Here is a 57,671-nt window from a genome sequence, read left to right as displayed (position 1 = left end):
TGGCGCACTCGCGACACAGGCGATCACCCTACGGTTATAGAAGTTGAACGCGACAGCCCAGCATGGAAAGCAGGCGTAGTAGCGGGTGATATTTTGGTGGCGGCAAATGGATTGCGTTTAACACCAAAAGACATCAACGACAAACTTTGGATGCAACAACAAACGCCAATCAAATTATCGGTGTTCCGTCGTGATGAATTGCGCGAAATTGCCTTGACGCCAAATCGCCAAATCAAAGGTAAAGCCAAATTAAAAGCTTTGGATACTGTCACTGATCAGCAGAAAGAATTGAATGCACGCTGGTTGGGTGTCGCATGGCCAGCAACCAAATCTACTGCAACTGATAAGGCGAAAGACTAAGTGTAAAAGGAAATCAACTTCGCATGAAGTTATATGCAGAGTGAATCCTAAAAAAAGGCGCCAGCAACTTAATCAGTTACTGGCGCTTTTTTTACTGTCTTGCATTTATAGGATCGCACCTAACAATTAGAGCTATTACAAGTTAGGCTCCACCTTACCCTCCATCAACAAACGTACCATAGGATCAAGACTAATCAATTTCGGATTACCGGTCACGGGAAAGCTAAATTCCTGATTTTTTTGAGTTATACGTAGCGTTTGTAATTGTATTTTTCCATCACTCGTCTGCACTGCCAAGTCTAAAGGAAACTCAAACTGTGTAGCACCTTGCACTTGTTCAACTTTAATCTTCACCGTTTTCTTATCCGCTTCGAACTGCCATTGCACAGCTAATTTAGGGTAACCAGCTTGATCTAACCATTGCTTAAAAAACGTCGCCAAATCTTTGCCGGAGACTTGCTCCATCACCGTTTGAAAATCATTGCTCAGCACATTTTTACCGGAAAATTTTGCATAATATTGACGTATGCCATTCCAGAAAATTTCGTCCCCCAGCTCTTGTCTCAGCATGTGTAACACCCAACCCGCTTTTTCGTAAGTATTAGGACTTAATACTTGCTTAGGGTCGCGAATCTCGGTATCGACGATAGGACGATTCACACGTTGATGGTAACGAATAATTTTTTCGCGATCAGCTAATATTTGTCTGACAAATCGTTCACGACCGTAAGTGTGTTCTATATAAAGATTGGTGAAATAAGTGGCAAAACCTTCGCTCAACCACACATGATGCCAATCATTTTCGGTAGTTGAATTACCAAACCATTGGTGCGCAATTTCGTGTGCAACTAAAGCTTCTTGCTCGCCCTTCCCAGTCACCGAATTTTCGAAATAAAAAATCGTATTAGCATTTTCCAAGCCACCAAATCGAGTTTTAGACTGTACATTGGCTAGTTTTTTATAAGGATAAGGTCCAACATTTTTTTGAAAATAATCGAGTGCTTTCGCCGCTACTGCATAATCATGAAATCCTTCCACACGATTTTGTGGAAACACCCAACTCGTAATAGAAATATCGTCCAATTTGGCGCTTTCTTGCACGGCAAAATCTGCGACACCAATCACCATCACTTTGACCGCAATTGGCACATCTTCGCGCCAATGCGTCAATTTTCTATCCCCATCAAGCTTGCTTTCTTCGACTTTCAAACCATTCGCAACGACGGCATAATGCGCTGGCGCTGTAACTATGAACTCGACTGCTGCTTTGTCGCTAGGATGGTCTATCGTTGGCAACCATTGATGCCCTTGATCTGGCCAGTTATCAGCGAAAAATACCCGGTCACCATATTTATTCTTACTTATATGCAAGCCAGATTTCGGAATACCTTGATAAGATATTTCCAAATTCACTAACTCTCGACTCTCGCTCACTTTAGGGAGATGTATGGTTAAACGATCATTCACATGTTCAAATTGCAGCGTCTGCTCTCTTGCTTTTATCTGCAAGACCTGCATGCCATGCATACCTTCCGTTTGGCTAGCGAGATCAAGTGCGAACTCCTGGAGTGGCGACAGCGTGCGCAGGCTAATAAGCGCTCGCCCTTTGATTAAATCGGATTGATCGCTTAACTCTATATAAAACTGATAACGCTCGATATCTAAGGCAGGATTCTTAAGGTAAAAATCACGTGCCAACGCCGAACTAATCAGGCTGAAAAACAATAAGCCAAACAAAAAACGTTTCATAAATTCTTTTATTCCTGAGCTAAAAAATAGAGTTCGAAAAATACTTCCGTCCCGCATTGATATTTATCTGCCTCGATCTTACCAACAAGGACAAGCATGAGAGCATAGCAAAAGAACGCGTAGTGATGCGTTAGATACATACTCAGGCCTTGGTCAAAGTAAAATGTGTTCATAATTCACTTTTTTTCACATCGCCCTACTTGTTTCCTTTCAAACTATCACATATGATTAAAACGCAATCCGTAATCGATATCCAAGTTCAGGGAGCTACTGATGGAACATCACCATAGCAGTAAACAGCCCGATTGGAACTTGCATTCCACGTCACACGCAATGACCTTGAATGCAATGCCTCGTGGCAACTTACACTCACATTCTTCTCAAGTTTATGTGGCTAGTGAGAGCATATTTTCATCAGATGATGAAAGTGACGACAGCATCGTATTTTTATCTGAAGAAGATAATGGTGACTTAAGTAACAAAGCCGTTTTCCCATGGAAAATATTGATTGCGGATGATGACTCCAATGTACACGACACCACAGTATTAGCACTTAGTGGCGTGGAAATCCATGGCAAGCCTTTAGAGTTTCTCCATGCGTTCTCTGCGAAAGAAGCTCAAGAAGTCGCAGAAAACAATCCAGACACGTCTTTAATTCTGTTGGATGTCGTCATGGAAACCGTTGATGCAGGCTTAAAATTGGTCAACGTTCTGCGCGATGATCTATCACGAAAAAATCTGCGCATCGTTCTTCGTACTGGACAGCCAGGCTATGCCAAAGAAAACCTGATGGGTAACTATGCGATAGATGGCTACGCGACCAAATCTAAATTAACACGCTCAATTTTAATCAGTATGTTAAATGAGGTACTGGACGCCAATTTAGATAAGGAAGATTTGCCTAATTAAGATACTCAAATTAGGATAACTTGATATCGCGTTTTTATCCTCGCGTACTTCAATCCCCAATATCATCAAAAATGCCTGGAAATATTCCTGGCATTTTTTTATTCAGCATCCGTTTGATTCGCGGGCGTGGCTTGATTAAATGCCTCCAATGCCAAACATCGCTCATTAATTTCCAAAATTCTAGGCATGCCACTCAAATCACATTGGAATCGTTGCGCATTATAGACTTGGGGAATCAGGCAACAATCCGCCATGCTTGGCGTATCGCCAAAACAAAATTGACCGCTACGTGTATCTTGTTGCAGCCTTTGCTCTATCACAGCCAAGCCGAGTTCGCACCAGTGCCGATACCACGTGTTCTTTTGTTCATCAGTCACTCCAAGATTTGCGCTTAAATACTTCAACACGCGTAAATTATTAATTGGATGGATATCACAAGCGATCGATAGCGCCAACGCCCTTACATAAGCGCGATCAGTAAAATCTTTAGGTAGCAAAGCAGGCTCAGGGTATTTTTCTTCCAAATATTCTAAGATAGCTAAAGACTGAGTTAGCGCCGCACCTCCGTCTTCATCCGTATCAATCAAAGCAGGAATTAAAGATTCTGGGTTGATCGACTTATATTGCTCAGAAAATTGCTCTCCACCATGCTTCACCAAGTGCACGGGCACCTGTTCATAAGCAATACCTTTTAAATTGAGCGCAATTCGTACTCGATACGATGCTGAGCTTCTAAAATATCCATATAACTGCATCTCTGCCTCCTTAACTAATAAATCTTGTCAATTTCAACTAACCACAATCACCTAGTTGCATTCCGTCATTTAAGGCACCATTAACGCGCCATTAACGCGCCATCAAATTTGCCTTCGCAAATATGCCTTCTATGCGCTCTTGCATTTGAACATTGCCTATCATAGGCATACTCAACAATTGATTTAATAATTCTGTCAGCTGTTTAGCGTCTTGCCCATTCTTGAGTGAAGATTGAAGTACATCGACCTGCTTTTGCAAACGCTGAAGGCTCAATTCAGCCGGACTATCTATTCCTAACAAGATTTCCAAATGCAATAAAATTTCTTCAAATTTTGACGAATCTGAGCTGGTAGCCAGCCTGTTTCCGGGCTGTTCAGATGCTCGACAAACATAGTCAAATCGCTGCTGTAAAGCTTTGCTGATCACAGAATCCGGTAAAGCGCGCACAAGCCAGTCTTGCTTACAATGGTCGACAGTAGTGGTCGCTTCTGGCAATAATCCTTGCACTAAAAGTTCCATACTCAAGCAAGTATGGATTTTTTTGAGAATCTGCTGTGTTTTATCTTGTTGCGCTTTTGCTTTCAGTTGAATCACTTGTTGCTGCAGACCATCTAATAAATGAGAAAACTCTTGCTCAATTTTTTGCTCTTGATCACGAGGTACATTTGCATATTGGCGCCATGCGCTTTTCGCGTGTTCAATAGCCTGCGTTATTTGCGAAATATCACTTAAGTTTTTTAATTGAGTTTCCCGTAAAGCGATACAAATCTCTTCTTTCGCGCGCAAATTGTCTTGTCGCTGTTTATCCGCACTTTCTGCACTGGCTCGCTTTTTTTCAAACACAGCATCGCACGCGCTACGGAATCGTTCCCATAAAGCTTGATCTTCTTTTCGCGGCAAAGGGACTCGTGCCGCTTGCATTTGCCAACGTTGCTGTAATTGACGTAATAGATCTATCGATGATTTTTGTGCGCCGTCTAATTGACTCGCAGCGACAATTAAATTCTCGCGCACTTGCGCTTCTTGTTTTTGACGACGCTCCAAAGCTTGTCGCATCGGTGCTAACACTGCATCAAGTTCTTTATCTAACCGAGCTTTATCTTTACGATCTACCTGCCCAATTGCTCGCCAATCACTCTGCATCTGCTGAATCGAATTAAAGACATGTTTCCAGTCCACTTGATCACCGATATCGTCAGCTGCTGCAGCGTCCGTCTCGGAATAAAGTCCCAATAATCGCGACTGTGCCCGCCACTCAAGAAGTTTTGCTTCTGCCTGCACTAGGTTCGCTTGGCGTTGTGCATTTTGCTCGCTAAAAAATTGTGCTGCTGGCGCGTAAGCGACATTACAAGCGGCATCAAATCGTACCCATAGCTCTTTACTGGCAGCGCCACTACTCGCCTCGGTTTGCTTCCATTGTTCGCGCAGAGCAGACACCGTTTCCACAATTTCTTTGGGGCTGAGCTTTAGCCCAGCCAGACTTTCCGCAGTGGTGACCAACTCATCTCGCGATGCATTACCACTCCATTTCGCCCACGACAACAAATGTATCAAAGCTTTGCGTGCCAGATTAATTCGCTCTTTCAAATTCACGCTCAGGACCAGATTAGCGTAATTTTGTTTGGTATTCACATCTCGTAACTCACGCTCATACTTACGAGCATTTTGTACACTTCCCTGCTCTAAAGCGATTTCCATTTGCTGCAAAAGCAATTCAATTTGCGCTATCGATAACGCTAGCTGCGGTTTACTTACTTTTTTCTTAGTTGATTTGGAATTGTCGGTGCGAAGCTCTGGTTCAACGTTACCGACCTCAGGCGTCAATGCAACGTCAGGCGCAGTAGAAAATACTGTCGTTGGCAGAACTTGTTGTGCCTTCCGCCAGTTATCCTGTATGGCGTGCATTTTTTGCTGGCATTCGATGACTAAATTTTTAGGCAAAGAAGCTGCGTAATCATCGGCGGTACAGGTGTCCAATCTGGTCTGCCATTCCGAAAATTTACTTTCCAAATCTGGTGAGGCGTGGTCTACCACTTGCTCAAACTCTTGCTTCAAACTTAAAACGCGCTGTTGCAATTGGATTTGTTGCTCCAAACGCTTGGACAAAATTTGGCGTTTTTCTTGAAATTGCGTCTGTAGGTCTTCAGAAAATTGTTTGACTTGAGCATGCTGTTTATCTAAGTCAACTAACTGATTACTGAGTACTAGATTTTGTTGAATAAGAACCTCAGCCGCAGCAACACAGGCTTGGGCTGCTAACTCATTTCGCAGATTGTCAGTTATCTCATCCAGACGCGTCTGAAATAGTTTCGCCACGCGTTTATCGAGCTTACGCATTACAGGCAAAACCTGTTCTAGCGCAGATTGACTTACTATCTTTTGTGCCGCATGAAAACGTCCATCGGCAAAATCACATTTGATCAACAAATTGATCAATAGGGATTCATCATCTCCGGCAGCATCGACTTTTTGCATAAACAACTGGCGTTCTTGCTCCTTAGATTTATGCTTCTCCTCAATTTGCAAATTTTTGTTCAAGACCGCCACAACTTGTTGATCATTTTTCTTCGTATCGGAGCGACCACGTATCAGTTTGGAAATAAAATCTAGCATAAGAGATGTCAATAAAATAAAGAAGATAGGCGAAAGCAAGCATCATAACAAGACTTAGGCTTAAATCCCAAAAATCCCTGTAATGCGCGCGAGGAATAATGACTGGCTCCGAAGTTTATTGAAATATTTTGTTTCAATTTTAGGTAGGAGACTGTCCGCCGTTTGTCTTGTGTTCACGTTATTAAGGCACAGGTTCAACTTAGGAGCATAAGATGAAAGCTTTATTACTCAAGAAATTACTTATCAGCCTGACAGTTGCTGGTAGCTCTTTAATGGCAGTCTGTGCTAGTGCGCATGATCGCTATCATCCCGTACAGGTTTATTCAAGACCCGCCCCAGTACAATTTTACGATTACGTCTATTACCCCAGCCATCAAGTGTATTTCTCACCGCGTGCGCGTACTTGGTACTGGTCGGAAGGAAGACACTGGCGCTCAGGCGTACGTCTGCCATTTGGCATCAATATCAATCTTGGCGGGGTGCCGATTCAATTAAGATCAGCGCTTCCTTATTATGATCACATTTATGTAGAACAACGTTACGGTCGCCCATGGCGCTCTGCACATCATGACTACTATCGCGAGCGCAGAGATTTTGATGACCGATATGACAGGCATGATAGAAACCATAGGCACCATGACCGCGATCGTTGGGATCAACGATAATTACATTACTGGTCACGCATAGCTCTTGCTCATCAGTTACCGACCAAACCCGCTGCGATATTGATAGAAAATCCCAGTATTGCAGCATTAAATACAAAACTCAGTACCGACTGAGCAAGCACAGTCTTACGCATCTCTCGCGACATGACCATGACATCCGAGGTTTGGAGTGCAACGGCAATCGTGAAGGAAAAATACAAAAAATCCCAATAGTCAGGATGCAGCTCTTGATTAGGGAACTGCAAAGCACGGTGCTCTTTAGGCGAGCGATAAAATAGCAATGCATAATGAAACATAAAAATCGTCCCGAGCAATAGCCATGCGCCCGTTACCGTGGCACCAGTAAACAGGTATTTTAGTATTCGCATTTCATCGTCAATGCCCCGCAAATTACTTAATTCAAATACGATAGCGATCAAACTCGCTGTCGCCGAAGCAGTCAAAATAAATAGCACGGCGAACGCGCTATTATCCTCACGCTCAGCAACTTTTACGACGCTCTCGTGATTGGTATTACGTAGCAAAAAAATCACTAGCAGCAGGTAAAGCCATACGGCGATATTCCAAGAAGTAAGGATCTTACTAATCAAACTCCAGTCCGCAGGGAGAAAGAAATAGCTTGCGAGACCTAAACCAAATGCAAATACAAATCGTGGTCTGTGGATGACAAAATCTCGCAGGATGTGAAATCCTCGCAATACGAATAAAGATTGACTCATTGTTTTTTGCTCGCTAATGTCGCTCACCGAATTTATCTGATGCTATGGCTCGCTACGTGTTTTATGTGTACTATCAAATAATGAAATAAGCTGATCGTTACAGATTGTCGCCTCGGAACACTCACTTAGCATTACTCTCATCGCTAAATTACAACAATTCCGTCCACAAACCTCGATATTCATTACACTTAACAAACCGAGGTAACGAGAGATATCTACGATGAATAAGAAACCCCATTTTATTCCAGTATCAAAAGCAACTGCGGGAATGATTTTGTCCGAAAATTTGCTAGATAAACTTGGTCATGTTCTGTTACCCGCAGGAACCGCGTTAACTGAAGCCACCATTAAAGCAATCGCACATCATGAAATACATCATTTGGCAGTCTTGACTGATGTCAATGAAATGACTGAAGACGCTGCTGATAGTACATTTCAACAAACTAAAATCGCTAGACTAGACTTAATCTTCCGACATACGCCGTATGATGAGCCGACCAGCTTACTAAAGTCTTATGTAGAAAAGTATCGTAGGAGCACCTCTTCATGAGCCAGTACATCAAAGATCATAACGACCTAGAAATTTCATTAGAAGAGGTCATTAATAAAATCAACGATTTACCCAGCTTTCCCCAAGTCGTACAGGAGATACTGAATGACCTCGACAATGAAGAAATTAGCTTAGACACCATAGTTGAAAAAGTCTCTTTGGATCAGTCACTTGCCGCCAAAGTATTACAGGTAGCGAATACATCCTATTACGGTGCGAATTCAAAAGTCATCAGCATCCAACAAGCCATCTCAATGTTGGGAATTACAAATCTGAAAAATCTGATACGAACTAGTATTTTCAAAACCCACTTACCGACCGCATACTGTCGTGGATTTGATAATTTAGGCTTTTGGCGTCACAACATCGCTACCGCCATCTGTGCAGAACTCATCGCCCGTAGCCTGCACTTGAAACACGATTTTGCGTTTACCGCAGGACTCTTACACGATATTGGTCGTTTAGTTTTAGTATCGCGTTTTCCCAAAAAATATGAGGAAGTCATCCGACTCGCAATTGAAAAAGACTGTAGCCTGCTAGATGCGGAACGTAATTTACTGGGCGTTGATCATGTTGCCGTTGGCTTAATTCTAGCATTGCAATGGAATTTTTCTGATGCGATACAAGATGCAATTCGTGGCCATCATGAACCCGATGATAAAGAACTCAATTCAATCGCATCGATCGTTCATGTTGCCAACGCCATCGTCCACGCGCTTGATTTAAGTGACAACCAGCATGAGATGGCGGTCCCTATTTCTCAACATGCTTGGGATGCTTTAGGTTTATCTGAAGAAGCTTATCTAGCGATTTTTCAAGAAACCGAGCTCCGTTTTGAAGCTATGAATCAAATTATTCAATAAGCAAACAAGCGATAGGTATAAGTCTAGATATAAGTAAATTACTCAATTCCGCCATACAAACGAGTATCATCTTGTTTTGTTTATCTTAATTAGATCACTGAAAGAAAGTCTTAAAAACGATGTTTTGTATTATTCAGAGGTTAGCTTGGAACATATAAGTCATTTTAAAGATTCGGGTTTTAAGGTAAATGACATCCAACTCTTTCACGGTTTAGCTCCCCAAGAAATTAGTGCGATACAACGCACACTAGATTCATGCCAGATTGTATCGGTACAAGCTGGCGAAATCGTCATTGACAGCAATAGCTCAGGTGCCTGCCTGTATGTTATTTTGGAAGGCACATTGGCACAAGCCAGCAATGTGGCAAAACGTCAGTTGGAAAGCGCCAGTATTCAATATTTCGCTGGCGAATGCGTAGGCGAGATTTCTGTACTCAATGAAGAAACTTCGGTTGCGACTATCGCTGCGGTAAGCGAGAGCAAGCTGCTTTTAATTGATGCCGCTTGCATGTGGAAAATGATTGATGAATCGAATGGTGTCGCGCGCAATCTCCTACGCTTACTCTCATTTCGCATTCGCGCTACCAATGCACAGCTACGCAATCGCCAAAAAGTAGGGGAATTTTATCGCCAACTTTCTATGGTTGATGGTTTAACTGGCTTACACAATCGCTCTTGGCTCAACACCCAACTTCCTGGCCTGATTGAACATGCTCATGCAACACAAACTGAGCTCAGTATCATCATGGTCGACCTAGATCACTTTAAAAAATTTAATGACCTGCATGGCCATATTGCCGGTGACGAAGCTTTACAAGCCGCAGCCAAAGTCATTAATAATGGTCTGCGTCCTAGCGACTTCGCGGCGCGCTACGGTGGCGAAGAAATGCTCATTATTTTGCCGAATACTAGCCGGGAGTCAGCGTTAGCGGTCGCCGAGCGACTGTGCGAACGGATACGAAATGCGATCATCTTTCCAGATAAAGAAAAGTCGCTACCACACATTACAGCATCATTAGGGCTTGCTAGCTTACGAGCAGACCAAGATGGGCTATCGCTAATTGCCTGCGCTGATGCTGCGCTCTATCGCGCCAAAGAACGTGGTAGAGATCAAGTCGCTCTGTAAAAACAATGCGATAATAACCATGACCTAAATGCAAAAAAGAGTGCTAGCAAAAAAATTGCAGCACTCTTTTTATTCATCGCAGGAACGAATTTGACTCTATCGAGCCAACTAGCTTAGCCCCAAAGAGCTAAGCTATACCCAGTATCAGAAGCGGTGACGGATACCAAATTGCAAAGCACGACCTGGTTGTCCAGCGACTTCGGTAAAGCCGCCAGATGCACTGGCTGCACCTGGTGCATACTGTCCGTCATTCTGATTTTTGATATAGGCATACACGGCATACAAATCAGTACGCTTTGACAAGTTATAGTCGTAGCCCAAACCATACTGAGTCACGTCACTGTTGGATAAAGTCTTATCGTCTTGGTGGCTATAAGATGCCATGATGCGACCGTTCCCAACTTTGTAATGCATACCCAAGCTATAGCTGTCTGCTTTTAACTTGAAGTTCTTTGTGATATTAGATCTAAAAATACTCGTCCATGCTGCAATCACAGGCGTTGGTACACCGCCAGCTTTCAAACCAGGTGTGATTTCTTGATCCCAAGCATCATAGAACACTGGCAACAAAATGGAATTATCATTTTTCATCGATTGATAACCAGCGAACAACTTGAAATCGTCAAAGCTATAGGAACCACCAGCTGTAGCCGTTACCAAACCGGTAGAACCATCGGTATTAGTACCACGGTTGTAACCAATACCAACGTCAAAGCCATTTGCCTTGTACTTCACATTAGCAGCAAGAAAATCTTTATCCAAACCAATGTAGCCTGAATTTTTGAAACCGTACATCAAAGCACCGCCAAAACCATTTGGCAACTCAATACGATATTGCAATGATTTATTAGAGCGAATTGCCATACCGGTCGTCAAAAGACCGCCAGTACCACCTGTAATCCCACCCCAACTACCAGCCATACCACTTTCGAAAGCATCTGCCGAATTAAAAATTTCGTAAGCAGGCGTATACATACGTCCCGCCAAAATCGCACCAACTGGGGTAATCAAACCCACCATCGCAGTACGATCAAATAAACCACCATCAGGACCACCGCCTCGTGCCAAAACTTGAGGAGATGTTGCATTGACGTTATATTTAGGCTGTAACGCAGAGCGAACACCGGCCAAAGTTTGTGCCGCAGCACCTTTCAATGCTGGATTACCAAAATCAGGAAAGTCCATACCTTTGGTCAATGCAAAACCTTGATAATCACTCAAATTACCCGCCTTATTGCTACCTGTATCAACTTCAACGCGCGCTTCTAAATTGAAGATTGCTTTGTATCCGCCGCCCATATCTTCAGTTCCTTTGAAACCGATACGAGAGCCATCAGCAATACCACTAACCATTTTGGTTTGTGTGCTTTTGCCACTATTACTAACTTGAATACCCGCATCCAAAATACCGTACAAAGTTACGTTAGTCTGGGCAAAGACTGGTGCAACGAAGCAGCTACTCAAGGCAGCAATCATTAATTTCATTTTCATTTTTTGTCTCCAAAATATAGTTCTTAAATACTTGTAAAACGAACGCACGTACTAATTTCATTTGTCAAAATATGACATTGATCGCAGCACTTGTATAGAAGCATCGCTAAGAATTCTAGGAATGTCGCAAAATAGATACTAACAAAAAATATAAAACTACCGTCAAAAAAAGACATGTCAGAATGCCTTTAATTTCCTATGAAATTAAGGATAAATAAGGGTTTGTTTCAGGTGATAAATCTTAATACCACCGAAGTAAAATCGATAGCTTTTTTCGAATAAATCTTCTAATTTTGAATGTCGTTTAATTGCACCTCGCAGCACCATGCCAGAACTTAATGACATATAGTAAGCATTCAAATAGCACTATCGTTCGTTTCGCCCAAACTTATAAAATTGACCAGGAGACAAAATGCGTCACATTAACTATTCACTGACTATCCTTGCAGCCGCTATTCTTGCTGGCTGCGGCGGTAGCGGCAGCAGTGCCACCGACCCAGCACCAAAAATTAAATTCACCTCCCAAGTCACTTTCGGCGATAGTTTAAGCGACGTTGGCACCTACAAAGTTGGCACAGTAGCGGCACTAGGCGGCGGGAAGTACACTATTAATAGTGCAACATCCAAAAACTGGACTGAAATCGTTGCCTCAGATCTAGGCTTACCAGCTCCTTGTGCGGCACAAACTGGCTTAGAAGGTCTAGCCGCACAAGGTTTCAACGTACCAGTAAAAAATAATGCTGGCTGCACTGGCTACGCACAAGGTGGCGCGCGTGTGACCAATCCAGTCGGTCCAGGTAACAAACTTCTCGGAGGCAATAATGCCATTTTGGGACAAATGACTGTTCCAGTTGCCAAACAAATCCAGAATCACCTTGATGCCGTAGGTGGCAAATTCAGCGGCACTGAAATCGTCTTCGTCAGCGGTGGCCCAAATGATGCATTCATACAAGCCAGCACTTTATCCGCGGCAGCGACCGCCGCCGCAACGGCAGCTGTTACAGCAGCGGTGCCTGGCCAGATTCAAAAAGATATCGCTAGTGGCGTATGTAAGCCAACAGATGCTCAAGCAAGTAATTGTATCGCTGGTGCAGTTGCCACCTTAACACCGACCGTCGGTGCGACAGCTGGAGCGGCCTATGCCAAAGCAAACGCTCAAACTTATGTCGACGCGATGGGAACGGCGGGTACGGAATTGGCGGGTTACGTCAATAATCTGATTTTGGCAAAAGGGGCAAAATATGTCGTGGTAGTGAATATGCCTGACCTAAGCAGAACACCAGATGCGCTCAAACAAAGTGCCGATACTCAAACTTTGCTAAACGGCATGAGCATCACATTCAATGCGCGTTTGTTGGCAGGTTTAGCAGGCAATGACAATGTATTATTTATCGATCTATTCAGCCGTTTCCGCGATCATACGTCTAATCCTAACAATTACGGCATCGGCAATGTGACTACGCCAGCTTGTGATTTAAGCGCAGCAAAAAATCCCTTGGGCTCCTCTTTAGTTTGTAGTGCAAATAACTTAATCGCTGGAGATACAAGCAAATACTATTTTGCTGACAATGTACATCCATCACCATTAGGCTATTCTTTGTTTGCAAGTTTTATTGGCGAAGAATTAGCAAAGCGCAAATGGAAGTAAGCTGTGCTTTAACATTAAGTTGAAAACAAAAAGCTAAAAATAAAAAAGAAGAGCCACAACCTCTTCCTACTGTAAAAAAGACGGGACTTGTCCCGTCTTTTTTACATCTAAAGTATCTGAAATAAATTACTGCTTATTCATCTTAGCTAACTGCTCTTACGATACTTTATTCAAACCAGATAAAAATTTATCGCTACTGAATTTATCCGGCCCCCACACGATGCTCAGCAATAACAAAGCGCCCCAATAAATATGATCATTCAGACCCGCTGGGCACTCTAAAGTCCAGAGTAAGGGATATGAAATCAAAGCCATCAAATTCACGGTAAACAGTCCTACGCCAGCAAGCCGCGAAAACAATCCTATCAATAACAAGACTGAAAAAATAAGTTCAGCTCCCGTTCCCATGTAGGCAGCCAATTCTGGTGACACGAAAGGCACATGATATTCTTCGCGAAATAAATCTAAGGTAGATGGCCAATCCTGAGTCTTAATCCAGCCTGATTTCAAAAACTGCCAAGAAACAAATCCACGCAAGCCAAATTCAGTAAGCATACGAATAAAAGCGACTAATTTACCGTCGAAATTAGTCAACAATTGATGTACGTATAAAAATGTATTCATAGTAATGTCCAAGCCAGAGGATTAAGGCAATTAGTCGATACGACATCACTATTCCTTACATTCAAATCCAACAAAAACACCTAAACCAAACCATTTTTGTAATGCGTTAGCAATATCAAACTGAGAATCGCTAGCTATGGCGAGTGCTAATGCGTCTCCTAAAGTCTGTCCCTGCTGCAAAGCCATCAGCGTCAGAAAACTAGTGTTATCCAATGGTGTCACAATAAGCTGCCAACTAGGGCGACTAATCAAGGCGCAACATGGCGTATCCAAAGCTACATCCATCGTTTGTACAGGCTGCACCTGATGCGCGAGATAAATCTGCGCAGCGGCATACTCCGCTTGAAACAGCGCGACCGCAGGATGAAATAAAAGTCGATATTGCTGAGCCAGCTCGCCCACCTCAGACAAAAATTGAGACAAACTGATAAATGGAATGTTTTCAGCATAATATGCGCGATGCAAGTTCCACTCTAAGTTCGCGACTGAAGCAAAATACGGATAATCTTTCACCGTAGTTTCTAGCGAAAGAAAATCCGAAAATTGATCACCAAACAAATTCAGATCGCCTGACTGCGAAGGATATTGTCGTCCATATTGAAACGCCAGATAAGTAAAAAATTCTTCGCCAACTAACTGTTGCAAAACTGGATAGGCGTTAGCCAAGGTCTTACTCCAAATCGCTTGTAGATTGCCTCGATAGATAGCCATTCTGGATTCAAGCAGGTCTGCAGGTGTAGAAAATAAGTCAGTGGGAGAATCCGCTTCTTTGCTCATTAACAACTCAAAGAAATTTTTTTGGTTTTGAGCTAACGGCTCCGTTTGCTTAACTTCATTTTCGACCCGATTTTCAACCTCGTTGATCGCGTCATTCGCGTCCTTTGACATGCTCATCTTCCGGCTCACTTACTCATCACGAAAACCCGCTTGTTCACGGATAGCTTGCATCTTATTAGCCTCGCTCAACAATACTTTCAATTCCGGCACATCGGTATCCCACTCAATTAAAGTGGGAACATCAGAACTGACCTCGCGACAAAATTCAAGATACAAATCCCAAACTTCAGGTGCTACGCAACTACCATGATCATCGATAACAACCGCGTCGCTACGTGTATGTCCAGCCAAATGAATTTCTCCAACAATTTGCGTTGGCAAATTCGCGAATTGGCGTATCGCTGCATAAGCATCTTCTGCATGATTGCATTGGTTAACATAGAGATTATTCAAATCTAATAGCACACCACAACCAGTACGGTGACTTAGCGCAATGAGAAACTCCGCCTCACTCATTGCGTCGTCACGAAAGCGTAAATAAGTAGAAACGTTCTCAATTAATACCTGACGTTGCAAATAATTCTGTAAAAAATCTACGCGATCACAAACCAAGCTCAGCGCTTGTTCAGATAAACTCAGCGGCAATAAATCATTCAAGTGCTGTTGCGCCACAGCGCCCCAACACAAATGCTCGGAAACCAAAGCGGGTTGAACTCGGTCAACCAATCGCTTCAATTTTTTAAGATGAATAGAATTAAGTGAATCTGGCGTTGCCGAGCCAAGCCCAAGACCTACTCCATGCAGACTTATAGGATAATCTCGTGCGACATGCTCAAGTACGTGCAAATCAAAACCGCCATTACCAAAATAATTTTCCGAGTGAACTTCCAGCCAATCTATATCTATCGTTTGCTCGAGAAATTGATGATAGTGCGGGGTCCGCAAACCTATACCATTGCCTTGTAGAGTGGACGGCTTGGTCAAAGATTTGCGGCTTTCACTAGAAGATAAATGATTCTTCAAGTTGAGTTAAATCCAATCCAATTAAAGTAAAGTCGAGTGAATTAAGATTTTGGCGCTTCTAACTTACCGCCCATTTTTTCACAGCTACCAGCAGGTACTTTTTTCCATTCATTTGGATCATTATCTTTCTTGCCTTGGCCGGCGCATGAGTGACTACCATTTTTGGTAGCGCAATCATTTTGACCTGCTTTAGCAATACCGTAGCATTTTTCTGTTTTTGGCGCATCTGCTGCCATCAAGGTCGATGATCCCATCAAACCTGCCAATGCCACCGCGATCATCGCTTTACTATTTAAGTTACTCATATTTTTCTCCAAAGTGAAATAAAAAAAGTAGCACCAATTCGCTACTAACTTCAAACTACAATGAGTAGTCGAAGCAATTTCTAATTCCTTACAAATCATCTCAAAAAAACTGCCATTTGATTCTGCCCCGATTCCAGCCACTAGTAAAGCATTTAAAATGGTGTATCCTCCCACTTTTATCTTACTTATCAGATAGGCCAGTCATGCAAGAAATTAGCTTTACAGTCGATGGAGAATACGTAGAATTAAACCAGCTATTAAAACTAGTCGGTATTTGCGATAGTGGTGGCGCGGGTAAAGTGATCGTCGCTAGCGGCGCTGTCCGTGTAGATGGTAAGCAAGAACTGCGCAAAACCGCCAAAATCCGCCCAGGGCAAAAGGTGCAGTTGGGTGACGTTCACATTAAAGTAGAAGCTCAATAATCGATTGATAAATTACAAATAACAAATAATCAATAATATGTAATCTTCATACGTACATTCATATGCATATTATTGAGTTTGGTTGAGTATGCGCGAGTAATCTAAGGACGATTATTGGTAGCGATTTTAGTTTAAACCAATTCAATTTTTTCTTCTGGCAATTTACTGACAGAGATTTCATTACTAATTAAAAATTGTGCCAGCATGTTGTCCATCGTTGCCACATGATGCTCAAACCACAATGGCAATTCTTCTGCCAAGCTAGTACCAAGGTCATGTTCACCCGCTGCATAGCGGCGCTTAACCTCTTGCATTACTTGTAAAACAGCGTCATGTTCACCTTGGTGACAGCCAGCAGGCGGAAAACTGTTGTCACGCATCCAAGCATCCTCTTGCGCAAAGTGTTCTATAGAGTGCTCAATCAACGCATCAAGGCGACTTAAAAATGTAGCGGGTTCGTCCAACGACAATGCAGCGCACAATGCGACAAATTCTTGATGCGTTTCGTCCATCAAATCATGTTTTAAACTCAAACGATCCGACCAAGTCCAGTCTGCTTTTGTCATACCTATCCTCAACAATATAAATAATACTTCCCAAATACCGATTGCAAATAGCTCGCAACCATATAACGCCTTCCACGGCGTCATGCGATCCATGTGAACTAAGATCGAGTACGGAAACTGTAAACCGTAATTATCACAGATTGCTTAAGATTCAGCTTGAATCCCTAGATGAGCCATATCAAAAGACTCAATACTTTCAATATGAACTTAAAAAATACCGTACCCATTCGTACCCATTGATAGATCTACATCCAACCCTACAAACAAAAACAGCGTTCAATTTGCATTGAACGCTGTCTGCTCGATAAAACGACTAAATTAATTACAACATCTAAGCCGTTGTATTAATATTACGCCCCAAGTTAGGTGGTAAATTTGGCACTGTATTGGCAGTAGAATTAGGAATAGCCTCGATTAATGCAGTCGCACTATCTTTACTGATATCTATTGCCTTCTTCAGCACCGCAATGCTCACTTCTTGACTAACACCTACATCGGCCATCGTAGTTGCAGTTCTCGCAATTCCGGAAACATCCATGACAATTCTCCTTATCTATAGTGCCATTAACGGCTAAAACTTAAGAATACTTTAGGCACTTTTTCAAATTCTTTTTCGCGACAGGTTTTATTGTCTAGACGTCTATCAAAATCCCATCCTAATTTCTCAAGAACAATTGAATCGACCTTTAGTGAGATTGCTTAATAACCAATTCAAAATCAGCTCAGTTTGGTTCAAATCCATCCAAATAATGTGCTCAGGACAATCCTCTGGGCGTGTCACATCGGACGCAACAGCGACTACATGTTGATCATTTGGGTAAATCGCAGGCTTACCCAAGACTGGACGAAATACTTCCAATTTGGAGATAGGCGCCCATTTATAACCTTCAATCAAGGTTAAATCAGCTGGGGCAAGACGTGTCAACAATTCGGACAAATCAGGTTCCGGTGTCGCAGACAATTCGTGAACAATGGCATAACGAAAAGGTGACGCTAATAAAACCTCTTGCGCACCCGCACGCCGCAATCGAGCGCTATCTTTATGCTCTGGCTCTAAAATCACATCATGATGACTATGCTTGACCAAATTGACGCGTTTGCCATGGGCGGTAAGTCCTGTGAGGAGTTTTTCAAGCAAGCTCGTTTTACCACTTCCCGACCAGCCCACCACACCCAATAACGCAGTTTCCATGTTTTTACGCCAGCAAATAAAAAAGGGAGTATAGCGAATACTCCCTTTTTCACTGAATAAAAATTTAAGTCACATTACGTACGACGCATTTATAGTTTGATTTACTTGTTCAAGATCAAGTTGCACGAATTCGTATTTAAACCGTTCATCTGGCGCGGATCAACCACTATTGCGCAAGCCCGCCGCGATACCATTAATTGACAAATGAATCCCACGACGCACGCGCTCATCCTGATCGCCTTGACGATAGCGTTTTAGGAGTTCAACTTGTACATGATTTAAAGGCGATAAATACGGGAAACGATTGACGATAGAACGCTTGAGCAATGGGTTATCGGACAATAAATCATCACGACCTGAAATCTGCTTCAAAACAGCAATTGTCAAAGCATGCTCGGCTTCTAGACGTGGGAAGATGCGATTACGTAATTCCTCATCTTTCACTAATTGCGCATAACGACTCGCAATCCCGATATCGCTCTTCGCCAACACCATTTCCATATTCGACAACACAGTCGAGAAGAACGACCAATCTTTAAACATCGCATGTAGAGTCTGCAAACCATTGCTTGGATTCGCGTCTAAATACTGTTTCACTGCACTACCAAATCCAAACCAGCCTGGTAGCATCAAGCGGCATTGTGACCAACTAAACACCCAAGGAATCGCTCGCAAATCTTCAATCGCAGTCGATTTCTTACGTGACGCAGGACGGCTGCCAATATTCAAGCCAGCAATTTCAGAAATCACGGTCGATTCCCAGAAATACTGTTCAAAACCTTCGGTATCGTACACCATATTTCGATACGCTTTGAAGGCGTTTTCGGACAAGGCTTCCATGGTCTTGAGAAATTCTGGACGTGGTACTAATTCCGTATGCGAGAGCAAACTCGCTTCCATCGTTGCTGCTGCCAAGACTTCTAAATTGCGACGCCCCACTTCGGGATTCGCGTATTTTGCGGTGATGACTTCACCTTGCTCAGTCAAACGAATTTGGCCTTGGACCGCTCCCGCAGGTTGCGCCAGAATCGCTTGATAGCTAGGACCGCCACCGCGACCAACGGAACCACCACGACCGTGGAATAAGCGCAAACGCACTTGATGCTTGGCGAAGACTTCGACCAAATCAATTTCAGCTTTGTACAATTCCCAACCGGAGGTTAAGAAGCCGCCGTCTTTATTACTATCTGAATAGCCGAGCATGACTTCTTGCGCATTATTTCGACTCGCCAACAAACGTGCATAAGCCGGAATCGCAAACAATCTATCCATCGCAGGCGCGCTATTTTGCAAATCACCTATCGTTTCAAATAGCGGAATAATATTCACATCGAGACGCGCTTCGGCTGGATGCAATAAACCAGATTCTTTCAACAGCAATGCGAGTTCCAACATATCGGAAACACCATCAGTTTTCGAGATGATGCAATTCGGCACTGCGCCCTTACCGTAACGCTGTTGCGCTGTACAAGCCGCACGATAAATCGCCAGCTCAGATTGAGTTTCTTCGGAATACGTTAGATACGGTGACGCCAATGGGCGTGAAGAACTAATTTCAGCCACCAAGACTTCAATCCGCTGATCTTCATTCAATGACAAATAATCCATAGTTGGATTCGCTGCTTTGAGCAACTCTGCCACCACGCGCTCATGTACGTCAGAATTTTGACGCAAGTCTATCGGTGCGAGGTAGAAACCAAATACGCGAACCGCACGACGCAAATGACGCAAGCGACCACGGGTAATACCGATCGAGCCATTGTCGGATAAAGATTGATGAATCACATCGAGATCGGCGACTAATTCTTCTGCGCTAGCATACGCATCGGCGATACCACAAGGTGCGATTACAGGATCAAGTCCCAGCAAGTTTTTAAAGGTACTTGCCAAGCGAGCATAAACGCCGCTGACTGCCAAACGATACGGCTCGTCCGCACGATGTGGTGAGTGATCGGGAGATCGTTCAGACAATGCCACCAATTCTGGAGATACTTTCACCAGCAAGGTCGCCATCGACAATTGCGAACCCAGCGTGTGTAACTCTTCCAAATAGAATTTGAAAGCACGCGTCGATTGCATGGTTAGCGTTTTTTCCAACACACTGGCTGTCACAAATGGATTACCATCACGATCGCCACCGATCCAACTGCCCAATCGCATAAAACTTGGTAACTCCGTCTTCTCGAAACGCTTATCTTTACTTGCGAGTAAATCTTCCAAGCCTGCATACAAATGCGGCAATTCGCGCAAGAAAGTATAGTCGTAAAAACTCAGGCCATTTTCAACTTCATCGAGCACGGACAGTTTCGACATACGCAACATACGCGTCTGCCACAAAGTCAATACTGCACGTTGTAAAGCATCTTCGTTAGCGCGTGATTCTTCTGGCGTCAATTGCATACGATCACGTTCATCCAATAAACGCGTGATCACCATTTGGCAATTCAAAATACTCTTACGCTGAACTTCTGTAGGATGCGCGGTCAATACGGGACTGACTTCGGCGGTTTGAAAAAAATTGGACAGATTTTCTGCCGCATTCTCGCCCGAAAATAAAGTCTCTATCGTATGTGCCAAACTGCCACGACGCGGCGCCGAGCCGGCGATCAAGTGGGCGCGAGTACGACGAATATGATGCTGATCTTCCGCTAAATTCACTAAGTGGGAAAAATAACTGAAGGCACGAATCAAATGCGTGGTCTGATCATTGGTCAGCGTATCTAAGGTGTTTTCCAATTCTGCACGCGCCGCGACATCGGCATCGCGACGAAAACGAATGGAGTTTTGACGTACCGTTTCAATCAGCGAAAAAACTTCTTCACCGTGTTGATTTCGCACCGTGTCACCCAAAATGCGCCCAAGGCGGCGGATGTCTTCACGGAGGCTCTGGTCTTTATCGTCAGCGATATCGTTCATGATCAGCTTTAAATGGTTTTAGGGAATATGAAAAGTAATTAGTTTATGCGAGTTGGTGCAAATAAAAAGTTAAAACATCTTAACAAAGCTCATCGTGCTTTGGCTGGTATATCAGCTTCAGTCAATATAAATCAAATGCCTACATTTCTTGTTGAGGAAAATGGCCATAGATCAAAAAGAAACTCCTCGTTATTTTGGACTGGAACAACTGGCAATTCCAATTTCGGTTGGTCGTTTTCTCGAGGGTCTCCGCGTCGACTCCCTTCTCCCGCGAGCGGGAGAAGGGTTGGGGATGAGGGTGATTCAGAAAATGGCTGATTATTAAAGTCGTCCAAGCTGATTATTGACAAATTATAGCGTCGATATAGCGTGTATCATCTGCTGAACCGCCCTCACCCTAGCCCTCTCCCGCTTGCGGGAGAGGGAATTACTCACGTTAACGATGACGCTTGGTCAATGCTTTTAACAAACCCTTAGTCGAACTATCGTATTCTTCCTTCACCGCCGCAGGATCGAGGCTGATCAATTGTTGCGCCAAGGATTTACCCAATTCGACACCCCATTGATCAAACGCATTGATATCCCAGATCACCGATTGCACAAATACTTTATGTTCATATAGCGCGATCAATGCGCCAAGTGAGCGCGGCGTCAATGAATCGAGCAACAAAGTCGAGGTCGGACGATTGCCTTCAAACACACGTGGCGCCAACATTTTTTCAGGTAAATCGCCTAATTCTGCACGCACTTCATCGATGTTTTTACCCCATGCCATCGCTTTTGATTGCGCGAAGCAATTCGCTAACAAAGCTTGGTTATGACCTGGCAAACCAGCATCGTCATCGGCAACAACAATAAAATCTGTTGGAATAATTGTCGCGCCTTGATGCAACAATTGGAAGTAAGCATGCTGACCATTGGTACCCGCCTCGCCAAACAAAATCGGTGAGGTCGTGTAATCGACGCGCTGACCTTCACGCGTGACCGATTTACCATTACTTTCCATTTCTAATTGTTGCAAGTAGGCTGGCAAGCGTGTCATGCGTTGGTGATACGGCGCGATGGACAAAGCTTGTAAGCCAAGGAAATTGATATTCCAAACGCCAATCAATGCCATCAAGACGGGTAGATTTTGCTCTAACGGCGCTTGCGCAAAATGCAAATCCATCTCGTGTGCACCAGCCAACATCTCTTCAAAACGATCTGCGCCAACGTATAAAGCAATCGACAAACCAATCGCGCTCCACATCGAGTAACGACCACCCGCCCAATTCCAAAATGGGAACACATTTTCTTCTGCAATACCGAAGGCAGCCGCCGCTTTCACATTAGTACTTAACGCGACAAAATGTTGACGAATTTGATCTTCAGGACAACCATGATTCAACATCCACTCACGTGCTGTACGGGCATTGGTCAAGGTTTCCATCGTCGTGAAAGTTTTGGACGCGACCACGATTAGTGTTGTTTCTGGATCGGCGTTTTCTAAAGAATCAGCTACGTGGCGACCATCGACATTCGAGACAAAATGTAGCGACAGATTTTTTTGCGACCATGGTGCCAAAGCGATGCAAGCCATTTGTGGACCGAGATCCGAACCACCAATACCGATATTGATAATCGTGCGAATTGGCTTACCGGTGTAACCCAACCAGCGACCTTCGCGCACGGCGTCACTGAAGCTACGCATCTGCGCTAAAACACTGTGCACATCCGCCGCAATATTTTCGCCATTGAGCATGAATTTCTCGCCCTTAGGCAAGCGCAATACCGTGTGTAAGACGGCGCGATTTTCCGTATTATTAATTGCTTCACCACGCAGCATCGCATCACGACGTGATTCCACTTCTTGTTGGCGCGCTAAGGCTAACAAATTGAGTTTCGCCGTCGTGTCCATGCGTTGTTTGGAATAGTCCAACAACATGCCGCAAGCAGAAGCAGAAAAGTGCGTAAACCGCTGCGGATCAGCGCGAAACAACTCTTTCAAGCTCGACATATTATTCGCGCGTTGCTGTAACAAACACCACAATGGAGTACGAGAAACTGAGATAGCCATGATCAAACAATCTGAGAAAAATGAATTAAAAACCGAACTACTAAAATTTACTTACCTGCCGCCGCTGCCTGCGCTGCCAATTGTCCAATTGCCGCCCAATCATTTGTACTGATCAAATTCGCTGGACACATCCAAGAACCACCAACACACAAAACATTCGATTGCTGCAATAAAGTCGGCGTCGATTCCACCGTAACACCGCCAGTCAAACAAAACTTCACATCAGGAAATGGTCCACCAAGTGCTTTGGCCATCTTCACGCTGCCAACGATATCGGAGGGAAATAATTTGACGACATTGAATCCATTTTCCAAGGCCAGCATCAAATCACTCGCACCACCCACACCCGGGAAATAAGGCAAACCAGACTCGGCAGCCGCTTTTGCCAATACTGGCGTAATCCCTGGACTGATACCAAACGCCGCACCCGTATTACGTACCGCATCGAGTTGCGCTGGCGTCAAAATCGTACCTGCACCAACGGTCACTGTTGGACAAGCCTTTACCACTTCACGCAGGACTGTCATGGCGTTTGGCGTGCGCAAAGTAATTTCAACCGCAGGCAAACCATTTTCTGCCAAGGTCGTCACGCAACGAATCGCTTGATCCACGTCATCGGTTACCAAGATAGGCAGCACGCGTACTTGTGCCAGTTGAGAAATAATCGTTGCTGTCGTTATCATAGTCGTCTCAATATGAAAATTAAATTAGCCTGAATTAAATAAACAAAGTCGAAGCGCCCTGCTCTGGCGATGTGACGACGCGACGTTGCGCGACGAACAAATCACGTCCATAGCCGTAGCTGCTATCGATACCGATACTTGGATTTGTACGACTTGCCCACACTGCGTCATCGACCAAAGCACGCAATTCACCGGTATGCACGTTCAGTTCAATCATGTCACCATCACGTACTTTACCGAGTGGTCCACCTTGTGCGACTTCAGGACTCACATGCAAAGCGGCTGGAACCTTGCCCGACGCGCCAGACATACGGCCATCGGTGACTAAAGCAACTTTATAGCCTGCCGACATCAGACTGCCGAGCACAGGTGTGAAGTGATGCAGCTCCGGCATACCGTTCGCTTGCGGACCTTGGAAAATCACCACCGCGACGAAATCTTGGTTCAATTGTCCAGCTTTATACGCATTTACCAGTGCGTCTTGTGATTCAAACACTTTTGCAGGTGAGCGCACTATCCAAGCGTCTTCCGGTACGGCGGAAGCTTTCACGATGGCTCGACCTAAATTACCTTGCAATAAACGAAGGCCACCTGTTGCAGCAAATGGCTCATCGACATTACGAACAACCGCTGGATCGCTGGATTTTTCTGGATGCGCAACAAATGCCACTTTTCCATCTTTTAATTCTGGACGTGTTGTATGCGAGGCCAAACCTTGGTCGCCAAATATCGTCATCACATCCGCATGCATCAAGCCTTGCGATAACAATTCGCGAATCACGAAAGTTGGACCACCTGCATCTTCGAAGGCATTGACGTCCGCAGTGCCGTTCGGATAAACACGTGTCAATAATGGAATCACTGAAGACAATTCATCAAAATCTTGCCAATCAATGAGGATGCCTGCCGCACGTGCTACCGCAATCCAGTGAATTGTGTGATTAGTTGAACCGCCCGTCGCTAACAAAGCAATCACCGCGTTCACTATCGTTTTTTCATTCACCACGTGACCGATAGGACGATAGTCGCCGCCCGCTTCTGTCAACTTCAATACTTGCTCAACTGCTGCATCAGTCAAGGCATGGCGTAATGGATCGGATGGGTGTACGAACGCCGCGCCTGGCAAATGCAAGCCCATCGCTTCCAACAACATTTGATTACTATTCGCAGTACCATAGAAAGTGCAGGTGCCCGCGCTATGATAGGCCGCACTCTCTGCCGCCAACAATTCTTCTTTAGTCGCTTTACCTTGGGCATAGCGCTCGCGTACTGCTGCTTTTTCTTTATTCGACAAACCTGAGCCCATAGGACCGGCGGGAATAAATACTGTTGGCAAATGACCGAAAGCCAAAGCGCCAATGAGCAAACCCGGCACAATCTTGTCGCAAATACCCAAACACAAAGTCGCATCGAAGGCATCGTGCGACAGAGCAATCGCGGTCGCTTGCGCTATCACATCACGCGAGAACAAAGACAATTCCATACCTGGTCGGCCTTGCGTGACACCATCACACATCGCTGGCACGCCGCCTGCCACCTGCGCCGTTGCGTTAAAGCGCAGTGCGGCTTCCTTAATCTGATCAGGGTAAGTGGCGTAGGGCTGATGGGCGGACAACATATCGTTGTAGGCTGTCACGATACCGATATTTGGTTTTTGCGCCTGATTCAGCCAGATTTTGGTTTTGCTATCCGCTGCCGCATTCGCATGTGCCTGATTGGCGCATGACAAGCTGGCACGGCGAGGGCCACGATTGCGTAATTGCTCTAGGCGAGCCAAGTATTCCGCACGCAAAGTTTTGCTACGCTCAGTAATGCGCTGCGTGACTGCATCAACCACCGTGTTGATTGCAACTTGTTGAGTTTGTTGTCCAGAAGTCGTCATAGTTTTGTGGGGGTATCTAATTCGAATAAGTGAAAGATAGCACAAAAACAGAAAAATACTGTAACAAACTTTCAGAAAAGCGATATTTTTTCATTTAGAACATAAAAACCGTCAAAAAAATCGTAATGAAACTACATTTTTGAAGAAATATGGTTTAAGCTATGGCATAATTTATGACGTTAACTAAGCATCAAACGAATCTAAAATTTAAACCTCTCACCAATTAAAATTATTCGGAGTCCACATGACTACATTTGTATTGTTTGGCGGTACTGGCGATCTGGCAAAACGCAAGATCATTCCTGCACTGTACAGCGCGTTCGTCAATGGACGTCTCGATCCCGAATTTAGTTTTATTGGTGCAGCACGTGAAGCCTTAAGCGACGATGACTTCCGTACCCGCGTTGCAGCTAGCATAGAAACCTATGCGGCAAAGGCAAATGGCACGGCCGAGCAATTGGCCGCCTTTTTAGCACTGACTGGCTACGCAAAAATTGATGCAAAGGTGCCGACTGACTTCGACGCATTGAAAGCGCGTGTGAACGCTGACACTACCAAAGCAAAATTATTTTATTTGGCGATCGGCCCGGATATTTTTATTCCCGTGGTAGAGCAATTATCCAAACACGGCTTGGTAGAAGGCAATGCGCGCGTGGTGGTTGAAAAACCTTTGGGTCGTGACGCCAAATCTGCCAAAGAAATCAATACCGCACTGCGCACGTATCTAAACGAAAACCAAATCTATCGTATCGATCATTACCTCGGTAAAGAAATGGTACAAAATTTATTTGCCCTGCGTTTTGCCAATTCCTTCCTTGAGCCATTGTGGAACCGCAAGTGGATACAAGACGTGCAAATCTCGATTTCCGAACAAGTCGGGGTAGAAACTCGCGGTGACTTCTACGATAAGACTGGTGCCTTGCGCGACATGGTGCAAAACCACTTATTGCAATTAGTGTCTATCGTGGCAATGGAACCGCCTGTCAACGCCAATCCTGATGCGATCCGCGATGAGAAAGTCAAAGTCTTACGCGCACTACGCAAATTCACAGCCGACGATGTAGCGAAGAAAACCGTACGTGGACAATACCGCGCAGGTGCTGTGGACGGCAAACCCGTCATCGGCTATCAACATGAACCCGGCGTACCTACTTCTAGCCGCGCTGAAACCTTTGTCGCAATTCGCGCTGAGATTGATAACTGGCGTTGGGCCGGCGTACCCTTCTACTTACGCACAGGCAAACGTATGGCAAGTCGTTGCGCGGAAATTACGATCAATTTCAAACCAATTCCTTATTCCATTTTCGGTAAAGGCCAAGGCCCCTTGCGTTCGAATCGCCTGGTTATTACGTTACAACCAGAAGAAAGCGTGCAATTGTTTATGAAGGCGAAAGAACCGGGCGAAGGTATACGCTTATCCGACGTGGCTTTGAATTTGGATTTTGCTGAAGCATCGAATTTGCGCCGTGTCGAATCCTACGAGCGCTTGTTGCTCGACGCCTTGCATGGCGACTTGACTTTGTTCGTACGTGACGATGAATTGGGTGCGGCATGGGAATGGATCGATCCAATTATGTCGGCTTGGGACAATGATGCAGAAGGTTTGAAATCCTATATCGCAGGCAGTTGGGGCCCAGCGGCAGCAAGTTACTTATTAGCGCAACACGGAGCAGCGTGGGGCGAAGAGTATGTGGAAGGCTAAGTAAATAATGGAAGCCGTAATCAACACAAGTACCAGCACGCAAGCAGCTCACAATATCAATAGGAATAGCGTTCTCATGGCCAAGCACCAACCCGACAATCAAGCGCAATTCCGCCGCTTTGAGAATTTTACTGAACTCACTCACACATTGGTGAGTGAATGGATGCATTTGATTGACGATGCCAGCCAGAGCAAGCGCACTGCGGCGTTCGCCCTAGCGGGCGGCTCCACGCCAGCACCAATCTATCGCGAACTCGACCAAGCGCTAGCGCAACGCGCAACGGCGAATGTACTATTGACCGCTACTGATGAACGCTGGGTGCATGACAATGATCCACAAAGTAATGAAGGTTTGTTCAAGAAATGTTTATCACAAAGCGTTGGCAAACAATGGCATCTAGTCTCCTTAAAAAATGCTGCGAACACACCGGAAGTGGCAATGGAAGCGATTAACGAGCGCTTACAAAAACAACTCCCAGAACGCTTTTGCGCAGTCTTGTTGGGCATGGGCGCTGACGGCCATATTGCGTCATTGTTTCCCGGCGCGCCAGTACAAGCCGATGGTTTAGACTGTCTCGCTGCGGTCCATCCGCAAACCCATCAAACACGTATTTCTTTGTCTTTGCCGCGCATATTACAAACTGAAAAAATCTGGTTGGTCATTACCGGCAATGAAAAACGCGAGGTCTTTGAAAACGCATTGAGCAGTGATCTGCCTATCGGTAATTTATTAAAACAGGCACAATGTCAGATTGAGGTTTTTTGGTGTCCGTAAGCAATGAGTGCTGTTTTGAATTCACTACGAAACAGCAATGAAAGCGCGTCCCATAAGCTCGCACTTTCTTTAAACGTATATTCATTTTGACTTGATCAGCAAAACAAATCGTCAGAGACAAAAGGTAACCACACCATGGTCAACGTTCTTTCCAATAAAAATACCACGACCAATAATCCTCCAGAAAAAGGTTTATTAGCACGCATACGTGTCGCCAGCACCGCATTGAGTCGTGCTGAACGTCAAGTTGCTGATTTTCTTTTACAGAAACCGCACGATGCATTAGAGATGTCGATACGCGTGTTAGCGCAAGTGTGTAATGTGAGTGAGCCGACCGTAGCACGCTTTGCCCAGTCACTAGGTTTTGATGGCTTCAAATCCTTCAAACTCGCCTTTGCAAAAAGCTTGGCAACCGGCATTCCCTACTTGCATCTCGATGTGAATCAAGCGGATCAAGTCAAAGACGTTTTACCCAAAGTGTTTGATCGCACCATCGCTGCCTTAATGGAAGCGCGCAATAACGCGAATAGCGCGACTTTTGAAGCAGCGGTCAATTTGTTGGCACGTGCTCGTCGGATTGAATGTTATGGCCTTGGTTATTCGGGCGCATTGGCCATTGACGCGCAGCTCAAATTCTTCCGCTTTGGCATTCCCACGACGGTATTTTGTGATGCCCATTTGCAGGCGCAATCGGCAAGCTTGCTCAATAGCGATTGCCTCGTCGTCGCCTTCTCTCGCACGGGTCGCACGCGCGATTTGATCCGCAGCGTCCAATTAGCAAAAGATACTGGCGCTAAAGTCTTGGTCTTATGCGCCAGCGGTGGTCCACTCGCCGAATTGGCCGATGTACATATCAGCGTGGACGTGGAAGAAGATCCTGATATCTATACACCAATGACCTCGCGCTTAGCGCATTTGACTTATATCGACGCCCTCGCGGTAGCAGTCACTCTACTACGAGGTCCAGCAGCGATAGATATGTTAGAGCGTGCCAAAGCAAGTATTTCGGAAAAGCGTTTAGTCTCTAAGCTTGATGAAGCGGTTTAATACCCTCAGACGAAACAAAAGATTACAACAGTCTACAAAAATTAATCAAAAACCATGCACTAAAGTCTCAAATTCTGGCAAGCTGCTTTTGTACTTATTCTATCTTTGAAAAGGGAGTAGCTTTAATGACCCATTCGACCCATTCGACACATTTAAGCTTGCAGCAAGTTACCGAAAATCTAAAAGATCTTCCCACTCTGCCCGCCATCGTGATGGAGTTACTCAATAGTTTGGAGCAGGAAGATACCGATATCGGTCTATTGGCGCAAAAGGTGACTCAGGATCTAGCGCTCACCGCCAAGACTTTGCGCTATGCGAATTCTCCGTTTTATTCAACCTTAGTCAAAGTCACCACCATACAACAAGCAATCTCTTTGCTTGGTTTAGAAACCGTAAAGCAGATGGTGTTATCAGCTGCGCTATCAGGCTGTTTTCCAGAGAACAATTGTCAAGGTTTTGATCACAAAGCATTCTGGCGCCATTCCAACGCCGTTGCATTTGTTTCCAAGCTGATCGCTAGACGCATGAACTTTAACGAAGATGTCGCTTTTACTGCTGGTCTATTACACGATATTGGTTTGCTCGCGCTAGTGAGTTTATACCCACGCGAATTCGAACAGGTCATCGTATATCGAAAAGAGAACTTAGCAACACAATTCGAAGCGGAGCGAAAAATACTAGGAATAGACCACGCTGCAGTAGGCGAGGCACTAGCAGTAGAATGGAATTTTTCTGATGTGATGAAGAATGCTATTGGCGGGCACCACAATCCAGATCGACCTGGTATTGGTTTTTTAGCTTCTGTGATTCATGTGGCAGATGGTGTTAGCCATATGCTGAGTAGAAATGCAGGTACAACGGAACAAACCATTTCAGTCTCAGTGGTGTCGTGGAATGGGCTCAATCTCGATCAAGCCTCCTTGGACACCTTAATCGAAGAAGCCACTATTCGATTCAAGAAATTAGATCAAGTTGAGCTATAAGACAAGCTCAACTTAATCATTACGCTGATCTTGCATTAGTAACTCGGTGACCATGACCGCTTGAACTTTGTCGGTCTTTAATAACAAATTAAATTTGCGCTTTAATTCTTCTTGTAGTTCAAGCTTGCCCTCAGTTGTACGCAAGGTCGCCACTTCAGTCGTGCTTAATTCCTTGTGGAAATGGGCATTCAATAAAGCCTGATTTTCTTTCAGCCAATCCTCATCACCTGCGGTCACTTGAACCGTCACCGAGAGCCTTGCTACAACGCCAGAATCATTTACTATGGTCTGCTTCAATTCCACATAAGTTGGCGACACTTCCACAGTAGAACTACGACGAGCTTGATAAATAAAAAACGCCATCGCGCCAAATACGAATAAAACCAATACCGTCGCATAGATAGTAAATTTATCTTGCGTCGCATTCTTTTTTTCAGCTTTGGTATTCGTTCCTGATTTTTTGACTATCAACGTCCATCCTCCTCAGGATTTAGCAAGTGCTCATTTACTTTTTTACCTGAATATTATCGGAATCAAATTGCTGTGGATTTTTACCGCTAAATCCTGCATAAAATTGCTTGATTAAAATCATATCCTGTTCAATGTTGCCGCAAGGATAGAACAATTTTCCCACGCCGCCAATCTTTTCTTTGAAATCGACATAACCCAAACCAAGCGGCACACCTGCCCCTTGCGCAATGTAGTAAAACCCGGTTTTCCAGCGCGTCACTTTACCGCGTGTACCTTCCGGTGGCACGATGACTAATAATTTTTCATTCTGATTAAAAGCTTCGATGGTCGCTTCAACCAAGTTGCCCGCACGAGAACGATCCACAGGAATCCCGCCCAACCAACGCATCATTGCGCCCAAGACTGGTGGAAACAAACTAGACTTCCCCATCCAATACACATCCAATCGCAATACAAAACAAATCATCAACGCGATAGGAAAATCCCAATTACTTGTGTGCGGTGCCGCGATCAAAACACACTTTTGAACATCGGCAGCAGTAGCATCGACGCGCCAGCCCATTAGCTTTAAGATCAGCATGGAAATCCAACGCATGATGGTGTTGATAATTGGCGTCTTAAAGATAGTGAAATGCATAGGGTAATCGCTTTGCAAGCAAAACTACATAAACAGAAGGGAGAACAGAAAACTATTGAGCAAGACTGTTCTTACTTCGGTTTGCGTTATTTTTTACTTACGGTTTCAAGGTGAGAGTTTTTATGATGTTGTTGTATTCATTTGACCGACTGCTTTGCAGCATTCATTCTCACCAAGCTCACGGAGATTGAAAAATACTGCGATTTATTTCTTGGAGACCCAAGACAATAGTTCATCCCATTGTGCCAAGTCTTTCTCTACTTTAGACGGCGCCACATCCCAAAGTGTCGCGCCGTGTGCCGCTAATTGAATATAGTTCTGCGTGTCGCGCAAATAGCCTAAAACAGGCAAACCAAGCTGCGTAACATAATGTGCCAATTGATCCGCTGCTTTAGTACGTGCATTGACGCGCATTCCCAATACACCGACTTCACATTTCTCATCACGCTTCGCGAGTTTTTTTAAAAAATCCTCGGTCGCCAAGATATCAAACATAGAGGCTTGAAGCGGTACAACCACTTTATGGGCGATTTTTAAAATGGCATCGAGCTTATTTCCCTTTATTCCAGCTGGAGTATCAATCACGACATGACTAGTGCCTTTTGGTGGCTTGACGATATTACCGTCTGAGATTTCCCAACCCGTAATCACCGGTAAATGCGCAGGCCGCAACGACAGCCATGCACGCGATGAATGTTGGGCATCGGCATCACCAAGCATGACTTGATGGCCTTGTGAGGCAAAATAACCCGCTAAATTGGTTGAAAAGGTACTCTTACCAACGCCGCCTTTAGGATTCATCACTGCGATCACAAGCATAGTTATTCCTTATCGAGTCAACAAATTAGAATCAAGAAATTCTACCAACCGCAATGCTAGCGATACAGCAACACATAAAAAAAGAAACTCAGGAATTTTCTAAATCAGGCACTAACAAAGCCACGTGTTCCGACTCCAAATAGCACCATTCTCCTTCTTCCAAGCCCAAGCTAGCCAAAGTTAATTGTCCGATTGCCGTGCGTGTTAAGGCCGCACAGTGATTTCCAGCTGCCGCCAGCATGCGTTTAACTTGATGGTATTTTCCTTGTTCTAACACAATTTGCAACTGAAATTCAGCAATCTGAACACAGCTTTGCGCCGCCAAGGGCGCTGGCTCATCATGTAATTGCACGCCAGACAATAATTTTTGCACGAGTTCGTCGGTTACTGGCTCAGCGGTAGTCGCAACATATAATTTGGGAACATGTCTTTTGGGTGATGATTGCGCATGTATAAATGGGCCATCATCCGACATCAATAACATACCCGTCGTATCATGATCCAAGCGTCCGACCGGTTGTACATCGCGCCAAGCGAGCTGCTCTGGCAATAAGGTTAACACACCTGGATGATGCGAAGGCTTACGCGAACATTCAAAGTTTGCTGGCTTGTTCAAACATAAATACACATGTTCACGGTAAGTCCATTCTTCTTCAAAAATAGTAAAAACCAAGCCCTGCGTTTCGATTAGCTCTTTGTAGTTATCGTGCACCACGCCGGCAATAGAAACCTCACCGTCCTCAATCAACTCACGACAATACTTACGGGTACCGAAGCCTTGCGATTGCAGAACGCGGTCAAAGGACAATTTACTCATAGAAAAATGCTCAAAAAATGCAAGCCAGCATTTTACCTGCTAAGGATGACTAGAAGCAAAAAAGCCTGCACATGCAGGCTTTTCACAGACAGAAAAATAGTCATCAAGCACTAACAGGGACACCAAACGGGGCATCGACGGCATGACTTTGCCCAGTAAACCATTTTGGTCCTTGCTCTGTCACATAAAAATGATCCTCTAAACGAATGCCAAATTCACCATCCAAACAAATCATTGGCTCATTGCTAAAGCACATACCTGCCGCAAGCGGGGTTTTATTTCCCTTCACCAAATAGGTCCACTCATGAATATCAAGTCCAATTCCATGTCCAGTACGATGTGGCAAACCTGGCGTTTTGTAACCTGGGCCTAAACCCGCGGCCTCCAATACACGACGTGCAGCCGCATCAACCTCTTCGCAAGGGACGCCAATTTGAGCAGCATCAAATGCTGCGGCTTGTGCCGCTTTTTCTAAATCCCACATACTACGTTGACGCGCGGTCGGCTCACCGAATACATAACTACGCGTGATGTCTGAATGATAGCGCTCTATCATGCAGCCAGTATCAATCAGCACCATATCACCTTCCTTCAGATACTGAACTCCGTCAGGTCCATGCGGAATCGAGGTCGGCAAGCCAAAGCTAACGATGCAAAAAGTCGAACTGCTGCCACCAAATGCGCGATGTGCTTGATTGATAAAATCTGCCACTTCAATGGATGAAATGCCTTCACGTAGAATTTTTGCGGTACGTCTTTGTACTTCAAGTGTGATGTTTTTCGCGGCCTGCATCAGTGCAATTTCATTCGCTGATTTATGCATACGGCATTCTGCTGTAATCACCATACCATTCACGATGGCATAAGATGACAAAGCTTGACGCAAGCCATCCGCAATAAAAAACGGCGCAGCTTCATCTAAAGCCACTTTACCTTGCAAGTTTTCATCTTTAAGAATTTGCGCAACCAAGACGTATGGATTTTCATCTTCTTCCCATAAGCGAATATCTGCATGATCACCGAGCGTCTCGCGTAATTTTGAGTCTTCAAAGGCGGGACTCACAAAGATTAATTTACCAGAGTTGGTCATTACCGCGCCCACCAAACGTTCACTTTGGTACCACGACAAACCCGTGAAATAATACAAGCTAGTACTCGCGCTTAAGACTAAAGCCGCGATCCCTTGCTGTTGCATTAAATCGCTTGCTTTATCGCGTCTTTGTTGACGCTCTTGGTTGGTAATTGGACGAACGTGTGACAGATCTTTGGCAATGCCAGCCAATTCTGCTGCCGCATTTGAGCCACCAATTGAACGCATGATAGGTTTCCTTTGAGTCGATTCGAAACAAAAACAATAATGTGAAAGACTTTAACAAATTATGCCGGCTTGGTCTTGCTCGCACGCGGAATAAGTGTGACGAAATCAGCATAACAAAAAAGGCTTGTCATTTGTTTGACAAGCCTTTTTTATTGAGATTTAAGTGCGATTATTGAGATCTGCAGAGTGACTTCAAATATGCTCACGTACCTGCACGCTCAAGTGCTCACATGCGCGCTTTAATCAAATTGCCGATCTTTTCTATGCCTTCATTAATTTTCTCTGGCGAGACCGTAACAAAACTCAAACGGAAAGTGTTTGTCTCTGCCTCATTTGCATAGAAAGGTCCGCCTGGCACAAACGCCACATTGTTTGCGATTGCATCCGCTAATAAATCCTTGCTATGAATATGCTTAGGCAAAGTCGCCCAAATAAACATACCACCCAGTGGTCGTGTCCATGTCACACCTTCTGGGAAGTGCTTAGTCATTGCAGCCAACATCACATCACATTGTGCTGAGTAAAAACGACGAATACTTGGAATATGTTCATCCAAGAATCCATCCTTAATCACTTCGTATACCGCCATTTGCGTCAAGGTTGACGTATGCAAATCCGTTGCTTGTTTAGCTTGCTCTAACTTACGAATCAAAGGTACTGGAGCAACCATGTAACCGAGACGGATACCCGGCGTCAAAATCTTCGAGAATGAACCAAGATAAATCACACCATTGGGATTCATGTTTAATAATTTCGGCAAAGGTTCGCCGCTATAACATAAATCACCGTAAGGGTTATCTTCAATCAATGGAATACCCATGCGCGCGCAGGTTTCTACCAATTCTTTACGGCGTTCGACCGACAATGTGCGACCCGTTGGATTTTGGAAATTAGGCAAGGCGTAAAATAATTTCGCGCCCTCACCTTTCGCAGCAACGGATGCGGGTACCACGCCATCGTTATCCATCTCAATCGATACGAATTCAGGACGATACACAGAGAAAGCCTGCAACGCACCGAGGTAACTTGGTGTCTCAACCAAAATCTTACTACCTTCATCGACCAGCACTTTTGCCAACAAATCCAAGCCTTGCTGCGAGCCCGATACCATCATGATTTGATCAGCTGTGATGGTGCAATCAGCCGTCGATAAAGATTTTGCGATGAATTCGCGCAATGGCGCATAGCCATCAGTTGTGCCGTACTGCAAGGCAGTTTTACCATTTTCCGCTAACACTTTGTCAAATGCTGCGCGCATACGATCAACCGGAAAAGTCTCCGGCGAAGGTAAGCCACCTGCAAAAGAAATCACTTCTGGACGCATCGTTACTTTCAAAATTTCACGAATTGCTGAGCTTTGTAACTGCTCAGCACGTTCAGAAAATTTCCACTCAATTGGTTTTAAATTTTGCAGGCTCATACTTAATTCACTTCAGAAAAAATTTCAACACGATCGATTTGCAATACAGCACAAACAAATTTCTCAGACAAACTAATAGATTCAAGCGATCTCAGCGATCATTTCAATTTCAACGCAAGCGCCCAATGGAATTTGCGCCACACCAAAAGCTGAGCGGGCGTGCTTACCTTGTTCACCAAATACTTCACCGATCAACTCAGATGCACCATTCGTCACCAAATGTTGTTCAGTAAAATCAGCAGTTGAATTTACCAGACTCATTAACTTCACAATACGTTTAACGCGGGTCAAATCACCACCGCAAGCGTCTTGCAGGGTCGCCAACAAATCAATCGCAATCGCACGTGCGGCTTCTTTGCCTTCAGCCGTTCCCATATTTTTTCCTAATTGCCCAACCCACACCTTGCCATCTTTTTTTGCAATATGACCAGACAAAAATACTGTGTTTCCAGTTTGCGCATGCATGACATAAGCGGCAGCTGGCGCTGCAACTGCTGGCAATTCAATATTTAACGCTTTTAGTTTTTCATAAACTGACATAAAAATTCCTTAACAAAGTCATTCCGCACAAAAGGCGGCCATTAGAAAATGCTTCTACAGCAACAGCCGACATTGTAAGGGGCAAGCACGGGCAAAACCACAGTGGAATCCAAAAACGATCACAAAACCGTCAAATATTCTTAATCTCGTACTATTTTTTGTACGGCAAATAAAATAAAACCAAGCCATAGCAACAAAATTTCTGCCGTCACGTTTTTCTATAACACCACTAGAAAACCACTCTGTGCACGTAAATTCTTATGCTATCCTAACCGCAAATACCTATACAGTACCAATACAATTGGCGAAATAGATTTCATACTGTCACGGTACTTTTACCAGAACAGATCATTGAAAGCGAATCAACATGCGCTCTAATTCCAATCTAGCCATAGGCTCCATAGTATCCCGCGACTCGGGTGGCTCGCTCGTGGAACAAATTGTGCGGACAGTCGCATGCCGGATTGACGATAAGTTATTACGTACTGGTTCACGTATGCCGTCGATCCGTCAGTTTGCAGATGAACAAAAAGTATCGCGTTTTACCGTGGTGGAAGCCTATGACCGTCTGGTTGCAAATGGCTATCTAGAATCGCGTCGCGGCTCAGGCTTTTTTGTTCGCGAGCGCGCCTCCTTAATAAATAACCATACGCCACATCTTTCAGATATCCATAAGATTCCGACTTCGCAACAACCCGATGTGGTCTGGCTAGTAAGGAATATGCTGCGTCAATTGCCACCACAAAAAATGCCGGGTTCAGGTTTATTACCGCACGAATGGTTGGACGGAGAATTAGTGGCGAATGGACTACGTGCTGTCAGCCGTTTAAATCAAAGCCTGTTGCTGCATTACGGCACGCAACAAGGCTTTCTTCCTTTTCGCCAGCAGCTACAGTTGAAATTAGCCGAACTAGAAATCGCCGCGGCACCAGAGCAAATCGTTACCACCAACGGCGTCACTCAAGCCTTGGATTTAGTTGCAAGAGAATTTACCCAACCGGGCGACACCATTTTTGTGGATGATCCAGCGTGGTTTTTAATGTTCGGCACCTTTGCGACTTTGGGCACCAAGGTTATCGGCATTCCTCGTCTCCACGACGGACCGGATGTCGCCAAACTGGCCGAATTGGCAGCACTGCACAAACCTAAGCTGTATATTATTCACTCGGTACTGCATAACCCGACTTCAACCTCGCTATCCGCAGCGAAAGCATTTCAAGTTCTCAAAACTGCTGAGCAACATGATTTCATGATTGTGGAAGATGATATTTATTGCGACATGCATCCGGGTTCTGCGGTGCAGCCAGCGACCCGACTTTCTGCTTTAGATCAGCTTAATCGTGTGATCTATTTAGGTGGTTTTTCGAAAACCTTAGCCGCGAATTTACGCGTAGGATTTATCGCGACTTCGCGCGACACTGCGATTCGTTTGGCCGATCGCAAAATGCTATCTAGCCTAACCACCAATGAAATCAGCGAACGCGTAGTCCATAAAATTTTATCCGAGGGACATTATCGCAAGCACGTTGATCGCATACGCGGCAAGCTCGACAGCGCCCGCAATGAGGTCACGGCACGTGTAGAAAAGCTAGGCATGAAAGTCGAATACCGCACTCCCGCTGGCATGTTCCTGTGGGTAGATACGGGCAACGATACGATTGCCTTAACCGAAAAAGCTTTAGAAAAAGGTTTTTTGCTAGCACCCGGTAGCCTATTTTCACCGCATCAATTGCCATCGACGAAAATGCGTTTAAATGTCGCTGCTATGTCAGATGTCAGTGTATGGCATTTTTTAGAAAATGAACTAAGTTAAATTCAGCTTATTTAATTTCAACTTAGTTCAAAGTAGTGGTGTGCAGTTGAGCATTTCTATGACGATTTATTGGTGAATGCCACCAAAAATCTATCCATCGCCGCAAACAAAATTTCTACACTATAACCCGCCAAAAATGCCAGTGCAAAAGGCGATAGCGACTTGAATATGCCGCCGTCACTATTTTCGGGAATGACGAACCAAGCGAACACCATGCCACCGAGTGTGCCCAGATAAAGTCGAATACGAAAACCAACATTAGCCGCCTCAGAATAAGTACGAGCTGTGATCTGCGCAGCAAGAGTACGCAACACATACACACAAGTTCCTAACAGGCCATATAACAATGGTAAGAGGTAGCGCTGCAATGCATCCAACAACAAATTAGAAGATTGCAGCAAAATCGAATTAAGATAAATTTTTCGCTCTGGCGGATTATCTATTTCAGTCTGTGGGCTCGGTAAAAACATGGCCCAAATACGACTCCAAACATAGAGTGATTCGTAACTGGAACTCTTTTGAAACCCCAAACTCTCTACTTGAGCTTTAAGACTTAAATTACTAGCATCTTGAACTACATTCCCACTACTTAAAACAGCGTCACCAGTTGCGCTAGGTGCACTCGCTGCTGCTGCAGCTCCCGTCCCAGCAGTAGCATTCAAGGTTTGTAATTTAGCGGCCTCCCATTTGGCCGATGCATCGGTATATTTTTCTGATATTTTTTGTATGTCCGCCGTAATTTTGCTTCCGAACAACCAATAAATTTGTATGGTCAACAAGGCGCATAGCGTACCAATCGCCAGCATGGTATACCACTGCACCGCACTACGCGCCAAGGATATTTTCTTAAACCTCATACCAAAAACGACACGAGTTTCCATTTCATCAGGGTCCAATATAGACTCCAAACTATTAACAGAAACAGGCGCAACCGCTTTTGCTACCGTATTAAATGCAAGCCAGAATGCAGTTTCAGCATCATCAGTCATCACTCCCTGCGCATAAGTACTGCCGCTTGTCACAATCACCTTAATTACAGATTCACTCAGCGGTGTACCGTTTTGAGCTGCATAAGCTAACAAGATTTGCGATTCACGAATCGCCGTTCTCAAGCTCATATTGTTTTTTCTATCGACCGACATTTTTTGCTGCGGATCGTTGACCAGACTCTTGGCATCTTCCACACCAATATTATTTTTCAAGTCATTATTTTCGACATCATGACTTGGGGCACTCAGTCGGTTGGCATCAGCTGATGCCGGATTTGGTGCGTCATCATTCATCTTTTTACCTCTATCAGGAATTTACAAGCTTTAGCCTTATTTTCTGCGGTAGGACAAAGAACAGGATTGCCGGAGACATACACCAGATCAACTCGCCACCAGCCTGGCGTCAATTGCTGCTTACCACTCCACACTCGCCAACGAAACGTACCCTTAGCATCGACTTCGAAGGCCAATTTTTGCAAAGCTTCCTTCTTGCCGACAGACAAGTCAACCGCCAAATCCAAGCTATCTGGGCTTTCGGCAGCGATGGCATCACTTTGGTATTTGTACCATTCGTGCCGTATCGGCATACTGCCTTTGGCACTGCTTTGCAAGCGACTCAACAAGGCCGCTGAGCCTTGCAATTGCATCCACAAGTAAGCTTTGTTGCCGCGAATTGGCTGAGTTAGTTTGCCCTGAAATTGCCGGCTCTGACGGTCAACACCGTCAGTCCAAACAAAACTCTCTACTCTCACATCTCCTATCAGTTCATCGGATGCAACTGGCAAAGCATAGGCAGGGAATCCTAGAAAGGATATTAAGAAAACTAAGGGCACTAAGGCAAAAAAGACTAATGCACATAATTTTTTTAAACTTAATCTGACTTTATACATATCGCGTCACCTAACAAAATGAGTGAGTACAACAATATCAATTGCTTGCTTGGTTAGATTAATTCGCTACAACCTACCTGTAAAAAACCAGTAGCTGCAAGCCGCAGCTGCTATGACATTCAATTACCACCCACACTCAAGGCAATTTAAAATAAGTTACTTGAGAAGAATAAATATCTTGCTTAATTTTTTACTTGAAATATCACAATTCAAGCAAGTATCGAACAAAATTTATTGATAAACAAGAAGAATTTAGTGAGTTGTTGCGTCATTTTGTAAATACAAAAATAAGCGCAAAACAGAAGCTGGGAGAATATATTTTCATCCCCTATGTCCGTCATTAAGTAAGCTTATGCGGTAGCTTATGTATGAGATATCAACTTTGGGAAACGAGCGAGAAAACGCCTGAATAAGTACCAAGAGCTAGACTTAGGCTGGACTGAGACTAGATCGAGCCGCAATAATTCAGGCGAAGACTTGTTGCTGTAGATTGATGGGCGTTAAGGTTTGTGTGCTAGCCTGTTGCGCTTTATGTAGCGCATCTTCAGCGCGACGCAACATACTTTCCAAGGTGTCGCCTTCCAACATGGTAGTCACTCCAACGGTAGCGCTGACTTTTAATTCCTTACCCGACGCCGCAACAGGCATCGCAATAATCGTCGCTTGCGCACGGGCTGCGATCTTAATTGCAATCTCTTCGTTCGCTTCTGGCAATAACACGCTAAATTCTTCGGTGCCATAACGCGCTAGACAATCATAGCTGCGAGTGGCACGGCGCATACGCTTACTCACTTCGACCAAGACCATATCACCCGCACTCGCACCATAGTCCGTATTGATCTGCTTTAAATGATTGAGGTCTAACATCAATAAGGATAGCGGTTTTCCCAGTCGTAAATGCCTTTGTAATTCGCTATCTGTCACGCGCAAGAATTCACGTCGATTGGCAATACCAGTCAATGGATCTGTATTTTCTTTGCGCTGCAACTCCAATTCCGCGCTCAAGATTTTCTTTCTATATAACTGTCTTTGCGTTGCCAATACATGTCCCGAATAGGTACTGGCTAACAAGGCGCTCAATATCGTCAATTGCAATGGCATAGAAGAAAAAGTCTTAGTTAGAGACAAAGTCACACAAGCAAAAAAATAAGCAATCAAGACTTGCCGAAGTTGTGCGCCATATAGAGGCAGTGCGATTGGTATCATTAAACAAATCCAAGCATCAATAAAAAAATGCCCGAAATAATAAACAGGTGCCAGCACATTCGACGCCAATTGCACCAATAGCACAGCTATAGTCCAGAAGTAAAAGAGCTGCCTGCTCTGCAACATGCTTTGTAGTTTACTTGGCCATCTATTTTGACTGCGGCGACCTTGAGCTGACTTCATTAAACGTAAGCAATACCAACTGAGCATCGCCATCGCACCACGCAAACTCAGCATAATCTCAAAATTCTGAGTCCATCCAAACAGTGAAAAATCAATATAGAGCAAAGGCCATGTCGCCCAAATATAAAAGCCTAACACGGCTCGCACCCGCGCTGGATCTTGCTGCTGGCAGTGAGCCCGAAATTCGTCGGTATTGACTTCTGGATAGTGCGCTGACATAAATCACCTATTACGCAGGTTAACTCGGCTTATTTTTAGCTTATTTTTAGCTCATTCAATACTGCCTACACTGAGTCATATTCAACTATTCGAAAATTGCCGCAGAGCATAAATTCAGTGTAGCGCCTCAAGCTAACAAAGCAAATCATTTGCCGCTTAAGGAACAAAAATTTGTCTAAATCCGTACCTGGTATACATCACATTTGGGAGAATTTTTAGCGGGTACACGATCGATAAAAATCTGCATTTTTAGTATTCAAATACAGAATTTAATACCGAATTCAATTCAAAAATCGCCGACATTGCGCGATTATCGACGATAATACGGGATTAGCCATATCAACAAATGGCTTAAAGAATTAAGAGCAAATGGTAAACCTAAAATTAGCACCATGATGTGGCGTCACGATGTCATCACTACCTAATTTTGATCGCTCAATATTTTTATTTCTATTATTTTCTAATTAAGTTAAACATGCAACTCTACGATAACTGGGAACGCTCCCTCCGCCCTTTCTCTCCAATTCACCAGGACTGGGTTGGATTGTATTGTTGTGGCCCTACCGTGTATGACTATGCGCATATCGGTAATTTACGCACTTATTTGTTTGAAGATGTCTTGCGCCGCGCCTTAGAACTCAATGGCTATAACGTACGTCACGTGGTCAATATCACTGACGTTGGCCATTTGGTTTCTGATGGCGATGATGGCGAAGACAAAATGGAAAAAGGTTCGCGCCGCACCGGACAAACCGCATGGCAAATCGCTGAAAAATATACGATCGCTTTTAAAGAAGATATCCAACGTCTCAACATCCTTGAACCTAAAGTGTGGTGCAAGGCGACCGATCACATCGTCGAACAAATCGATTTCATCAGCGTCATCGAAGAAAAAGGTTATACCTATCGCACTTCGGACGGCATTTATTTTGACACCTCCAAACAAGATGATTACGGCTACCTCGCACGCTTGAACCGCGAAGGGCTGGAAGCGGGCAAACGCGTAGAAATCGGCGAAAAGAAAAATGCGACTGACTTCGCGCTGTGGAAATTCAGCCCTGAAGGCAGCACCCGCCAAATGGAATGGGATAGTCCTTGGGGTCGTGGCTTCCCTGGTTGGCACATCGAATGTTCCGCCATGTCGGCCAAATACTTGGAACCATGGTTTGATATCCACTGCGGTGGCGAAGACCATATCGCGATTCATCATAGCAATGAGATCGCTCAGAACCAAGCCTGCCACGGCACGCGTTTAGCCAACTTCTGGATGCACGGTTATTTCTTGCAAATCGATGCGGGAAAAATGTCTAAATCTAGCGGCGACTTTTTACGCTTGCAAACGCTAATCGACGACAACATCGACCCACTGGCCTATCGTTGGTTATGCTTATCTGCGCACTATCGCAGCCAGCTCAACTTCAGCTGGGAATCACTAAAGGCCTCACAAACTGGCCTCAATCGTCTGCGCGAAACTTACTTCAACTTGCCAGCCGGCGGCAGCATCAATCAAGAATATGCCGACCGTTTCAAAGCTGAAGTCGATCAAGATTTGAACTTACCAAAAGCCATCGCGGTGATGTGGGAAATGTTGAAATCAAATGTCAGCGACGCCGACAAGAAAGCCACGATTGATTATTTCGATCAAATGTTAGGTTTAAACTTGAAAGCATGGGAACCGAAGAAAACTGAAATCCCTGCACACATTTTAGAACTGGTCGAACAACGTAAGCTCGCCCGTCAAAACAAAGTGTGGGCGGAGTCAGATCGTTTGCGTGATGCGATCAAGGCTGCGGGGTTTGAGGTTGAGGATACGCCTGCTGGTATGGTGGTAAAGGTGGCGGGATAAGCCTCAAGGTTTCTAGAGTCTCGCTAGCAGTTATCGCGATACTTGATACCGAAAACTTTCAATAATGTCGTCCCTGCGCAGGCAGAGACCCAGTGTCTTTGGTCTTTGAATTCGGTTTGAATTTGTGCGCAACGAGATCGACTTAACATTACTGGATTCCTGCCTTCGCGCACTGCTGTCCGAAATAATTTTGTTGAAATTCCAGTTCTTGTAGTTCGACTCCGCCCCATTCAAGGGGAAGGTTGGGATGGGAATGGGTCCGAGTGTTTTGGCGGTCTGTAGGCCGGGTGTGGCCCGGCGGCCACTCACTTTTCTTGCTTCGCCAAGAAAAGTAAGCAAAAGAAGGCGACGCAGGTGCCGCCGCCCTTCGGGTTCCCAATTGTGTGAGCGAAAAATGGGGGCGACGCAGAAACTCGCTACGCTCAAACATCTGCGCCGCTTGATCCCATTTTGCGCCCACACAATTGGCGTCTGCACATGCGATACAAACGAACACATACAGCCATCTAGGGCGGGCGCAACCCGCGCTGTGATGTCCCAAAACGATTTATCGTTCAAATAAATACTTTTCGTTTGAATACCATTAAGTCATTTTGATCCGACTGGCGGTGCGGGATATGCACCCGCCCTACAAATTTGAAGTACCTTTGGCATAAAACTATCTGTACATATTATCGCTACGCCATCCTAAAAATCCCGCCGCCCCACCAAAACCGCAAAATACCCCAAAACCGGCCCAGCACCAAAACCCAACAAAGGCATAGGCGTCAAACCGATGTAGGCACAGATCATGATGACGATATAGTAGAGCGCGATCGGTATCAATTCAGATGAGCCGCGTTTGATACCGATGTAAAACAAGCCCAGCGGTATCAAGGCAATGCTCGACACCGCAGCAAGCATTGCTACGATACCCGCGCTCATCGCTAGTTGGATTACACCTTCCACGTAAGGAACGGGTTGTAAAGGGTCAGGCTGTTGCCAACACCAACAACACAGCAAGCATAGTACTAAAGTGAATGCGATTTTCTGTGCCTCGCTACCAGGCCGATGCCAAACGATGAAAACACCTGCTAAGGAAAAAGCGGCGAGTTGAGAAAAGTCGGGTTGCAACGCTAATAGCACAGCAAAGGCCAGCATCAGTGCCATATTCGCCATCGCAGAAAAGGGAGTACGCCAGTGCAATCTCGCAAGCAAAAATAAAGCGAGAGGCAAAACGGCTGCTGAGAAATACAAACGTAGCGGGCCCAGTTTTAGCCATCGACTTGGGTTTCCAGTTTCAGAAAAGACGAAGCATGCTACTAAGCCGACTAACATTGGCACCTGCATTACAACGGCATTGCGAATTTGTTGCGCTGTTGAGGAGCTCGTTTCAGTCTTATGTTGACGCCTCGCCTTATCCATCCATAGCACGGTAGCGATGCCTATCAATGCCACAACGATCTGCTGCACTTGTAGTGACTGCGCAGCGCCCGCTAAACGCATCAAGAGCACACTGCCCAATAGGCTCGGAATTGCTAATAGTATCAACATCGAGTTGGACCGCATCAACGCTCTCCTCTGATTCAAAACAATTGAAATGATTCTCTATTTGCCGGCAGCACGCACATATCGCATCGCAGGTGTACTTATCCAACGCTCTAAAGCCGCGCCTAAATACAAACATGCCAGCACTACTGGTACATAGACAGCAAAAGTCCAGCGCATGTTCTCACCAAAGTAAGCGCGATACGCCGTGCAGACAGACAAGACCACGAACATATGGCTCAAGTAGATCTCATAGCTTAGACGCCCCATGTTCGCCAACCATTGCCAGCCCCAACGCGGTTGCAGCACAATTCGCTGGGCGGCGAACACCAATAGACATGCCGACAAACACAATATCAACATGCTGTACCCATGTATCACTTTCCATACTTCGCTACCAAAGAAATAAATCGCTACCAAGCCTATCCCGCCCAAGATGGCAATCGAGCGGGCAAATGCTTCGCTGGTTTTCCAGACTTGTGCGAGCAAAGCTGTCAGCACGCCGAAGGCGATTGCTGACATGCCAGGAAGATAGGCTTTCTCTTGCCAGATTTCATTACCAACAATGGCATCACGTGTCCATGGCAAAGAAAATGCCAACACCAACAATACCAACACTAAGTATTTTCGTGGGAGAGCCAAACACAGCAAAGGAAACGCGAGGTAAAACACTTCTTCAATCGACAATGACCACAAGACATCCCACGCCGCGGGTAACCACGTTGTTTGTCCCTCATACCAATTCAAATGCAAACCGAGCGCAGACAATAAAGCACGGCTTAAAGTTTGACCTTTCTCATGCACGACATAGCCATCAACACCCATCAAATGCAATACGCTAAGCAAAGTCAACAATAAGGCCAGTAGCGGGAAAATGCGACTAAAGCGTTGACGATAAAATTCACGCCAATCAATCGCGTTGAGTTCACCATACGTCTGCAGGCAGCGTTGCGTAATCAAAAAGCCTGATAAAACAAAAAACAAAAATACAGATTCATAGCCGTTAAAGCTAATGCCATTGATGATGCGCTTACTCAGGAAATCGCCTACCCAACTTGGTTGTAGAGGTAAGCGAAATGTCATTGCGAGGTGATGAACAACAACGAATAAAATGGAGAACCCACGCAATAGGTCGATACCAAAATTACGTTGCATGGAAGGGCTTGAGAAGTTGCTGCTGGGGTTCAGAGTATAAAGAACAGGCATGCGAATGAATATTTAAATGCAAAATCGCATCCTACACAAATCACCTTTACAAACCAAGCACTAAAGTGAGTTCTAAATAAGCGATAGACGCGCCGCTATTCAGCGATGCTACTTCGCCTCTGGCGTAGCAGGAGCGCCAGTGCCTGACTTATCATAAAGCGGCTTACTCTTATCGACAATGTGGACAGTGAACAATTTCAAAGAACTGTCACCAACAACTTTAAAACCACCATGCTGCACCATACGCAAATTCATTAAACTTGCTCCCGTAGGCAGCATTTGTGGATCTTTGCCTGGCATTTGAATTTGCGCGCCCTGCACGACATACAATGCTTCGATCCCGTGATGTAGGTGCAAATCAATGCCTTCGCCTGGTTTGTATTCAGCGACTGAAGAGATGACTTCCATGCCTGTAGGAATGCCGTTCGGGCCTTGTAGTTCCACTCTTTGTTTTTCTTGACGCTGCGGTGAATCACTCAAAACTTGTGCCAGTAATGTGCCCGCACTACCAAGCGCAATGAGGGCGCCGGCGACGAGGTACTGCTTAAGTGTAAAAGCTTGCATAGCGTTCTCCTACCATTTTCTCGGACCACGTTTAAAAACTCGAGCCATCTTCTTTCAGAAACTCAATTTCTTCTGCTGTCGATTCACGCCCCAAAATAGCATTGCGGTGTGGGTAGCGACCAAATCGATCGATGATCGCTTTGTGCTTTAACTCAAACTCATAATTGGCTTGCGGTGCATTTTCATGAAACAGCTTCTCGGCATAGGCGTGAATAACGCGAGATTCGCTATGCATGAAAGGCATATACAAAAAGTTTTTTTCGATAGGCGTCAAACCTTGATCTGCCTGAACTCGAATCGCTTCTTGCGCCAAGACAAGCGCCATCGCATCTTGCGCAAATGCCTTTGGCGTATGGCGATACACATTGCGTGAGAACTGATCTAAGACGATGATCTCCGCTAATCGGCCATGATCATCGGTACGCCATTGATAGAGTTCACCAGCAGCCGCCTGCAACATCAGGCCATGAAAGCGACTTTGAATGAGTTGATCGAATTCCGGATCAACACGCCACCATTGTTTGCTATCTATTTCTTCGAACCAAAAGTGGATAATTTCTTGAAACATCGTCGGCCTCTCAATAATGAACTGGTAGATTCTAGGTCTAAGGTTTTCCGCATCAAAGCATCGCTAGAAATTATGTCGCAGCTTGGTCCACGGTGGAAATCAAACGCTCAGGTGCCAGCACGCCGAATTCTTGCAGTTGAGCAGAACCTAATAAATATCGGGAATCCTTATCAGGCTCAATTTTATATACCCGTACCCGCCCCATTTGTTGAGGGTATACGACTTGCTCTTTATCGAGAGAGATACGCTGCCCTTGCAGGAAACGCTTAGCGAGATCTGCATTCAACAAGACTTCCGGAAAACTTGACAACAAAGCGTCAACCGGAGCCAATAGATCAAGACGTTGCGCTTCTTCCATAGCGATCAACTGATCGAGCGTAACGGTGTTTTCTAAAACCAAATGCCCTACATGGGTACGACGCAAGGCGTTTAAATGTGCTCCACAACCCAAGGCCGTGCCGATGTCTTCGCCGAGTACACGAATATAGGTGCCTTTACTGCAACGCACATTTAAGGTCAAAAATGGCGCTTCATATTTGACGAATTCGAGCATGTGAATTGTTACGGGGCGCGCTTCGCGTTCTAAGGTGATGCCTTCGCGCGCATATTCGTACAAAGCCTTTCCGTCGCGTTTTAAAGCTGAATACATGGGCGGCACTTGCATGATATCGCCACGAAACTGGGCCAGCACTTGTTGAATCTGCTCTTCGCTGACATTCACGTCCCTCTGCTCGATGACTTCGCCTTCGGTATCGCCCGTATTGGTACGCTGCCCGAGGTGCACCACGGTTTGATACGTCTTATCGGCATCAAGTAAGTCGGCAGAAAACTTTGTCGCCTCGCCAAAACACAAAGGCAATAAACCGGTCGCGAACGGATCAAGGGTGCCTGTATGCCCTGCTTTAATCGCATTCAATAAGCGTTTTGCTTTAATTAAAGCATCATTGCTTGACCAACCGACAGGTTTATCCAATAGCAGTACGCCGTTGATCGGAAGACGTGTTTTTTTCTTGATGACTTGATTCATTCGTTATTCTTCAAACTCAAAACAAATATCGGAGCACAAAAGCAAAAGACGCAGAGTATTTGGCTATGCTCTCTGCGTCTTTCAATTTCCCAACCAAACAAAGAAATTAATCTTCGCTCTTTTCTTTATTGTCGCGATGATCAGCTTCTTCGACGTCACTATCTTTAGCACGCGTCGCATTGGCTTCATCGATCAACTTCGACATCGCCATGCCGCGCATGGTCGAGGTGTCGTGAACAAAGTGTAGTTGCGGCAAAGTGTGAATACGCAATTTCAAACCAAGTTGATTACGCAAAAAACCAGCGGCTTTGTTCAGACCTTCTTGTGTTAATTTGATTGCTGCTGAATCGTCTGCCAGAGTTGTGAAATACACTTTTGCATGAGCGTAATCAGGTGTCAGCTGCACTTCTGTGAGTGTAATCATGCCAACACGCGGATCTTTGAGTTCGGCCCAAATGATTTCAGACAGATCGCGTTGAATTTGATCCGCAACGCGCAAGCCGCGAGCTGGGATGGATTTACTATTTTTAGCCATATGAAAAACAAAACCTTCTACTTACATCATCGCCCCGTTTGATCGAGGCTTTAAGTTCGGCAGCAGAAAACGAATATTTTCGCCACCTTCAAAATGAAAGAGGAAGCTCGCGCTTCCTCTTTTTTACCTCATTACAGAGTACGAGCAATTTCTTGGATTTCGAAGACTTCGAGGAAATCTCCAACCTGAATGTCGTTGTAAGCTTTGAGTGAGAGACCGCACTCCATACCTGCACGAACTTCTTTTGCATCGTCTTTGTAACGCTTGAGCGAATCGAGTTCGCCTGTCCATGTCACAACATTGTTGCGTAACAAGCGGACGGAAGACGTACGTTTGACCATACCCTCGGTGACCAAGCAACCCGCGATAGAACCAACTTTGGAGACCGTAAATACCTGACGAATCTCGACCATACCGATCACTGTTTCGCGTTTTTCTGGTGCCAACATGCCGGACAAAGCTGCCTTCACTTCATCTACTGCATCGTAAATGATGTTGTAGTAGCGAATATCCACGCCATTGGTTTCAGCCAACTTACGTGCGGATGCATCTGCACGTGTGTTAAAGCCAATGATGACCGCTTTCGATGCCACCGCCAAGTTGACGTCGGATTCTGAGATACCACCGACCGCCGCATGAACCACTTGAACGCGAACTTCGTTGTTGGACAATTTGACCAAAGATTGAACCAAAGCTTCTTGCGAACCTTGCACGTCCGTTTTGACGATGATAGGCAAGTTTTTGAGTTCGCCTTCGCCCATGTTTTCGAACATGTTCTCGAGCTTCGCTGCTTGCTGCTTCGCCAGTTTAACGTCACGGAATTTACCTTGACGGAACAAAGCGATTTCACGTGCTTTGCGTTCGTCAACCATGACCATTACTTCTTCACCCGCGGCTGGCACTTCTGTCAAACCTTGAATCTCGACTGGAATCGATGGGCCGGCTTCATTAATGTTCTTACCATTCTCATCCAACATCGCACGAACACGACCAAAGGAGGAACCCGCCAATACCACATCACCACGCTTCAAAGTACCAGATTGAACCAAGATGGTCGCCACAGTGCCACGACCTTTATCCAAACGGGCTTCAACCACTAAGCCTTTAGCTGGCGCATCAATCGGTGCTTTCAATTCCAACACTTCAGCTTGCAACAAGACGTGTTCCAACAAGGAATCAATACCTTGACCAGTTTTTGCGGATACTGGAACGAATGGGGAATCACCACCATATTCCTCTGGTACCACACTTTCCGCGACTAACTCTTGGGTCACGCGGTCTGGGTTAGCAGCAGGTTTATCAATCTTATTGATCGCAACAACTAGCGGCACACCAGCTGCTTTTGCATGAGCAATCGCTTCTTTAGTTTGTGGCATCACGCCGTCGTCAGCTGCGACTACCAGAATAACAATGTCAGTTGCCTTCGCACCACGCGCACGCATTGCTGTAAACGCTTCGTGACCTGGTGTATCGAGGAAGGTAATCATGCCGCGTGGAGTTTCAACGTGGTAAGCACCGATGTGCTGAGTAATGCCACCCGCTTCACCGGAAGCCACTTTTGCACGGCGAATATAATCGAGCAAGGATGTTTTACCGTGATCAACGTGGCCCATCACTGTGACGACTGGTGCACGTGGAGATGCTTCATAATCAGCATGTTCTGCCACATCGGTCAACATTGCTTCCGGATCATCGATCTTCGCTGCAAATGCTTTATGACCCATTTCCTCAACCAGAATCATTGCTGTTTCTTGATCAAGAACCTGATTAATCGTGCACATTTGACCGAGTTTCATCAAATGCTTAATCACTTCAGACGCTTTTACAGACATCTTATGTGCTAATTCAGCCACCGTTAAAGTTTCTGGCACATACACGTCTTTGATGACAGCTTCAACTGGTACTTGGAAATTAGTTTCGCGCTCTTCGTGATGATTATTGCGACGACCTTTAGGACCGCTCTTCCAACCTTCACGACCAACAGGCGCCGCGCCACGTGTTTTCAAGCCTCCACTGCGCTTCTTAGCAGCATCTTCTTGCCAAGTCGAAGAAACATTCGCCGACTTGATCGCTTTCTTATCAGTCGGTGCCGCTGTTGCTGGCTTTGCCTCTTTCTTGTCAGCCGCTTTTTTCTCACTAGGCTTTTTGTCAGCTGGCTTATGCAAAGTCCCTTCCGCAACCTTGCTTGGTGCAGCAACTGGCGCTTCAACTTGCTTTGGCTTACGAGCGGCCAACATCATTTCTTTGATCTGCGCAACTTCGTCAGCCACCTTCTTACGTGCACTTTCCGCACTTGCTGCGCGTGCAGCGGCTTCCTTCGCCGCTTCTTTAGCTTCAGCTGCGGCTTTTTTCTTCGCTTCGTCGGCGGCTATGCGTTTTGCCTCCTCATCGGCGGCGGAAACTTCTGCTGCTGCCGTCTTGTTCGCTTTCGCACGCTTTTCTTCAGCTTGCTTTGCCTTTTCCGCGTCTGCCTTCGCCTTCGCAGCTGCTTCTGCTTCACGAGCCGCCTTCGCTTCTGCTTCTTTTTCAGCTTCAAGTTTAGCCAGCTGCGCTTGCTTTTCTTGCAATTCTGCTTCACGGCGTGCTGCTAATTCTGCTTCAGCTCGTGCCTCAGCCTCGCGACGAGCAACTTCGATAGGATCAATAGCTGGAGTAACTGGCTTCACATTCTCTTCAGGAGAATTTTCATCACGTTTTACGAAAGTACGTTTTTTACGCACTTCCACTTGTACAGTGCGCGTTTTACCGGTCGCGTCTGCTTGCTTAATCTCGGTAGTTTCCTTACGAGTCAAGGTTATTTTTTTCTTTTCGGCATCAGGAGCCACGCCGTGAGAACGACGTAAATGTTCCAACAACTTGTCTTTATCTTCTTTAGACAAGATATCGGACGCAGACGCTTTTGTAACGCCTGCGGCATTCAATTGCGTGAGCAGTAAATCCGCTGACATCTTCAGCTCGGTGGCAAATTGAGCTACATTATTACTCGCCATTCAGTCCTCTTTCCTTGTTTTGTGCTGTGATTTAACGCTTAAATAAAAGTTAAATCCACGCTTCAATTATGTTGTTCACTCGTGATTATTTTGCTTCAACGAGTTTCCATGCTTTTTCCAATAAGGCTTTAGCATGTTCATCATATTTAGCGTCGATGAGTTTCATCTCATCATCAGTCACATCTTCAAATGCATTATCAATTAATTGGCGCGCACGGTCGGTAGACAGTGCCAAAATAGCGCCAAATTCATCGTAAGCTAAGCCACCGAAAGCAGCGAGGGTCTTAATACCAGCCAAGCCCAATTTACCTGCTGTTGCACGGCTCATACCTTCCAGATTAATCAATGCGTCTTCGACACCTTCCACACCTTCTTCAGAAGCAATCGCTTCCGTTACAAGTGCATCACGTGCGCGATTACGCAATTCATTCACTGTATCTTCGTCTAAGGCGTCGATTTCTAGCATTTCGCTAATTGGAACATAAGCGATTTCTTCTAAGCTAGAGAAGCCTTCGTCTACCAAGATGTCTGCGACTTCTTGATCCACGTCGAGTTTTTCCATGAACAGAGCACGGATACCCGCAGATTCTTGCTCTGCTTTATCCGCAGATTGCTCTGCTGTCATGATATTAATTTGCCAGCCAGTTAATTCTGCTGCCAAGCGCACGTTTTGACCACTACGGCCAATCGCGATCGCCAAGTTCTCATCATCAACGACCACGTCCATTGCGTGTTTTTCTTCATCTACCATGATGGAAGAAACATTCGCAGGTGCTAATGCACCGATTACGAATTGGGCTGGATCATCAGACCACAAAACGATGTCAACACGTTCGCCACCAAGTTCACCAGTAACCGCTTGTACGCGTGAGCCACGCATACCAACGCAAGTACCGATAGGATCAATACGTTTGTCATCTGTGTGCACGGCAATCTTAGCGCGCACGCCTGGATCACGTGCTGCCGATTTAATAACCAAAGAACCTTGCTCGATTTCAGGCACTTCCAATTCAAACAATTTCATGATGAATTCTGGTGCAGTCCGAGACAAGATCACTTGTGGGCCACGTGCATTGCGATCAATACGCAAGATGTAAGCTCGAACGCGATCACCAACACGCAAGTTTTCTTTCGGAATCATTTGATCGCGTGGTAAACGTGCCTCGATACGACCAGATTCCACCACCGCTTCGCCGCGTTCCATACGTTTGATGGTACCCATCACAAGGGAATCACCACGCTCCAAGAACTCAGCCAAAATTTGTTCGCGCTCTGCATCGCGGATACGTTGCAAAACGATTTGCTTGGTGTCCTGTGCAAAACGACGACCCAGTTCAACTGACTCGACTGGTTCTTCGATGTATTCATCGACTTCGATATCTGCGTATTGCTCAACCGCTTCGAAGTGCAAAATTTCTTGATCAGGCAATTGCAAGCCTGCTTCGTCAGCCACTACGTGCCAACGGCGGAAGGTGCGATATTCACCGGTATCACGGTCAATCTCTACACGAATATCAACTTCACCTTCATAACGCTTTTTGGTAGCCGTTGCCAAAGCATGTTCTAATGCGCCAAAAACGATGTCTTCATCGACGTTTTTTTCACGCGCCAGCACATCAACCAATAATAAAACTTCGCGACTCATGCTTTGCGACTCCTAAAATCCACTTGCGGCACTAAACGTGCCTTGTCTAAATCAGCGAGCGTAAACTCCAGCATCGCTGCGCCATCTTTCGTTTCAAATTCAAGCTTCAGAGTTTCCCCTTCTGGCTCGTGTAATATACCTTCGAAGCTCTTACGATTCGCCATGCCTGGCATAGGTAAGCGCAATTTCACATTGGCTTTCTCGCCAGCAAAACGAACAAAATCAGCAAACTTCTTCAAAGGACGATCTAAGCCCGGAGAAGAAATTTCCAAGCGTTCATAATTTACTTCTTCTACAGTCAATACGTGGGACAATTGATGACTGACTTTCGCACAATCTTCAACCGTAATATGACCTTTTTCCTCAACATCTTCTGGCAAAAGATCAATATACACTCGCAACAAACCACGCTCTGCTCGCTCAAAATCGACCAGATCATAGCCTGTCCCATTGACAGTCTTTTCAATTAATTCCAACAATTGCAAGACAATTCTCCGATAAACACAGATTTCGATCTTGTAGCAAATCAATTTAAGTTTAATTGTCTTAAATCCACGCTCAAAAACGATTCGCCAAAAAAAAATGGGCACCAGCCCATCTCTTTAGCGCCTTGAATGTCTTTTTAAACCATCTAAAAATTAATTCAAGGAAAAACCTGCTAACTACAAGATTATAAACGATTAATTACTCAATCGCAATGAGAAGTCGGCGAAAAACTCTAGCAACATAACATCTTCTACCGACCTACAGGCATGATTTATCAACTACCACGGCGACGGCGAGCAGCAATCGCCTGACCTATTGCGGGACCACTGCCACGAACGGTCGGCCCGCGACGATTCTGATCACGCGTAGGGAAGCCTAAAGCTGTTTGCAAAGGATCTGGCTGACGACTACGTGACTTAGCATTTTTATTACCCGACTTAGCACCTTGCCCAGCGCCATTCGCTTGCGCACCAGCATAACCAACACGCGCCGGACGAGCATTTTGCGTACTTGCAAAGCCCCCACGCACCGTAGGCTCGTAACTTCTTTGCACTGGTGCATCAAATGGATTCACATTGCGCGGCACCTTACCACCCGGCACCCAATTACCATTTGGCTTACCCACAGGTTTTTCGGACCTTTCACCAGCAGTTTTCTCCAAACCACTGACTTTAAGCAGACTACGCACCGCATCTTCGCCCAACTCGTCCCAACGACCGCGCTTCAAACTAGAAGGCAAAGTCATCACACCATAACGAGTACGAATCAAACGCGACACCGTCAAACCGACTGCCTCAAACATACGACGAACTTCACGATTACGGCCTTCACCAATGATAACGCGATACCACTTATTCACACCTTCACCGCCACCATCTGAGATTTTGGAAAATTGCGCCATACCGTCCTCCAGCTCGACGCCAGCCAACAATTTTTGACGCATACCCTCTTCCAAATCCCCCAAAGTACGCACGGCATACTCACGTTCAATACCATAACGCGGATGCATCAAACGATTCGCCAGATCGCCAGAAGTTGTGAATAACAACAAACCTTCAGTATTGTAATCAAGACGACCAACCGCTAACCATTTACCGACCTTCATTTGAGGCAAGCTATCAAATACCGAGGCGCGACCTTCAGGATCGCTGGTACTGACGATTTCACCTGCTGGCTTGTGGTAAATCAAGACGCGAGGTGGCTTTTTAGTGACTTTACGCTGTATCAATTTACCATTAATACGAACTTGATCTTGCGGCAAAATGCGTTGTCCAATGTGCGCTGGCTCACCATTGACCGAAACACGCCCCGCAATAATTAACTCTTCCATATCACGGCGCGAACCCAAACCAGCCTCCGCCAAGACTTTATGCAGTTTTGGCGCATCATCATCGGCTGTTAAATCACGACGTGGCTTTTTATTTTTATCGTTACGTGCATATTTACCATCGTCTGCCGCATCATAGGCATCCGACGTAACAAACGAAAACACATCATCTGCATTAGCTGCTGTACCACGATGCTTTTTCTGCCCCTGACGATTTTGATTGCTTGAATTACGTTGATCGCCGTGGCGATTTTGTGTGCCTTGAGCGTTTTTTGCTTGTTGACGATTATGCTGCTGACCATCACGCGATTTTGCATTTCGCGAATTATTTCTATCACCGTGCGAACGACGTGGGCGCTCAGCACTATCTTCCACACCTACTTGACTCTCTGATCGATTGATAGATTCCAACTGAGGCGCAGCTTGCTGCTCCGCACTAATCTCGCGCGACTCAATTTGACGTGGCGCACGTGGTTGACGCAGTGGACGCGCTTGACGTGACGCCTTAACAATAGACTCTGACTGTTCAGCGACAACTGGCACTTGAGTGACTACTTCTGTTACAACTTCCAGCTTTAATCTCGGCTTACGCGGAACACGTGGCGCCTTAGCAACTGGCACATCCTCAGTCGCAATATTTGCAGTCGTAGCAGAGACATCATCGGTCTTCGCTACTTTGGGACGCGCAACCCGTTTTGCACGAGGGCGCGGTGCATCTGTTTCAGCACCAGGATTTTGCTGATTGGAAGTATCGTCTGAATTATTTGTGTTCATTATCTGATTCTGGTTTGAAAGGTGTTAGAGCTTCAGCATCTGTAGTTGCCTCGACTGCTTCATCTATATTCGTATCAGCCATCATTGCAACATCATCCAAGATCACATCACTGGCTGCTTCATTTTCGAGAGCATCTGCTGCGGGGACTACCTCTACAACATCACTCAGTACTTCTTGCGCACTCATGTCGTCAACTATGTCACCAACAATTTCGACACCCAGTTGCGCACTTACTTCAATTTCATTTTCAACTATTTCAACTACATCATTTTCAGGCACGATAGCTGCCGCGTTTTCTTCAGAAGCATCAACTTTCAAGTCAACACCATCACTAATCGCTGAGGAAGGCAGATCACTCGCCGTATCTACATTCACAGCCGATGCATCAGCAACCTCAACCAAGGCCTCAATTCCATCAAACATATTCAATTCGGGCGAATCATCTTTTGAGGGAAGCTCATCATTCGCTTCTTCTTGGCCAATCTGCTGCAAAGGTGGCAATTGATCAAGCGACGCCAAACCAAGATCACTTAAAAATTGCTTCGTGGTCGCAAACAAGGCGGGCCGCCCCGGCACTTCACGATGACCTATCGTTTCTATCCAGCCACGATCTTCTAGTGTCTTAACCATCTGAGAAGCCACCGCAACACCGCGTATTTCCTCAATATCACCGCGTGTCACAGGCTGGCGATAAGCAATAATAGCTAGAGTTTCCAAAGTCGCACGTGAATACTTGGGCGGCTTTTCAGGATTCAAACGATCTATGAACGCGCGCATTTCCGGGCGACTTTGAAAGCGCCATCCCGTCGATAAAGAAACCAACATAATTCCTTTATCCGACCAATCTTGGCGCACATCTTCCAGCATTAATTTAATCGTATCGGCACCGACCAGATCTTCCTGATCACTACTGTCGACAAACAATTTTTTCATTGTATTAATGGTCAGCGGCTCATGTGCGCATAACAATGCGGTTTCGAGTACACGCTTGGCATCTGCAGTATTCATGCAAACTCTTTAGCTAACAGGTTGTGTTGATCTTAAGAAGTATTCAGTGAAGCACTCGGGACAATCTTTATCCCAACCAGTCTCGTCTTGTAGGACATTGCGCAGCACGAATCTTCGATGTGCGCCTGGTGGATCAGTCTGCAGCCAACTTGCATACGGATCGCTAATTCGCGAATCACTAACGAGTCAGTTAAAACAGTCGATCAATTTAGTAGATGCGAGATTGTAGTCTAGAAACACACTCTAAACGCAAACCAATCAAAAAAATTCGTCAGCCTAACGAAAAAGCCACGATGAAACGTGGCTTTATTCTTGTAATTCTGGTTGCGGGGGCACGCACCCTTAATAAGAGACATACACTCCGCCTCTGGGGATAAATCCCGCCACATAAGCCTCACAGTAGGCCACACCTGAATATTCAAATGTAGCGATCTATTGCAAGG

51 protein-coding genes (1 of these 51 running past the window's edge) are annotated in these 57,671 nt (G+C 45.2%); 14 read left to right on the top strand and 37 right to left on the bottom strand.

Features of this window, described 5'->3' with window-relative positions; translation table 11 throughout:
* On the top strand, window positions 1–360 hold the 3' portion of the coding sequence (locus ACFFJH_RS07570) for a M61 family metallopeptidase (protein WP_390211410.1). It extends 1,470 nt beyond the left edge of the window; the window shows 360 of its 1,830 coding nt (coding positions 1,471–1,830); its start codon lies beyond the left edge, outside the window; the stop codon is at window positions 358–360.
* Window positions 361–495: 135 nt separating this feature from the next.
* Here ACFFJH_RS07570 and ACFFJH_RS07565 read toward each other — a convergent pair whose 3' ends face one another.
* Entirely contained in the window at window positions 496–2,109 is a 1,614-nt protein-coding gene (locus ACFFJH_RS07565; protein ID WP_390211409.1) for a M1 family metallopeptidase, read from the bottom strand.
* Window positions 2,110–2,382: 273 nt separating this feature from the next.
* Between ACFFJH_RS07565 and ACFFJH_RS07560 the strand changes: the two genes are divergently transcribed.
* Window positions 2,383–3,018, top strand: coding sequence for a response regulator (locus tag ACFFJH_RS07560; protein WP_390211408.1), 636 nt, complete (start codon window positions 2,383–2,385; stop codon window positions 3,016–3,018).
* 98 nt (window positions 3,019–3,116) lie between these two features.
* On the opposite strand, the gene maiA is transcribed toward ACFFJH_RS07560, so the two are convergent.
* Window positions 3,117–3,773: a maleylacetoacetate isomerase gene (gene maiA / locus ACFFJH_RS07555; RefSeq protein ID WP_390211407.1), complete on the bottom strand. Its 657-nt coding sequence runs from the start codon at window positions 3,771–3,773 to the stop codon at window positions 3,117–3,119.
* Between the two features lie 91 nt (window positions 3,774–3,864).
* Window positions 3,865–6,387, bottom strand: a complete 2,523-nt coding sequence (locus ACFFJH_RS07550; RefSeq protein ID WP_390211405.1) for a DUF349 domain-containing protein — start codon at window positions 6,385–6,387, stop codon at window positions 3,865–3,867.
* A gap of 212 nt (window positions 6,388–6,599) precedes the next feature.
* Between ACFFJH_RS07550 and ACFFJH_RS07545 the strand changes: the two genes are divergently transcribed.
* Window positions 6,600–7,052 carry a hypothetical protein gene (locus ACFFJH_RS07545; protein WP_390211404.1) on the top strand — a complete coding sequence of 151 codons (453 nt, stop codon included), beginning with the start codon at window positions 6,600–6,602 and terminating at the stop codon, window positions 7,050–7,052.
* Window positions 7,053–7,084: 32 nt separating this feature from the next.
* On the opposite strand, the gene ACFFJH_RS07540 is transcribed toward ACFFJH_RS07545, so the two are convergent.
* On the bottom strand, window positions 7,085–7,771 hold the full coding sequence (locus tag ACFFJH_RS07540) for a DUF1345 domain-containing protein (RefSeq protein WP_390211403.1): 687 nt from the start codon (window positions 7,769–7,771) through the stop codon (window positions 7,085–7,087).
* A 220-nt stretch (window positions 7,772–7,991) separates the two neighbouring features.
* Between ACFFJH_RS07540 and ACFFJH_RS07535 the strand changes: the two genes are divergently transcribed.
* The 3 genes from ACFFJH_RS07535 (at window position 7,992) to ACFFJH_RS07525 (ending at window position 10,310) form a co-directional block, all read left to right on the top strand.
* Window positions 7,992–8,321 (top strand): hypothetical protein, encoded by a 330-nt coding sequence (locus ACFFJH_RS07535; RefSeq protein ID WP_390211401.1) that lies wholly within the window; start codon window positions 7,992–7,994, stop codon window positions 8,319–8,321.
* Window positions 8,318–9,184: an HDOD domain-containing protein gene (locus ACFFJH_RS07530; protein ID WP_390211400.1), complete on the top strand. Its 867-nt coding sequence runs from the start codon at window positions 8,318–8,320 to the stop codon at window positions 9,182–9,184. The genes ACFFJH_RS07535 and ACFFJH_RS07530 overlap by 4 nt, the downstream gene beginning before the upstream one ends.
* A 145-nt stretch (window positions 9,185–9,329) precedes the next feature.
* The gene (locus ACFFJH_RS07525; protein WP_390211399.1) at window positions 9,330–10,310 is read left to right on the top strand and encodes a GGDEF domain-containing protein; all 981 of its coding nucleotides are present in this window, start codon (window positions 9,330–9,332) and stop codon (window positions 10,308–10,310) included.
* Window positions 10,311–10,454: 144 nt separating this feature from the next.
* On the opposite strand, the gene ACFFJH_RS07520 is transcribed toward ACFFJH_RS07525, so the two are convergent.
* Window positions 10,455–11,801: a porin gene (locus ACFFJH_RS07520; protein WP_390211398.1), complete on the bottom strand. Its 1,347-nt coding sequence runs from the start codon at window positions 11,799–11,801 to the stop codon at window positions 10,455–10,457.
* 412 nt (window positions 11,802–12,213) lie between these two features.
* On the opposite strand from ACFFJH_RS07520, the gene ACFFJH_RS07515 reads away from it, so the two are divergent.
* Window positions 12,214–13,449: an SGNH/GDSL hydrolase family protein gene (locus ACFFJH_RS07515; protein WP_390211397.1), complete on the top strand. Its 1,236-nt coding sequence runs from the start codon at window positions 12,214–12,216 to the stop codon at window positions 13,447–13,449.
* Window positions 13,450–13,605: 156 nt separating this feature from the next.
* Here the strand turns inward: ACFFJH_RS07515 and ACFFJH_RS07510 are convergent, their stop codons facing one another.
* From ACFFJH_RS07510 to ACFFJH_RS07495, 4 genes are read right to left on the bottom strand one after another with little or no spacing between them, the layout of a single operon-like run.
* Window positions 13,606–14,073 (bottom strand): DoxX family protein, encoded by a 468-nt coding sequence (locus tag ACFFJH_RS07510; RefSeq protein ID WP_390211395.1) that lies wholly within the window; start codon window positions 14,071–14,073, stop codon window positions 13,606–13,608.
* A 48-nt stretch (window positions 14,074–14,121) separates the two neighbouring features.
* The gene (locus tag ACFFJH_RS07505) at window positions 14,122–14,961 is read right to left on the bottom strand and encodes an HvfC/BufC family peptide modification chaperone (RefSeq protein WP_390211393.1); all 840 of its coding nucleotides are present in this window, start codon (window positions 14,959–14,961) and stop codon (window positions 14,122–14,124) included.
* A gap of 18 nt (window positions 14,962–14,979) precedes the next feature.
* Window positions 14,980–15,873 carry an MNIO family bufferin maturase gene (gene bufB / locus ACFFJH_RS07500; protein ID WP_390211391.1) on the bottom strand — a complete coding sequence of 298 codons (894 nt, stop codon included), beginning with the start codon at window positions 15,871–15,873 and terminating at the stop codon, window positions 14,980–14,982.
* Window positions 15,874–15,914: 41 nt separating this feature from the next.
* Complete coding sequence (locus ACFFJH_RS07495) at window positions 15,915–16,178, bottom strand: BufA1 family periplasmic bufferin-type metallophore (RefSeq protein ID WP_390211390.1); 264 nt, start codon at window positions 16,176–16,178, stop codon at window positions 15,915–15,917.
* A gap of 203 nt (window positions 16,179–16,381) precedes the next feature.
* On the opposite strand from ACFFJH_RS07495, the gene ACFFJH_RS07490 reads away from it, so the two are divergent.
* Entirely contained in the window at window positions 16,382–16,600 is a 219-nt protein-coding gene (locus ACFFJH_RS07490; RefSeq protein WP_390211388.1) for an RNA-binding S4 domain-containing protein, read from the top strand.
* Window positions 16,601–16,731: 131 nt separating this feature from the next.
* On the opposite strand, the gene ACFFJH_RS07485 is transcribed toward ACFFJH_RS07490, so the two are convergent.
* The 7 genes from ACFFJH_RS07485 to edd form a co-directional block, all read right to left on the bottom strand.
* Window positions 16,732–17,166, bottom strand: a complete 435-nt coding sequence (locus ACFFJH_RS07485; RefSeq protein WP_390211386.1) for a hemerythrin domain-containing protein — start codon at window positions 17,164–17,166, stop codon at window positions 16,732–16,734.
* Between the two features lie 331 nt (window positions 17,167–17,497).
* Window positions 17,498–17,704, bottom strand: coding sequence for a YjfB family protein (locus ACFFJH_RS07480; protein ID WP_390211385.1), 207 nt, complete (start codon window positions 17,702–17,704; stop codon window positions 17,498–17,500).
* 126 nt (window positions 17,705–17,830) lie between these two features.
* Window positions 17,831–18,358 (bottom strand): molybdopterin-guanine dinucleotide biosynthesis protein B, encoded by a 528-nt coding sequence (mobB, locus tag ACFFJH_RS07475; RefSeq protein ID WP_390211383.1) that lies wholly within the window; start codon window positions 18,356–18,358, stop codon window positions 17,831–17,833.
* A 159-nt stretch (window positions 18,359–18,517) separates the two neighbouring features.
* Window positions 18,518–21,274 (bottom strand): phosphoenolpyruvate carboxylase, encoded by a 2,757-nt coding sequence (gene ppc, locus ACFFJH_RS07470; protein ID WP_390211382.1) that lies wholly within the window; start codon window positions 21,272–21,274, stop codon window positions 18,518–18,520.
* A 436-nt stretch (window positions 21,275–21,710) separates the two neighbouring features.
* The gene (pgi, locus tag ACFFJH_RS07465) at window positions 21,711–23,330 is read right to left on the bottom strand and encodes a glucose-6-phosphate isomerase (protein ID WP_390211380.1); all 1,620 of its coding nucleotides are present in this window, start codon (window positions 23,328–23,330) and stop codon (window positions 21,711–21,713) included.
* Between the two features lie 47 nt (window positions 23,331–23,377).
* On the bottom strand, window positions 23,378–24,013 hold the full coding sequence (gene eda, locus ACFFJH_RS07460; RefSeq protein ID WP_390211378.1) for a bifunctional 4-hydroxy-2-oxoglutarate aldolase/2-dehydro-3-deoxy-phosphogluconate aldolase: 636 nt from the start codon (window positions 24,011–24,013) through the stop codon (window positions 23,378–23,380).
* 34 nt (window positions 24,014–24,047) lie between these two features.
* Window positions 24,048–25,895 (bottom strand): phosphogluconate dehydratase, encoded by a 1,848-nt coding sequence (gene edd / locus ACFFJH_RS07455; RefSeq protein ID WP_390211376.1) that lies wholly within the window; start codon window positions 25,893–25,895, stop codon window positions 24,048–24,050.
* A gap of 244 nt (window positions 25,896–26,139) precedes the next feature.
* On the opposite strand from edd, the gene zwf reads away from it, so the two are divergent.
* The 4 genes from zwf (at window position 26,140) to ACFFJH_RS07435 (ending at window position 30,402) form a co-directional block, all read left to right on the top strand.
* Window positions 26,140–27,597 (top strand): glucose-6-phosphate dehydrogenase, encoded by a 1,458-nt coding sequence (zwf, locus tag ACFFJH_RS07450; protein ID WP_390211374.1) that lies wholly within the window; start codon window positions 26,140–26,142, stop codon window positions 27,595–27,597.
* A 76-nt stretch (window positions 27,598–27,673) separates the two neighbouring features.
* Complete coding sequence (gene pgl, locus ACFFJH_RS07445) at window positions 27,674–28,372, top strand: 6-phosphogluconolactonase (RefSeq protein WP_390211372.1); 699 nt, start codon at window positions 27,674–27,676, stop codon at window positions 28,370–28,372.
* Between the two features lie 135 nt (window positions 28,373–28,507).
* Window positions 28,508–29,419 (top strand): SIS domain-containing protein, encoded by a 912-nt coding sequence (locus ACFFJH_RS07440; RefSeq protein WP_390211370.1) that lies wholly within the window; start codon window positions 28,508–28,510, stop codon window positions 29,417–29,419.
* Between the two features lie 125 nt (window positions 29,420–29,544).
* Window positions 29,545–30,402, top strand: coding sequence for an HDOD domain-containing protein (locus tag ACFFJH_RS07435; RefSeq protein ID WP_390211368.1), 858 nt, complete (start codon window positions 29,545–29,547; stop codon window positions 30,400–30,402).
* A gap of 12 nt (window positions 30,403–30,414) precedes the next feature.
* On the opposite strand, the gene ACFFJH_RS07430 is transcribed toward ACFFJH_RS07435, so the two are convergent.
* The 7 genes from ACFFJH_RS07430 to ACFFJH_RS07400 all read right to left on the bottom strand — a co-directional run bounded on the left by ACFFJH_RS07430 (window position 30,415) and on the right by ACFFJH_RS07400 (window position 36,424).
* A complete protein-coding gene (locus tag ACFFJH_RS07430; protein ID WP_390211367.1) occupies window positions 30,415–30,873 on the bottom strand; it encodes a flagellar basal body-associated FliL family protein in 459 nt (152 codons plus the stop codon).
* A gap of 34 nt (window positions 30,874–30,907) precedes the next feature.
* Entirely contained in the window at window positions 30,908–31,510 is a 603-nt protein-coding gene (locus tag ACFFJH_RS07425) for a lysophospholipid acyltransferase family protein (protein ID WP_390211366.1), read from the bottom strand.
* Window positions 31,511–31,714: 204 nt separating this feature from the next.
* Window positions 31,715–32,329 (bottom strand): nucleotide-binding protein, encoded by a 615-nt coding sequence (locus ACFFJH_RS07420; protein ID WP_390211365.1) that lies wholly within the window; start codon window positions 32,327–32,329, stop codon window positions 31,715–31,717.
* 88 nt (window positions 32,330–32,417) lie between these two features.
* On the bottom strand, window positions 32,418–33,146 hold the full coding sequence (locus tag ACFFJH_RS07415) for a pseudouridine synthase (RefSeq protein WP_390211364.1): 729 nt from the start codon (window positions 33,144–33,146) through the stop codon (window positions 32,418–32,420).
* Between the two features lie 103 nt (window positions 33,147–33,249).
* Entirely contained in the window at window positions 33,250–34,464 is a 1,215-nt protein-coding gene (locus tag ACFFJH_RS07410; protein WP_390211363.1) for a M24 family metallopeptidase, read from the bottom strand.
* A 226-nt stretch (window positions 34,465–34,690) separates the two neighbouring features.
* Complete coding sequence (locus ACFFJH_RS07405) at window positions 34,691–35,884, bottom strand: aminotransferase-like domain-containing protein (protein WP_390211362.1); 1,194 nt, start codon at window positions 35,882–35,884, stop codon at window positions 34,691–34,693.
* Between the two features lie 81 nt (window positions 35,885–35,965).
* The gene (locus ACFFJH_RS07400; RefSeq protein ID WP_390211361.1) at window positions 35,966–36,424 is read right to left on the bottom strand and encodes a RidA family protein; all 459 of its coding nucleotides are present in this window, start codon (window positions 36,422–36,424) and stop codon (window positions 35,966–35,968) included.
* 367 nt (window positions 36,425–36,791) lie between these two features.
* On the opposite strand from ACFFJH_RS07400, the gene ACFFJH_RS07395 reads away from it, so the two are divergent.
* On the top strand, window positions 36,792–38,237 hold the full coding sequence (locus tag ACFFJH_RS07395; RefSeq protein ID WP_390211360.1) for an aminotransferase-like domain-containing protein: 1,446 nt from the start codon (window positions 36,792–36,794) through the stop codon (window positions 38,235–38,237).
* Window positions 38,238–38,293: 56 nt separating this feature from the next.
* Here the strand turns inward: ACFFJH_RS07395 and ACFFJH_RS07390 are convergent, their stop codons facing one another.
* The 3 genes from ACFFJH_RS07390 to ACFFJH_RS07380 all read right to left on the bottom strand — a co-directional run bounded on the left by ACFFJH_RS07390 (window position 38,294) and on the right by ACFFJH_RS07380 (window position 41,724).
* The gene (locus ACFFJH_RS07390) at window positions 38,294–39,520 is read right to left on the bottom strand and encodes a hypothetical protein (protein ID WP_390211359.1); all 1,227 of its coding nucleotides are present in this window, start codon (window positions 39,518–39,520) and stop codon (window positions 38,294–38,296) included.
* Complete coding sequence (locus ACFFJH_RS07385) at window positions 39,517–40,116, bottom strand: hypothetical protein (RefSeq protein WP_390211358.1); 600 nt, start codon at window positions 40,114–40,116, stop codon at window positions 39,517–39,519. Before ACFFJH_RS07385 ends, ACFFJH_RS07390 begins: the two co-directional genes overlap by 4 nt.
* Window positions 40,117–40,581: 465 nt before the next feature.
* On the bottom strand, window positions 40,582–41,724 hold the full coding sequence (locus ACFFJH_RS07380) for a GGDEF domain-containing protein (RefSeq protein ID WP_390211356.1): 1,143 nt from the start codon (window positions 41,722–41,724) through the stop codon (window positions 40,582–40,584).
* 475 nt (window positions 41,725–42,199) lie between these two features.
* On the opposite strand from ACFFJH_RS07380, the gene cysS reads away from it, so the two are divergent.
* Window positions 42,200–43,570 (top strand): cysteine--tRNA ligase, encoded by a 1,371-nt coding sequence (cysS, locus tag ACFFJH_RS07375; RefSeq protein ID WP_390211354.1) that lies wholly within the window; start codon window positions 42,200–42,202, stop codon window positions 43,568–43,570.
* A gap of 687 nt (window positions 43,571–44,257) precedes the next feature.
* Here the strand turns inward: cysS and ACFFJH_RS07370 are convergent.
* From ACFFJH_RS07370 to scpB, 11 genes are all read right to left on the bottom strand, one after another.
* A complete protein-coding gene (locus ACFFJH_RS07370; RefSeq protein ID WP_390211353.1) occupies window positions 44,258–45,118 on the bottom strand; it encodes a hypothetical protein in 861 nt (286 codons plus the stop codon).
* Between the two features lie 39 nt (window positions 45,119–45,157).
* Window positions 45,158–46,252, bottom strand: a complete 1,095-nt coding sequence (locus ACFFJH_RS07365; protein ID WP_390211352.1) for an acyltransferase family protein — start codon at window positions 46,250–46,252, stop codon at window positions 45,158–45,160.
* Window positions 46,253–46,411: 159 nt separating this feature from the next.
* Window positions 46,412–46,867 carry a cupin domain-containing protein gene (locus tag ACFFJH_RS07360; RefSeq protein WP_390211351.1) on the bottom strand — a complete coding sequence of 152 codons (456 nt, stop codon included), beginning with the start codon at window positions 46,865–46,867 and terminating at the stop codon, window positions 46,412–46,414.
* A gap of 31 nt (window positions 46,868–46,898) precedes the next feature.
* On the bottom strand, window positions 46,899–47,435 hold the full coding sequence (locus ACFFJH_RS07355; RefSeq protein WP_390211350.1) for a DUF924 family protein: 537 nt from the start codon (window positions 47,433–47,435) through the stop codon (window positions 46,899–46,901).
* Window positions 47,436–47,505: 70 nt separating this feature from the next.
* Complete coding sequence (gene truB, locus ACFFJH_RS07350; protein ID WP_390211348.1) at window positions 47,506–48,462, bottom strand: tRNA pseudouridine(55) synthase TruB; 957 nt, start codon at window positions 48,460–48,462, stop codon at window positions 47,506–47,508.
* Between the two features lie 106 nt (window positions 48,463–48,568).
* Entirely contained in the window at window positions 48,569–48,997 is a 429-nt protein-coding gene (gene rbfA, locus ACFFJH_RS07345; protein ID WP_390211347.1) for a 30S ribosome-binding factor RbfA, read from the bottom strand.
* A 131-nt stretch (window positions 48,998–49,128) separates the two neighbouring features.
* Window positions 49,129–51,987 carry a translation initiation factor IF-2 gene (gene infB / locus ACFFJH_RS07340; protein WP_390211346.1) on the bottom strand — a complete coding sequence of 953 codons (2,859 nt, stop codon included), beginning with the start codon at window positions 51,985–51,987 and terminating at the stop codon, window positions 49,129–49,131.
* A gap of 85 nt (window positions 51,988–52,072) precedes the next feature.
* Window positions 52,073–53,632, bottom strand: coding sequence for a transcription termination factor NusA (nusA, locus tag ACFFJH_RS07335; protein ID WP_390211344.1), 1,560 nt, complete (start codon window positions 53,630–53,632; stop codon window positions 52,073–52,075).
* The gene (rimP, locus tag ACFFJH_RS07330) at window positions 53,629–54,117 is read right to left on the bottom strand and encodes a ribosome maturation factor RimP (RefSeq protein WP_390211343.1); all 489 of its coding nucleotides are present in this window, start codon (window positions 54,115–54,117) and stop codon (window positions 53,629–53,631) included. The genes nusA and rimP overlap by 4 nt, the downstream gene beginning before the upstream one ends.
* Window positions 54,118–54,392: 275 nt before the next feature.
* Window positions 54,393–56,219 carry a pseudouridine synthase gene (locus ACFFJH_RS07325; protein ID WP_390211341.1) on the bottom strand — a complete coding sequence of 609 codons (1,827 nt, stop codon included), beginning with the start codon at window positions 56,217–56,219 and terminating at the stop codon, window positions 54,393–54,395.
* Complete coding sequence (gene scpB / locus ACFFJH_RS07320) at window positions 56,206–57,228, bottom strand: SMC-Scp complex subunit ScpB (RefSeq protein ID WP_390211338.1); 1,023 nt, start codon at window positions 57,226–57,228, stop codon at window positions 56,206–56,208. Before scpB ends, ACFFJH_RS07325 begins: the two co-directional genes overlap by 14 nt.
* Between the last annotated feature and the right edge of the window lie 443 nt (window positions 57,229–57,671).

The sequence above is a fragment of the Affinundibacterium danionis genome (assembly GCF_042432465.1).
Lineage (GTDB): Bacteria > Pseudomonadota > Gammaproteobacteria > Burkholderiales > Burkholderiaceae_D > Undibacterium > Undibacterium danionis.
This window is presented reverse-complemented; position numbering and strand designations above follow the sequence as displayed.

Coding starts and splice junctions, on each gene's coding strand:
- ACFFJH_RS07565 (WP_390211409.1), bottom strand. CDS start 2,109: ATGAAACGTTTTTTGTTTGGCTTATTGTTTTTCAGCCTGATTAGTTCG.
- ACFFJH_RS07560 (WP_390211408.1), top strand. CDS start 2,383: ATGGAACATCACCATAGCAGTAAACAGCCCGATTGGAACTTGCATTCC.
- maiA (WP_390211407.1), bottom strand. CDS start 3,773: ATGCAGTTATATGGATATTTTAGAAGCTCAGCATCGTATCGAGTACGA.
- ACFFJH_RS07550 (WP_390211405.1), bottom strand. CDS start 6,387: ATGCTAGATTTTATTTCCAAACTGATACGTGGTCGCTCCGATACGAAG.
- ACFFJH_RS07545 (WP_390211404.1), top strand. CDS start 6,600: ATGAAAGCTTTATTACTCAAGAAATTACTTATCAGCCTGACAGTTGCT.
- ACFFJH_RS07540 (WP_390211403.1), bottom strand. CDS start 7,771: ATGAGTCAATCTTTATTCGTATTGCGAGGATTTCACATCCTGCGAGAT.
- ACFFJH_RS07535 (WP_390211401.1), top strand. CDS start 7,992: ATGAATAAGAAACCCCATTTTATTCCAGTATCAAAAGCAACTGCGGGA.
- ACFFJH_RS07530 (WP_390211400.1), top strand. CDS start 8,318: ATGAGCCAGTACATCAAAGATCATAACGACCTAGAAATTTCATTAGAA.
- ACFFJH_RS07520 (WP_390211398.1), bottom strand. CDS start 11,801: ATGAAAATGAAATTAATGATTGCTGCCTTGAGTAGCTGCTTCGTTGCA.
- ACFFJH_RS07515 (WP_390211397.1), top strand. CDS start 12,214: ATGCGTCACATTAACTATTCACTGACTATCCTTGCAGCCGCTATTCTT.
- ACFFJH_RS07510 (WP_390211395.1), bottom strand. CDS start 14,073: ATGAATACATTTTTATACGTACATCAATTGTTGACTAATTTCGACGGT.
- ACFFJH_RS07505 (WP_390211393.1), bottom strand. CDS start 14,961: ATGTCAAAGGACGCGAATGACGCGATCAACGAGGTTGAAAATCGGGTC.
- ACFFJH_RS07495 (WP_390211390.1), bottom strand. CDS start 16,178: ATGAGTAACTTAAATAGTAAAGCGATGATCGCGGTGGCATTGGCAGGT.
- ACFFJH_RS07490 (WP_390211388.1), top strand. CDS start 16,382: ATGCAAGAAATTAGCTTTACAGTCGATGGAGAATACGTAGAATTAAAC.
- ACFFJH_RS07485 (WP_390211386.1), bottom strand. CDS start 17,166: ATGACAAAAGCAGACTGGACTTGGTCGGATCGTTTGAGTTTAAAACAT.
- ACFFJH_RS07480 (WP_390211385.1), bottom strand. CDS start 17,704: ATGGATGTTTCCGGAATTGCGAGAACTGCAACTACGATGGCCGATGTA.
- mobB (WP_390211383.1), bottom strand. CDS start 18,358: ATGGAAACTGCGTTATTGGGTGTGGTGGGCTGGTCGGGAAGTGGTAAA.
- ppc (WP_390211382.1), bottom strand. CDS start 21,274: ATGAACGATATCGCTGACGATAAAGACCAGAGCCTCCGTGAAGACATC.
- pgi (WP_390211380.1), bottom strand. CDS start 23,330: ATGGCTATCTCAGTTTCTCGTACTCCATTGTGGTGTTTGTTACAGCAA.
- eda (WP_390211378.1), bottom strand. CDS start 24,013: ATGATAACGACAGCAACGATTATTTCTCAACTGGCACAAGTACGCGTG.
- edd (WP_390211376.1), bottom strand. CDS start 25,895: ATGACGACTTCTGGACAACAAACTCAACAAGTTGCAATCAACACGGTG.
- zwf (WP_390211374.1), top strand. CDS start 26,140: ATGACTACATTTGTATTGTTTGGCGGTACTGGCGATCTGGCAAAACGC.
- pgl (WP_390211372.1), top strand. CDS start 27,674: ATGGCCAAGCACCAACCCGACAATCAAGCGCAATTCCGCCGCTTTGAG.
- ACFFJH_RS07440 (WP_390211370.1), top strand. CDS start 28,508: ATGGTCAACGTTCTTTCCAATAAAAATACCACGACCAATAATCCTCCA.
- ACFFJH_RS07435 (WP_390211368.1), top strand. CDS start 29,545: ATGACCCATTCGACCCATTCGACACATTTAAGCTTGCAGCAAGTTACC.
- ACFFJH_RS07425 (WP_390211366.1), bottom strand. CDS start 31,510: ATGCATTTCACTATCTTTAAGACGCCAATTATCAACACCATCATGCGT.
- ACFFJH_RS07420 (WP_390211365.1), bottom strand. CDS start 32,329: ATGCTTGTGATCGCAGTGATGAATCCTAAAGGCGGCGTTGGTAAGAGT.
- ACFFJH_RS07415 (WP_390211364.1), bottom strand. CDS start 33,146: ATGAGTAAATTGTCCTTTGACCGCGTTCTGCAATCGCAAGGCTTCGGT.
- ACFFJH_RS07410 (WP_390211363.1), bottom strand. CDS start 34,464: ATGCGTTCAATTGGTGGCTCAAATGCGGCAGCAGAATTGGCTGGCATT.
- ACFFJH_RS07405 (WP_390211362.1), bottom strand. CDS start 35,884: ATGAGCCTGCAAAATTTAAAACCAATTGAGTGGAAATTTTCTGAACGT.
- ACFFJH_RS07400 (WP_390211361.1), bottom strand. CDS start 36,424: ATGTCAGTTTATGAAAAACTAAAAGCGTTAAATATTGAATTGCCAGCA.
- ACFFJH_RS07395 (WP_390211360.1), top strand. CDS start 36,792: ATGCGCTCTAATTCCAATCTAGCCATAGGCTCCATAGTATCCCGCGAC.
- ACFFJH_RS07390 (WP_390211359.1), bottom strand. CDS start 39,520: ATGAATGATGACGCACCAAATCCGGCATCAGCTGATGCCAACCGACTG.
- ACFFJH_RS07385 (WP_390211358.1), bottom strand. CDS start 40,116: ATGTATAAAGTCAGATTAAGTTTAAAAAAATTATGTGCATTAGTCTTT.
- ACFFJH_RS07380 (WP_390211356.1), bottom strand. CDS start 41,724: ATGTCAGCGCACTATCCAGAAGTCAATACCGACGAATTTCGGGCTCAC.
- cysS (WP_390211354.1), top strand. CDS start 42,200: ATGCAACTCTACGATAACTGGGAACGCTCCCTCCGCCCTTTCTCTCCA.
- ACFFJH_RS07370 (WP_390211353.1), bottom strand. CDS start 45,118: ATGCGGTCCAACTCGATGTTGATACTATTAGCAATTCCGAGCCTATTG.
- ACFFJH_RS07365 (WP_390211352.1), bottom strand. CDS start 46,252: ATGCAACGTAATTTTGGTATCGACCTATTGCGTGGGTTCTCCATTTTA.
- ACFFJH_RS07360 (WP_390211351.1), bottom strand. CDS start 46,867: ATGCAAGCTTTTACACTTAAGCAGTACCTCGTCGCCGGCGCCCTCATT.
- ACFFJH_RS07355 (WP_390211350.1), bottom strand. CDS start 47,435: ATGTTTCAAGAAATTATCCACTTTTGGTTCGAAGAAATAGATAGCAAA.
- truB (WP_390211348.1), bottom strand. CDS start 48,462: ATGAATCAAGTCATCAAGAAAAAAACACGTCTTCCGATCAACGGCGTA.
- rbfA (WP_390211347.1), bottom strand. CDS start 48,997: ATGGCTAAAAATAGTAAATCCATCCCAGCTCGCGGCTTGCGCGTTGCG.
- infB (WP_390211346.1), bottom strand. CDS start 51,987: ATGGCGAGTAATAATGTAGCTCAATTTGCCACCGAGCTGAAGATGTCA.
- nusA (WP_390211344.1), bottom strand. CDS start 53,632: ATGAGTCGCGAAGTTTTATTATTGGTTGATGTGCTGGCGCGTGAAAAA.
- ACFFJH_RS07325 (WP_390211341.1), bottom strand. CDS start 56,219: ATGAACACAAATAATTCAGACGATACTTCCAATCAGCAAAATCCTGGT.
- scpB (WP_390211338.1), bottom strand. CDS start 57,228: ATGAATACTGCAGATGCCAAGCGTGTACTCGAAACCGCATTGTTATGC.